We start from the raw sequence: 55,520 nt of genomic DNA, 5'->3' as shown, positions 1-55,520 counted from the left end.
GTCAGAATGGCCGGAAGCCGCGGGTTCCGCGCGAGCACCGACCGCGCCCACTCCAGCCCGCCCGCCGACGGCCGCCAGTCGAGCGCGAGCAGCAGCCACTCGCGCCCGCCCGCACGGAAGACGTGGTGGCTGTTGTAGCCGTCCGGGCTCGCGCCGCGGAAGGTCCGCGAACCCCGTTGCCGCTGCGGACCGAACGCGTCCAGATACGGCGTGCGGCCACGCTGGTCGTCGGTCGAGGACTCGATGTCGTGGTTGCCCGCCAGCGTGCTGTACGGGAACCGGTGCCGGTCCAGGTGCTGGAACGACCGGCTGATCTGGTCGAACTCGCCCGGCTGCCCGTTCTCGGTGAGGTCCCCGAGATGCGCCAGGAAGACGATGTTCTCGTCGCCGCCGGTGACGTACCGCAGCGTGGCGTCCAACGGCGCGGGATCGCCGCGGTCGGCGTCGAAGAGGTACTGGGTGTCGGGCAGGACCGCGAGGGTGAAGCGGCCGTCTTCGGCGTCCGGGCCGTGGTGGCCGAAGGTCGCCGAAGCCGCGGGGGCACCGAGTGCCGGCAACGCGGACACCGCCGCACCGGCGCCGAGCAGGCCCGCACCGCGCAGGAAGGTCCGTCTGGAGGAGTCGTTCACGGCCGCAACCTACGGTCGCGGAGGCAACGCGTCCCGAACCGCGGGTGAACACTTGCCCCGCTCGGTAGCTTCGTCACATGGGGAACGTCAAACGCTGGCCCGTGCTCGCCGGGGTCGGTGTGGTGGTGACCGCGGCGGCCTGGTGGATCGTGGACGAGATGCCGACGGTGGACGACGCCGTCGCGCGGGAGGCGCTGCCGCCGATCGACCGGCATGTGCGCGCGAACGGCTGGTCGGGGAGGCTGGCCGGCTCGGGCCTCGCGGATGTCCGCTGGGTGTGCACGCAGAAGGTGATCGAGACCCGGCCGGACGGCGAGCGGGTCAAGATCGGCCTCGTCGCGAGCTGCGACGAGGTCGCGAAAGAAGGCAACGGGCTCGTCACCGGCAGCGGGTTCCGGCGGCAGCCGATGGTCTACCTCGTCGAACGCACTCCCGACGGGTACCGCGTGCTCGACCGGCAACTGGCGATGGACGGCGCGGGTCACTCGCCTTCGATCAAGGCGATGTTCTCGTGGGTCGGCGCCCGCCGGGTGCTCGACGGCGCGAGCCCGGACGACCCGAAGTCCGTGGCCGCCGCCGCTTTCGGCCTGCCGGAAGGGACCCCGGTGCGGACCGGCCGGTGATCAGTCGCCGTTGCGGTCGATCTTCTTCGGCACCACGAACCACATGACGACGAACAGCACCGCCGACACCACGCCGAGGATCGTCATCGCGATCGGACCGTAGACGACCTTGGCGATGAGCGCGACGGTCGTGGTGATGGCCGCCGCGAGGCAGCCGAGCCCGACGAGGACGGAACGGTTGCCGACGGTGAGGATCCGCTCACGGTTGCCGGTGCGGAACAACAGCCGATGCCATGCGGCGGGCGCCGTGAGCAGCACCGTCGAACAGACCGTGAGCAGGACCGCCGTCAGGTGGACGGCCTTCTCGAACCCGCTCGCCGCGTGGAACTCGTCGGTGAACACCACCGTGAGCAGGAAACCGAAGAGGATCTGGACGCCCGCCTGCGCGACCCGCAGCTCCTGCAGGAGCTCACTGACGTTGCGGGTCAGGCGTTCGTTCTTCGTCTCGCCGGTGTGCTCGACCATTCAGCGGCTCCAGGACCATCGGTTGACGCCTGACCTTTTCGTGCCAGCCGAGCGATGTCACGGACACGACCACCACGGCGAGACCCAGCCACTGAGTACCCGACAAATCGGCGTTCAAGCACAATACGCCGATCACGGCGGCCGTGACGGGGAACGCCAGCTCGGCCAAGGTCGCCCTGGCCGCGGGCGTCGACCGCAGGCCGACGTAGTAGAGGCTCAGCGCCAGCAGGCCGGGGACCAGCGCGAGCAGCACGAGCCCGAGCGCGTTGTCCCAGCCGACCGCGAACTCGCCGCCCTGATAGGCCACGATGCCCGCCGCGACCGGGAGCCCGACGGTGAACCGCAGGGTGGTGACCTCCTTCGGCGCCAGTTCGGTGGAGAGCAGCCGTCCGAGCACCGTGCCCGCCGCCCACAACGCGGCCGCGCCGATCGCCAGCAGCGCCGCCTTCGCCGCGGCGAGCTGGATGTTCAGCGGATCCTTGAACGCCAGCAGCCACGCGCCCAGCAGCGCCGGGATCGCGAAGAGGGCGTATCCCGGGCGGACCCGCTCACGGAGTACGAAATACGCCGCCAGAACGGCGAACACCGGCTGGAGCTTCTGCAGCACCAACGGTGTCACCGGGTCGCCCAGTTTGAAGGCCGCGGTGAACATCGCCGTCGCCAGCGCGGAAGAGCCGCCGCCGATCGCGAGCACGGCCAGCCATTCCCGCGGACCGCATCGGCGCAACGCCCGGAAGGCGCCGGGGATGAACGGGCTCAGCACGAGCACCACGAGCAGGTGCTCCCAGAAGACGACCGTGGCCGCCGGGAGCGCCTCGGCGAGAGGAAGCCTCAGAAGCCCGTCGGTGCCCCAAAGAGCGGCGGCGACCGCGACCAGCCAAGTGCGATCCGGAGGGTTAGTACTCACGTGTCCTGCCCATAGTTTGAGAATGATCGCCCGACGGAGTGACCGCTCTGGCGTGTCCGATTCGGGCGGACTAGGCAGGGGGCATGCGCCCCGTCCCCACACTCGCCCTCGTCCTGTCCGCGGCCGCGTTGGCCCTGACCGCCGGCGCCGGGCCGGCCACCGCCGTCCCCGGTTCCCGCGTCCACGTGATCACCGCCAAGAGCGGCCTCACGATCTACAAACCCGATCTGGTGCCGCCCGGCGCCCGCGCGCACGTCTTCGGGTTGACGTCCAAGGCCCACGGCACCTCGACCGCGGTCCTCGTGACCGGCCTGCTGCCCAACCGCGAATACGGCGCCCACGCGCACACGAAGCCGTGCGGCGCCACCGGAGACCTCGCCGGCCCGCACTACCAGAACGTCGAAGACCCGGTGAAGCCATCGGTGGATCCGGCCTACGCCAACCCCCGCAACGAGATCTGGCTCGACCTCACCACCGACGCCACCGGCCGCGGCGCCGCCGTGTCCAAAGTGGACTGGACGTTCACCGATCGGCGCGCGAACTCCATCGTGATCCACGAAACGCATACGCACACCGACCCGGGACACGCGGGGACCGCGGGCGCCAGGCTGGCCTGTGTGACCGTCGGCTTCTAGCGGCGTTTCCTAGGCGCTGTCCTGCAAGTCATGTTCGCGGTCTTCGCGCCCAGGCGGTCCCTGACGGCACGGGCGGACGCGGCCGAGTACGACCCGGTACGAGGCCGATCCGCCCGCACCGCCAGGAACCACCTGGATCACGAAGCCCATCGAACACACTCACAGGACAGCGCCTAGAACCCCCAGGTGCGTTCGGGCCGGATCCTGATCCGGGCGCCGTACTCCTTGTCGAACTTCGCGATGTCGTAGTCGATCGCCGGGTAGTGCTTCTCGTACTTTTCGAGGTAACCCGGCTGTTCCGAGGGGAGGCCGTCCGGCAGGATCTCGGCCCTGCCACCGATCACCAGGATCGAGCCGCCGTGCTCGTCGCTGTTGAAGTGGAGGCTGACCTCGGGGTTGGCCTCGATGTGCCGGGTCTTCGCCGTGTCCGGCTGACTGAAGACGATGATGTCGTCGCCGTCGAGTACGAACCACACCGGGCGGGGCGAAGGGCGTCCCTTCGGGCTGATCGTGGTCAGCCAGGCGACGTTCTCCTTCGCCCGCTCGGCGAGCCGCGGGTCGGGTCGGTAGCTCATGCCCGACCCAACCACGACCCACCGACATTTCTTCCTCGTCCGCTCAGCGGGACGCGACGAGTTTCGCGTAGCGCGTCCCGGCGCCGAGCAACACCAGACCGGCGAGGAGGAAGGCGGCGACCCTGGCGAGACCGTCGAGCGCGGAGAGGTCGAACAGCACCAGCTTCAGCACCGCCGCCCCGACCAGCACGAACCCGATCACCCGCAGGCTGACCGCGGAGATGCCGCGGATGAGCAGCACCAGCGCGGCGACCGTCCAGGACACCGTGATCACCACGTGGCCGACCAGGAAACCCGAGCGGCCGGGGACGGCCAGCAGCGCGCCGCACAGCACCATCGCGCCCGCCCCGTAGAGCCCGCAGACCCCGGCGAAGAGCCACGGCACCACGTTCTCCGACGCGGCCTTGAACAGCCCGAGCCGGTGCGCGACCCACGGAAGCGTGATCGAGACGGCCAGGATCGCGACGGCCACCAGCAAGGAGGCGGCGAGGTCGGCGTCCGGCCGGTTCCTGACCAGGAAGAACAGCGTCGGCGGGACGTCGAAGGCCAGCGCGATCATGCCGCCGATGACGGCGAAGCCCAGCCCGCCGAAGAGCGCCACGTGCTTCTTCGTCCACAGCGCGACCAGTGCCAGCAGAACGCCTTCGCCGATGAGGATCGCCGAACGGGCACTGCCGTCGAACAGCGTCATCGTCGTCTGCAGGGCCGCGAGGAGCCCGGCGGCACCCGCGAGGTCACCCGTCCAGCCGTCGAGCCACTGCCCGGCCGCCCACACCCCGAGCAGCACCAGCGCCACCGACGCGGTGACGAGCACGGCCGGGGTCTTCGGCAGGAACAACGCGGCGAGCAACGACGGCGCCGGCGCGACGGCCAGCAGGGCGAGCGCGGCGGCGTCCCCCGGCCGCTTGGCCGTGACGATCAGAGCCAGCGCGAGTGCGACGCCTCCCGCGGCCAGCGCGGCGGCGGTGTTCGCCGTGCTGCCACCGAAACCGGTGAACGCCGTACTGAAGACCGACGCGACCAGCGGCGGGATCCCGGCCGCGACCGCCACCGACGGCCACGACTGGCGCAACTGCACCGGCGTCGAAGCGACCTGGACCACCAGCAGGAACGCGACCAGCTGCGGGGTGAAACCCTGCGTGATGATCGGCGCGCAGACCACACAGCCGAGCACGACGGCCGTGGCGAGCAGCGAAGACTTCCACCGCACGGCCAGCAGCAACCCGCCGACCGCGATCAGGAGCCCGATCGCGAGACCGGCGTAGGCCGGGAGGTACTCGTACATCGTCGTCGCGGCGATGGCGTCGAGGTACAGCGCGCCGATGCCGGTGGCGGCGAGCGCGAACGCACCCGTGCGGCCCGCCGGCGTGCGGTGCAGGCGAAGCCCGATCCCGACCAGCGCCGCGCCGAGCACGGCGCCCCCGAGCACCCGCGGCAACGGGCCGAACCAGCCACGCTGGATCGCGAGCACGAGGAACAGCACCACACCCAGCAGCGTGACCGCGCCACCGATCCAGGCCAGCAGCCTGCTGCCGGCGCCTTCCTTGCTCAGCTTCTCGCCGAGCGTGACCTTCGGGGCCGGCTGATACGGGCGGTAGGGCTGCTGCGGCGCGTGCTGCTGCCGGTACTGCTGTTGCTGCCACTGCGCGTACTGCGCCTGCTGGTACTGGGCCTGCTGGTATTGCTGCTGGTAGTGGGCGTACTGCGGGTGCTGGTAGTGGGGGTACGGCTGCTGCGGCACCTGGGGCTGCGGCGCCTGCTGAGCCTGCGGCTGGGGCTGCTCGGCTGGCGGCTGCTGGGCCTGCTCGGGTTGCGGCTGGGCCTGCTCGGCCTGGGGTGCCTGCTGCTCTGCCTGCTGCGCGGCCTGCTCTTGAGACGCCTGCTCAGGCACCTCTTCGCGCGTCGGCTCCGCTCCTGATCGGACGGTCCGCAGCTCCGTACCGACCCGCGCGAGGCGGGCCCCAAGGTCGTCGATCTCCCCGGCGAGCCTGAGGAGCACATCCCCATCGGTGGTCATGGCGATCAGCATGCGGCCTGAGACCCGCCGATGGATCCGTAGCACTACTCAATCGTGATGACGATGTGGTCGCGACCTGCAAGATCATCGCGATCGAGCCCACACCCGGAGGGCCCGCAGAAGGTCGACGTACCGGAAGCCCGGCCAGTTGGCGTCGCAGAAGTACAGCTGGGAATCCTTCGCCTGCCAAAGCAGGAATCCGGACAGCCGGACTTCGCCACTCGTCCGGATGATCAGGTCCGGATCGGGACTGCCCACCGTGTACAGATGCGCGGAAAGGGCGTCCACGGAAACGGTTTCCGCGATCTCCACAAGGGACTTGCCGTCCGCGGCGCCCTCGAGCACGAGATCGCGTACGGCGTCGACGATCTCCTCGCGGCTTCCGTACCCGATGGCGAGAGTCAGCTCAGGCCCCGTCGCGCCGCGAGTGTCCTCTTCGGCCCGCTTCAGCACCTCGGCCGTGGACGACGGCAGCATGTCGAGACGCCCCACAGGCACGACACGCCAGTTCGCACCCGGCGCGGTGAGCCGGTCACGCACGACGTCCTCGATCACCTGCATCAAGAAGGCCATCTCCGGCGACGCACGCTTCGTCAGATTGTCGACCGAAGCGAGATACACCGTCACGTGCCCGATGCCGAGGCCTTCGCACCACGTCATCAACCGCGCGATGTGCCGGGCGCCGTGCCGATGCCCCTCGCGGACGTCCTCGAAACCCATCTGGCGAGCCCAGCGACGGTTGCCGTCGATGATCACGCCGACGTGCCGCGGTAGCGGGCCTCGGCGAAGACGGGCGCGGAGCCGTCGAGCGTAGAGGTCGTCGAGTCTGGTCCGGACGGTCATGGAGGCGAAGCTACCGAAATCGGGTTGTGCGCGAAGGCAATCACAGGCGGTTGTTCATCCCATCTCAGGAGATGTCTAGGCCGCCCTTGACGCTTGCGTCTACCCCTGCCTAGACATACGCTGTGAGAAGACGAGAGGTCATCAAGAAGATCGCTGTCGCCGCCAGGCGGCAACGCGCGGCATGGATCCTGGAACGGGAAGGTGCCAACCACACGATCTACACCTTGAACGGCGTGGTGGTGCCCATCCCGCGCCATACCGAACTGGGCGAGGTCTTCGCCGTCGACATTTTCAAGGAATGCGAAGGCGTCCTAGGGAAAGGATGGTGGAGGAAGTGAAGACCTACCACGCCGAAGTCACTCGCGATGGAAGGTTCTGGCTGATCCGGGTCCGCGAGATCGATCGATCGACCCAGGCTCTCCGCTACAAGGACGTCGTGACGATGGCCAACGAGCTCATCGAAATCATGGACGGTGCCGAGGACGAGTACGACCTACACCTCGAGGTGCACCTGCCGAGTTCTGTGAAGGACCACCAAGCCCGCGCCGAAGTCCTGCGCGAAGAGGCCCAGCGCAAGCAGGCCGAAGCCGCCGCCGAACACCGTGCGGCGGTTCAAGAACTGCTCGCGCTCGGCGTTTCACAACGCGAAGCGGGCGAAGTGCTCGGCATGTCGTTCCAGCGAGTCAGCCAATTGGCGAAGTCGTCCTGACGAACTCGCCTGCGAGACAAAATCGGATGATCAGGCCGAACTCATGAGGGTCACGCTCGCCCACTAAGGTGTTACCCCGATCACGGAGGGTCAGGGGGGCATCATGAGTGATGATCAGGAATCCACAAAGAAGAGCGGCTGGGGTCAACTCGGCCATCAATGGATCACGGCCATCGCCGCACTGGTCACCGCGCTGGCGGGCGCGGGGTTCTTCATCGGCCGCGAGAGCGCGCCGGAACCCAAGGCGGCCTCGGCGGTGACCGTCCCGGCGGGGACCGTCACGGTCACCCAGTCCGCGCCTGGAGAAATCCAGGCGACCGTGAGCAAGTCGGTCCCGCCCTCGCCAGCCGGGAACGGTGCCGGAGTCTACTTTTCGTCCGAAGAATTCGAGTGGGGAGAGTTCAACCTCGACTTCAATCCCCCGCGGTACCTCGCGGGCAAGTACATCTATCCGCTCGGCCGGGCTCTGACGGTCCAAGGCGAGGCAGCCAAGCTCGCCGAATGGCAAACCGACTCGGTACCTGGCAAGGACGAGTGCACGTCCGCCGTCGCGGAGCGTGGCCAAAAATACACGGGGGATCTGGTCGCTTCCAGCCATGTTTGCGGGAAGACGGCGGAAGGACGGGTCTTCCGGTTCGACGTGATCGCCGCCGGTGCCACGATTCGCGGCAAGGTCATCGTCTGGAACAAGTAGGCGGCCCACCTGCGAGTGACAGACACCACAGGCGACAATGGAGGACGTGACAGCCACCCTGAGCAGGCCCGCACTGAAGATCGGCCCCTACGAGGTCGATCCGCCGGTCGTGCTCGCTCCCATGGCGGGCATCACCAACGTCGCGTTCCGGCAGCTGTGCCAGGAGTACGGCGCGGGTATCTACGTCTGCGAGATGATCACCGCCCGCGCGGTGGTCGAACGCCACCCCGGCACCATGCACATGATGACCTTCGGCGAGAACGAAAAGCCCAGGTCCATGCAGCTTTACGGGGTCGACCCCAAGACCATGGCCGAGGCCGTCCGCATCATCACCGGCGAGGGGCTCGCCGACCACATCGACAGCAACTTCGGCTGCCCGGTGGCGAAGGTGACGCGCAAGGGCGGCGGCGCGGCGTTGCCGTTCAAGCGCAAGCTGTTCGCGGACATCGTGCGCGAGTCGGCGAAGGCCGCGGCCGAGGCGGGCGTGCCGTTCACGGTCAAGTTCCGGGTGGGCATCGACGACGACCATCTCACGTACCTCGACGCCGGGCGGATCGCCGAGGCGGAGGGCGCGGCGGCGGTCAGCCTGCACGCGCGCACCGCCGCGCAGCGCTACTCCGGCCAGGCCGACTGGACGAAGATCGCGGCGCTCAAGGAAGCCGTCACCAGTATCCCGGTGCTCGGCAACGGCGACATCTTCTCCGCCGAGGACGCGTTGCGCATGGTCGACGAGACCGGCTGCGACGGTGTCGTGGTCGGACGCGGTTGCCTGGGCAGGCCTTGGCTGTTCGGCGAGCTGGAAGCCGCCTTCGCCGGGCGTCCGCAGCCCACACCGCCGAATCTCGGCGAGGTCGCGAAAGTCTTGCGCCGCCACACGGAACTGCTCGTCGAACACGACGGCCACGACAAGGCGATGCGGGACATCCGCAAGCATATGGCTTGGTACTTCATGGGTTTCCCGGTCGGCTCCGAACTTCGCCGCGGTTTCGCGATGTTGTCCGGGATGGACGAACTCGACGATCTCATCGCCAAGCTCGACCACGACGCCCCGTTCCCCAGTGCCGCCACCGGGCCGCGCGGGCGGCAGGGTTCGCCGGGCAAGGTCACGCTGCCGCACGGCTGGCTCGACGACCCGGACGACGACTGCGTCCCCGAAGCCGAGGACATGCACTCGGGCGGCTGACCGTCCCCGTAAAGTCGGCGTCGTGATCGAGCAGCTGACCATTCCCACCGACGCCGGTTCCTTCGACGCCATCGCGGCGGGCCCCGAAGACGGCCGTCCCGTCCTGTTGCTGCACGGGTTCCCCGAGGCCGCGGTGGAATGGGAGCACCAGGTCGCGACGCTCGGCGTGCTGGGCTATCGCGCGGTGGCACCGGATCAGCGCGGTTACTCGCCGGACGTCCGGCCGGAGCAGGCGTCCGAGTACACCATCGACAACCTCGTCGGTGACGTCATCGCGATCGCGGATCGCTTGGGGTGGAACGAATTCGATCTCGTCGGACACGATTGGGGCGGCGCCGTCGCGTGGTGGACGGCCGACGCGCATCCCGGCAGGCTCCGCAGTCTCGCGGTGATTTCGACGCCGCATCCGGCGGCGCTGGCGGAGGCCATGAAGACCGACGAGGACCAGCACCTCCGGTCGGGGTACATGACCGAATGGCGGCAGACCCGCGTCACCGAACGGCGGATGCTCGAGAACAACGCCGACGCGCTGCGCCGCCTGTTCGACTGGAAGCTGCCGCCGAGCAAGGTCGACGAGTACGTCCGGCGACTGTCCGAACCGGGCGCGCTGACCGCCGCGCTCAACTGGTACCGCGCCGGCCGTCCCGGCGGGAGGATCGGGCCGATCGAGGTTCCGACGCTCTACATCTGGAGCACCGAGGACGCCGCCTTCGGGTCGACGGCCGCGCTCGACACCGCGAACCGGGTCACCGGCCCGTACCGCTTCGAGATGATCGAGGACGCCTCCCACTGGGTGGTCGAAGAGGCGCCCGAAGCCGTCACTTCTTTGCTCGTGGAGCACCTCTCATCCCACTAACAGGGGTAACTCTGGTCGCGGTACCGGTTACAGCGAGCCTGCTGGTTCAGTGGGTCCGGTGAGCGAAACGACCGAAGTGGACACCGAACGCATCGTCTACGTCACCGAGGACGGCGAGCCGACCGGCGAAACCGCGCCCAAGCTGGCCGCGCACCACGAGCACACCAGGCTGCACCTGGCGTTCTCCTGTTACCTGTTGCGCAGCAGTGACCAGGCCCTGCTGATCACCAGCCGCGCCGCCACCAAGAAGGTGTGGCCCCGGGTCTGGACCAACAGTGTCTGCGGGCATCCCGCACCGGGTGAGCCGATCGAAGAGGCCGTCCGGCGCCGCGCCGCCTTCGAGCTCGGCTTGCCCCGGCTGAACGGGCTCCGCTGCGTCCTTCCGGCGTACCGCTACTCGACGCCGCCATTCGATGGAGTGGTCGAGAACGAGTTCTGCCCCGTCTTCGTCGCCTGGGTCGACGACGATCCGGAACCGCATCCGGACGAGGTCGGCGACTGGCGCTGGGTGAGCTGGAATGATTACGCACTGTTGCTGAATGACGATGTGACTGACGTGAGTTACTGGGCGAAAGATCAGTTTTCGCAGCTCAAAGACGCCGAGCCGTTTTCGGCCTTACGGAACGGCACTTCGGTGCGTGACAATGGTGCTCGACCGTCGTCCACTTGAGCGATATTCACTTTGGACCGTACTCATACCTCAAGAGATCCCTCCTATACGACGAAAACCAATTCGTGGCGGAGGTGAGCGTGGCAGCCGACGACGAGGCCGCGCTCCCATCGGGCGCGCCGAGCACCGATCTGCTCAGCCTCCACGAGTCGATCGCCGGGGTGCTCGCCACCCAGGGTGACTGGCGCCGCGCCTATCACCACCTCAAATCCGCCTTCGACCTCGCCCGGGCAGGCAGCCTGCGGGACACGCTGACGTCCAGCTACAACCGCCGCTACCTCGACCAGTGGCTGCACGGCCCGGCGGTCGACCACCGCGGCCCGCCGGGGATCGCGATCGCGCTGGTCGACCTCGACCTGTTCAAGGGCGTCAACGACACTTTCGGGCATCTCGTCGGCGACCGGGTGCTACGTGAAGTGGCCGATCTGCTGCAGCAGGGGCTGCCGCCCGAGGCGTTCTGCGCCCGCTACGGCGGCGAGGAGTTCGCGCTCGTCATCCCGGACGTCGACGCCGCCCGCGCCGTGCGCATCGCGGACACCGCCCGTATCCGGGTGGCCCGCCATCCGTGGCGCCGGATCCGGCCCGGTCTGTCGGTGACGATCAGCGTGGGACTCTCGCACGAGAGCCGCGCGGAACCGAATCCCGCGATGGAACCGGAACGACAGTTGCGCAGTGCCGACGCTTTGTTGTATATGGCGAAACGGGCAGGACGGAACAAAGTCGCCTATCACGATGCGGAATCTTCACGGACGATTCCGCATCCGATGAACGCCGCGGACTCAGCCGGCACCTAGGCCACTCACTCGGCCAACACTCGCACTCTGCGTAGCGGTTTCGAACCTTTTAACGCAGCTTTAACCACGACCGCTCACCCGATCGCATGGACCGCTCGGCGCTTCTCGGTACCTTGGGTGAAGAAAATTCCGGGATGGTTGTCGTCACGAACCCGAGGTGTCCGTACGATAACGAAAGAGCTTCGACCGATTCGTGAAAGGAGACCGAGTGCCCGACGAGCACCACAACCCGGGGACCGGTCGCCACAGCCAAACGGAGAGAAGTTCCGGTGAGCGCGGCCGCAGGGCTCGACGCCGCTCGATGGACACCCACGGCGGGATCAGCGTTTCCGACGTCGTCGCACGTCATACCGGTGAGCGCCCGATCTTCGACCCCGCCGCCGAGGCGCCCGCTCCGCGCCGTCTTCGACAGGACGAGCCGTCTCCCGAGCCTCCGAGACCCGGTGCGCGTGCCGCCAGGGTGGAGCCGCCCGCACCGCGTCGGCCTCGTCCGGCCGCCCCCGTCGAAAGCCCGGCTCCCGCGCCTCGTGCGGCCAACCCCGCCGCACCGCCTGTTCAGACGCCGCCCGCGGAGACCCCGCGCCCGCCTCGCGCACGCCAGCCGCGCCGCACTCCTCAGGCCGCTCCCACCCCCGAAGCGCCGACGCAGCGCCGTCCGCCGGTGGTGAACCCGGGCGCGCAGCAGCAGCCCGTCGCCCCGGCGCCTCCGCGTCGTCCCCGCCGCCCGCCGCAGCGGCCGGTGCAGCAGGCACCGGTCGCCCCGGTCCCGCAGCCGTCCCTCTCGCCCGGTGTCCCGCCGCGGTCCGAGATGGACCGGCTCACGATGACCGACGAGCTCGAAGCGATCGACGACGCGACGATCACCAAGCGCAAGATCGACCACACGCTCGCCCGGTTCTCCGCCGCGCACGACGAACTCGAGGCCGAAGAGGCCAAGAAGCGCGAGCGCCGCGAGCGGCTCGCTTCCCGTCCCGCCGCGCTGCTGGAGCAGACCCGCACGGCCTTGCAGCGCGTGGTCACGACCACCGATTCCGAGCCTGCCGAGGCCTCCGGGGAATCGTCGCCGCAGACCCGCCTGCAGGAGAAGAAGGAACGCAAGACCAAGCAGACGGCCAAGGCGGGCCGGATCGCGGCCGCCGTGGTCGCCGCGCTCGTGTTCCTCTCCATCGGTTCGGCCTGGGGCGCCCAGACCTGGTTCGACGCGAAGTTCAACAACGTCGCCTCGCTCGACGAGGACTCGGCCGACATCCAGGACGCCGCCGGTCAGACCGGCGACGAGAACTTCCTGATGGTCGGCTCCGACAGCCGTGACGGCGCGGCCGCCGAAGACGGCGTCGGCGACGCGGACGGCACCCCGGGCGCCCGTTCGGACACGGTGATGATCGCGCACGTCCCCGCCGACCGGCAGCGCGTCGTCATGGTGTCCTTCCCCCGCGACCTCGAGATCAGCCGCCCCGAATGCAAGCGCTGGGACCCGGCGACGTCGTCGTACAAGGAAGAGACCTCGCCGCCGCAGAAGATCGCGAAGCTGAACACGGCCTACGCGGTCGGCGGCCCGCAGTGCGTCACGAAGGTCATCCAGCAGATCACCGGCATGAAGATGAACCACTTCGTCGGGATCGACTTCAACGGCTTCAAATCCATGGTCGACGCCGTGCAAGGCGTCACCGTGTACAACGAGAAGCCGGTCGACGACACCACGCTCGGCATGATCGTCCCGCAGGCGGGCGAGGTCCGGATCTCCGGCGACCAGGCGCTGAACTACGTCCGGGCGCGGCACGTCAAGGGCGACCCGACGTCGGACTACGGCCGGATCAAACGGCAGCAGGCCTTCCTCGGCGCGCTGCTGAAGACGGTGATGTCGAAGGACGTCATCCTGGACACCGGCAAGCTCAGCGGTTTCATCGACGCGTTCGCCAAGGCCACCTTCGGCGAGAACCTCGGCATCAAGCAGATGATGACGCTGGCGAAGTCGATGCGCGGGATGGGATCGGACAAGGTCAAGTTCCTTACGGTGCCCACCACCGAAGAGGCGAACAAGCGCGGCAACGAGGTCCTGGTGCAGAGCCGGGCGAAGGCCGTCTTCGACGCGCTGATCAACAACACCCCGCTGGAAGAGAAGGCGCCGGCGCCTCCCGCGAGCGACACGGCGGCCGCTCCGACCGGCTCCGCCAAGTCCGGCGGCGCCAAGAAGAGCACCAGCTCAGGCTGAGGATCATTCGTTAGTCCGGGTTCACGTCGGGTTCACTCTGGGATGCGGCTTTTGGTGCCCGTTCCCCGTAGGGTTGGGCCATGCGTGAGGCTTACCATGTCGAACTCGAACAGCTCGCCGAGAACCTAGCGAGCATGTCCCTCCAGGTCGCCGACGCGATGGAGCGGGCGACCCGGGCGTTGCTCGAGGTCGATCTCGGACTCGCCGAGCAGGTGATCAGCGACGACGCGAAGGTCGACGACGCGCGCGCCGAATGCGAGGAGCAGGCGTACGCGCTGCTGGCACTGCAGGCACCCGTCGCGACCGACCTGCGGACCGTCCTCGCCGCGATCCACGCGGCGGAAAGCCTGGAACGGATGGGCGATCTGGCGCTGCACGTGGCCAAGGCCGCGCGCCGCCGCCACCCGGACCCGGTGCTGCCCGACGAGGTGAAGGCCGACTTCGCCAAGATGGGCGAGGTCGGGGTGAGCCTGGCCCGCCAGGTCGAGCAGGTCATCAAGTCCAAGGACGTCGAGGCCGCCCGCACGATCGAGTCGGACGACGACGAGGTCGACGAGATCCACAAGCACCTGTTCACCGTCATCATGGACCGGAACTGGGACCACGGCGTCGCCGCGGCCGTGGACGTCACCCTGCTGGGCCGCTTCTACGAGCGCTTCGCCGACCACGCCGTCTCGGTCGCGCGCCGGATGATCTTCGTGGTGACCGGCAAGATGCCCGGCTACGGGCCCGACGAGCTGTAGGGACTCGCCGAAGGGCCCTTCGCCGCATGTGCCGCGGTGAAGGGCCCTTCGTTGTGTCAACGGCTCAGTGCTCACGACCGCCCTGCGCGGGTGTCGCGAAAGCCACTTTCCGGGACACCCAGCGTCGCGAAAGTGGCTTTCGCGACCTGCCTCGGGCAAGCACGGGGCCGACCTCGCGCGGGTCGTGAGTGGCGATTCGGGTTAGAACCCGAATCGCCACTCACGACCACCCGCACCGGCACTCAACTGGCCAGGCCGCCCGGGAAGGGTTGCGAAAGCCACTTTCGCAACCTTCAGCGTTGCGAAAGTGGCTTTCGCAACGTCGCCTCAGCCTGCCCGCACGCCCCAGACCCCAAGCGCGAGAAAGGCCCCCTTCCCTCGGCTCAGCCGAGGGAAGGGGGCCTTCACGCGCAAAAAGACTCAGCCGAACCGGCCCGAGATGTAGTCCTCGGTCGCCTTCTCATCCGGGTTCGAGAAGATCTTCTCGGTGTCGTTCAGCTCCACCAGGCGCCCCGGCTGGCCGACGCCCGCCAGGTTGAAGAACGCCGTCTGGTCCGAGACCCGCGCCGCCTGCTGCATGTTGTGGGTCACGATGACGATCGTGTATTCCTTCTTGAGCTCGCCGATGAGGTCCTCGATGGCGAGCGTCGAGATCGGGTCGAGCGCGGAGCACGGTTCGTCCATCAGCAGCACGTCGGGTCGCACGGCGATCGCCCGCGCGATGCAGAGCCGCTGCTGCTGGCCACCGGAGAGGCCGCCGCCCGGCTTGTTGAGCCGGTCCTTGACCTCGTTCCACAGGTTCGCGCCCCGCAGCGCGCGCTCGGCGACCTCGTCGAGTTCCTTCTTGCCCTTGGCGCCGCCGAGGCGGAGGCCCGCCACGACGTTGTCGCGGATCGACATCGTCGGGAACGGGTTGGGCCGCTGGAACACCATGCCGATGGTGCGGCGGACCTGCACCGGGTCGACGCCTGCGCCGTAGATGTCCTCGCCGTCGAGCAGCACCTCGCCCTCGACGCGGGCGCCGGGGATGACTTCGTGCATGCGGTTCAGCGTGCGCAGCACCGTCGACTTGCCGCAGCCCGAAGGGCCGATGAACGCGGTGACGTTCCGCGGCGGCACCGAGAGGGTGACGCCGTCCACGGCGTGGAATTTGCCGTAGTAGATGTCCACGTCTTTGACGTCGATTCGTTTGGCCATCTCAAACAGCTCACTTCTTCTTCGGGGCGACAAGACGGGCAAAGAGCATGGCGAGGAGGTTCACGATCGCGATGATCAGCACCAGGGTGAGCGCGGCACCCCAGATCCTGTCGAACGCGACGGTACCTTCGTCGAACGGGTTGCTGACCCGTTCGTTGTTCATCAGAAGCGGCAGAGCGGCCTGCTCGCCACCGAAGATGTCCCAGTTCACGTAGGCGGAGTAGCCCACGAGGACCAGCAGCGGCGCGGTCTCGCCCATGACCCGGGCGAGCGCCATCATGATGCCGCCGATGATGCCGGACAGCGCGGTCGGCAGGACGATCTTCATGATCGTCTTCCACTTCGGCACGCCGAGCGCGTAGGAGGCTTCGCGCAGGTCGTCGGGGACGATCCGCAGCATCTCCTCCGAGGACCGCACGACTACCGGGATCATCAGCAGCACCAGGGCGAGCGACACGGCGAAACCGCTGCGCGGGAGGCCGAACGTGGTGATCCACAGCGCGTAGATGAACAGCGCCGCGACGATGGAGGGGACACCGGAGAGGATGTCCACCATGAACGTCGTGGTCTTCGCCAGCTTGCCGCGGCCGTACTCGACCAGGTAGATCGCGACCAGCATGCCGATCGGGACCGCGATGATCGCGCAGACCACACCCTGCAGCACCGAGCCGATGACGGCGTGTGCCACACCGCCGCCGACCTCGTCCGACAGCACCGAGCCGAAGTCCTCGGTCCACCAGTTGCTGTAGGGGATCCGCTTGACACCGTTGATGACCACCGTGGCGAGCAGCCACACCAGCGGCACGACGGCGATCAGGAACGACAGCCAGATCAGGCCCGTGGCGAGGCCGTTCTTGGCCTTCCGCGCGAGGCTGACCTGCTGGAAGGCGGGGGTGGTGGCGGGGGTTTTCTCGAGCGTGGTGGACATGCTCAGTCCCCCTTCTTGGCGATGATGGATCGCGCGGCGAAGTTGACGATGAACGTCAGCAGGAACAGCACGAGGCCGGCGGCGATGTACGCGCCCGCCGAGATCTCGTTGTTGAGTTCCGCGTAGTCCGCCGCGATCTTCGAGGCGAAGGTGGCGCCGCCGTCGAAGAGGCTCCAGGTGAACTCGCGGCCCACCGCGCCGGTCAGGATGATCGCGAGCGCGATCGTCTCGCCGAGCGCGCGGCCGAGGCCGAGCATGGAGGCGCCGATGTACCCCGCCTTGCCGAACGGCAGCACCGTGGTGCGGATGACCTCCCAGCGGGTGGCGCCCAGCGCCAGCGCGCCTTCGATGTGCGGGGTCGGGGTCCGCTCGAACACCTCGCGGGACAGCGACGTGATGATCGGCAGGATCATCACGGCGAGCACGATGCCCGCGGTGAAGATCGTGCCGCGCATGTCCGGCGAGACGTTGCCCGCCGCGAAGATCGGGATCCACGAGAAGGTGTCGTTGACCCATTGGGAGAAGGGCTCGATCGTCGGCGCGAAGACCATCAGGCCCCACAGGCCGTAGATGATCGAGGGGACCGCGGCGAGCAGGTCGATCACGTAGGCGAACGGCCGGGCCAGCCGCTTCGGCGCGTAGTGGGTCAGGAAGAGGGCGATACCGAGCGAGATCGGCATCGCGATGATCAGCGCCAGCAGCGACGAGTAGACCGTGACCAGCAGCAGGCCCATGATGCCGAACCGCATGTCGCCCGGATCGGTCTGCCAGACCTGGCTCGTCAGGAAGCTCGCTTCGTCGGCCTGGAGCGCCGGAATGGCCTGCACCAGCAGGAACAGTCCGATCAGGCCGATCAGGCCGACGACGAAGACGCCGGCACCGGTGGTCAGGAACTGGAAGATGCGGTCACCGGGTCGCACCGTCCTGGAATTGGGGCTCGCGAGCGGCACCGAGGACTTCTCGGGCGGTGACGCGGCAGGTTGCTCCGAAATCGGGTCCTCCGTGAAGGTCTCGCGGACGCCAGAACGCCCACCGGGGTCGCCGGTGGGCGTTCTGGGCGAAGATGAATCGCTCATCGACTACTTCTGTCCAGCCTGTCTTTACTGATCAACCTGAAGGTTGGCAAACAGGATCAGGCGATGGCCTTGACAGCGGTCAGGACCTTGTCCTGCAGGCTCTGCGGGATCGGCACGTAACCCTTGTCCCCGAGCGGCTTCTGGCCGTCCGTGGCGGCGACGGTCAGGAAGGCCTTGACGGCCTTGGCGACCTCGGCGTCGGCGTACTTCGAGCAGACGATCTCGTAGGTGGCGAGGATGACCGGGTACGCGCCCGCGACGTTGCTGCCGTAGATCGCGTCGAGGTCGAGGGCGAGGTCGTTCGAGCCCTCCTTCTTGAACTTCGCCGCGTCGAGGGACTTGGCGACGTTCGCCGCGGTCAGCTCGACACCGCCGGAGCCGCTGTCGATCAGGGCGGAGTTGAGGCCGTCCTTCGCGAAGGCGGACTCGACGTAGGTGATGGCGCCGTCGGTGGCCTTGACCGCGCTGGCCACACCGTTGGACTTCTCGGCACCGTTACCGACGCCACCGTTGAACTTCTTGCCGTCGCCCTGGGTCCAGGCGCCCTTCGAGGCGACCTTCAGGTACTTCTGGAAGTTGTCGGTGGTGCCCGACTCGTCGGTGCGGGAGATGACCTGGATCGGCTTGTCCGGCAGGTTGACGCTCTCGTTGCCCTTGACCGCCTTGATGGCCGGGTCGTTCCACTTGGTGATGCCGCCGTTGAAGATCTTGGCGGTGACCTCGGGGGTCAGGGTCAGCTTGTCGACCCCGGAAACCTTGTAGGCGACCGCGACCGGGCCGATGACGAGCGGGAGGTTCCACGCGTCGGAGGCGCAGCGGGCCTTGGCCTTGTCGGCTTCCTCACCGGACTTGAGCGGCGAGTCGGATCCGGCGAAGTCGACCTGGTTGCCGTTGAACTGCTTGACGCCGGCGCCCGAACCGCTGGGGTTGTAGTTCACCTTCTGGCCGGAGCACTTGGCGGCGTAGGCCTGCACGAAGATGTCGATCGCCGTCTTCTGGGCGGACGAGCCCTCGGCCGAAAGCGGGTTCTTGCCGCCGCAATCGACGTCGGCCGTGCCGCTGGGCGCGGCGGCGGCACCGGTGCTGCCGGGCTTGGTCGCCGCCGGGTCGGATCCACAGGCGCCGAGCACGAGGGCGGCGGTGGCCACGATGCCGATCGCGCCCGCGGGCCGCATGATCTTCACTGCATTTCCTCCACTGGGAGACTTTCGCCGGATCGGTGGAACGGGAGCGTTCCTTCCGGACCCGGACACTAAGCACCGACAGTGGACAGGCGGCCGTCAGAGGGTGAACGACAAGTGAACAAGGCGGCCGATGTGAGCAGCGCGACTACTCCGAAAGTGGTCCGTGTCCCGGCCGTGACCTGCGCGTCTGCTCTCCGTGACCGGTCAAGTGCCGCACGTGTGAACACGGTTACCGAGCGTATTGAACGTCTACCTCGTATCGAGTGAAGCCGAGCTTCGAATAAACGGCGAGTGCGGGGGCGTTGTCGCCTTCGACGTACAAGATCACTTGGCCGAGTCCGCGATCGCGGAGATACCGCAGCCCGGCGAGCGTGAGCGCCTTGCCGAGGCCGCCGCCCTGCGCGTCCGGATCGATGCCGACGACGTAGACCTCGCCTGCGGGCTCGCCGCCGAACCGGCCGGGAACGGCCCCGTGGACCTTCGTCCAGTGGAAGCCGACGACCTCACCGTTCTCCTCGGCGAGGAAGAAGCCTTCGGGGTCGAACCAGGCCTCGGTCTCGGTCGCGCGGACGTCGTCGGCGGTCAGTGCGCCTTGTTCGGGATGCCAGTCGAAGGCACGCGCGTTGACGCGGACCATCGCTTCCTCGTCCTGGCCGGGTACGAAGGTGCGCAGTGTGACGCCTTCGCGCGTCACGGGTTCCGGCCAATCGGCTGCTTCGACGTCCGCGTGCAGGATCAGCAGTTCCCGCGCGCGCTCGAAGCCTTCGGTACCGGCGAGGTGGACCGCGGCGGGGTGATCGCCGTGCGCCCAGACGCGCAGCGGCTTCCCCTCGACGTGGTCGACGAGCGCCTTGGTGAGCGCCCTGCCGTGCCCGGAGCGGCGGTGCCCGGGATGAACGAAAAGCTCGGCGACCTGGTTTCCGTGCGAATCGCCTTCGGTGTCCAGGTGCGCGTACGCGACCAACTCGCCGTCGACATGTCCCAAAAGATGCTGTCCACCGGCGAAACCGGTGTCCTCGGGGCGGCCGTCGGCCTCACGTACGGCAAGCAGGAAACGGCGGATCTCTTCCGTTTCCGGTTCACCGGTCCACAGCAGTTCGAGCATGAAACCGACACTACCGGGGAACCCGTGGGGCGCCCGGGCGTCTTGTCAGTGTCTGTCGCAGGCAGGAGAGGGGACTCAGTGCGAGGAAAGCTCGCTCGGCTCGTAGACGCTCGCGTCCGGGGCGATGGCCTGCTTGGCCACGGCAGCAGTGCCTTTGGCGGGCCGCTCGAACTTGTAACCGACGTTGCGCACGGTCCCGATCATCTGCTCGTGCTCGGGCCCGAGCTTCGCGCGCAGGCGCCGGACGTGGACGTCGACCGTGCGCGTGCCGCCGAAGAAGTCGTAGCCCCAGACCTCCTGCAGCAGCTGGGCGCGGGTGAACACCCGGCCGGCGTGCTGCGCGAGGTACTTGAGAAGTTCGAACTCCTTGTAGGTGAGTTCGAGGGTGCGCTTGCGCAGTTTCGCGGTGTACGTCGCCTCGTCGATGACCAGTTCGCCGACCCGGAGCTCGGCGTCGACCTGCGCGGAAGCGCCGTCGCGGGTGGTGACCAGCCGCAGCCGCGCGTCGACCTCGGCGGGACCCGCGGTCGGGAGGAGGATGTCGTCGGTGCGCCATTCCGCGCTGACCGCGACCAAGCCGCCTTCGCCGACGACGGCGATGACCGGCGTGGAGGTCTCGTCCTCACCGGCGCCCTTGAGCAGGCGGCAGAGGCTCTTCGCGGAGGCGAGATCGCTGCGGGCGTCGAGGACGATGACGTCGCGGTGGCCCGCGTCGAGCAGTGCGGTCACTTCCGGAGCACGGACGCGTACGGTGTGGGGCAGCAGATCCAGGGCGGGGAGCACCGTGGTGGCATCTGCTTCCGGGGTCAGTACCAGAAGGTCCAGGCTCATCGCCGCACCGCCTTCAATCGTGGTCGCCTCGAACGTGGCTACAGCCGGTGCTTAGTGAGAATAGCGGGTGAACAGCCGAGGACCTACCCCGTGCTGGATCGATCACACCTGGCCAAAGAGGTTTACGAAGGAGATTCGACGCAATGGTGAGCAGGCCCGTGGCGCATGACGACCGACCGTCCCCCGGCCGGTCCGCCAAGCGAGGAAAGCGCCGTGGCCGGGGCTGGCTCATCGCCCTCGCGGTGCTGGTGGTGCTGCTGGTCGGGGCCGATTTCGGGGCGGCGGCGTTCGCCGAGCACACGATCTCCCAGAAGACCCGCGAACAGCTGGCTCTACCCAACGATCCGGCCGTCACGGTGCACGGTTTCCCGTTCCTGACCCAGGCCCTTTCCGGTGACTACAGTCACATCACCATCAACGCCCAGGGCGTCGCCGTCCCGCCGAAGCTGCGGGACGTGGACTTCATCGCCGACATGAGTGACGTCACGGCGCCGCTGTCGGATCTGACGTCCGGCAACACGAAGTCGATCGTCATCGGCACGCTCAAGGGCGAAGTGACCGTCAAGGCTTCCGACATCGCGAAGCAGGCCCCGCTCGACAAGATCGAGAACCTCAAGATCGAGCCGGTCACCGAGGACTACGTCCGCAACGGCGAGAACGGCCAGAGCGAGACGACGCCGCCGACCACCAACGCGCAGGGCGAACCGATCGACAGTTCCAGCGCGGGCATCCGGCTGTCGGGCAACGTGCAGATCGCCGGACAGAAGGTGGAGATCTTCTGCTTCGCGATGATCGAACTCAAGGGCCAGAAGATCAGCATCGAGCCGAAGCGGTTGCAGTTCGGGAATGACAAGGAGACCACCGTCGTTCCCCAAGCGGTACAGGACGCGCTGCTGCCGAACTTCAACGCGACCATCGACACCGGCGCGATGCCGTTCTCGGTGACCCCGACGTCGGTACGCGTGAACAGCGGCTCGGTGACCATCAAGGGTGAAGGCAAGAACGTCGCCTTCAGCGGAGCGAAGCCACAGGGGTGACTTGCGGATGACCGGGGTGTGGGTGCTGCTGGGCGTACTGGTGCTCGGCGGCGTGGCGGGCGCGCTGCTCCAGGCGCGCAACGGCCGCATCCGCGCGGCGAAGACAGGCGCGCCCGCACTGCCCGGCCGCGTCTCGGACGCCCTCGCGCCCGAAGGCGTCACCCTGGTCCAGATCTCGACGACGTTCTGCGCGCCGTGCCGCCACACCCGCGTGATCCTGTCGGCGCTCGCGGACAAGACCGACGGCCTCACGCACGTCGATCTGGACGTCACCGAGACCCCCGAAGTCGCTCAAGCACTTTCGATATTGCGGACTCCGACGACGCTGGCGTTGACGCCGGACGGCCGGGAGGTTTTCCGCGTCGGCGGCGTTCCCCGAGGTCAGGAGCTTCTCGAAGCCCTGAAACCCCATCTGGCGAACGTCTGATCCCGAATTTTGGGATGCGTCCCAAGGTGTGAACACGGTTCCCAACCTGAGGGAGCTCTGCGTACCCTCGTGCCCGTGAACAGGCTGCCCCGAACCTTGCTGACCCAGCGCCGCGCAGTGGATCTGTGCCGCGTTCGCAGCAGCCTGTGTCCGGCTGAGCCCGGCGTTCGCTGAACGCGTCTTCAAAGCCGCTGCGCGTGCCCTTCCGGCACGCACCTTCCCTCTCGTTCGCAGGAGGAACCATGTCCGCAGGACCGGCCGTCGACCCCCGTGGTCCGCGTTTCGCCGCCATCCTGACGACGATCGTGCTCGCGGTCGTGCTCATCACCCAGTGGTGGCCACTGCTCGCGGCGCAGGCGGTGGTGTTCGCGATCGGGGCCTTCATCGGGCTCAAGCCGGCGCCGTACTCCCTCCTCTACCGCTACCTGGTCGCGCCGCGGCTCGGCCCGACCACCGAACGCGAGGACGCCGCCCCGCTGCGGTTCGCGCAGGCCGTCGGGTTCGTGTTCGCCGTCGTCGGCACCGTCGGCTTCGCCACCGGGTCGACCGCGCTCGGGTTCGTCGCGACGGCGTTCGCGCTGCTCGCGGCCTTCCTCAACGCGGCGTTCGACTTCTGTCTCGGTTGCGAGATGTACCTGCTCATCAAACGTTTCAGCCCCAGCCCTCGCGCGTCCTAACCCAGAAAGAGAGTCAGCTCCATGAGCCGTGAAGACGTCCTGGTCACCACCCAGTGGGCCGAGGAGAACCTGGACACCCCGGGTGTCGTGTTCATCGAGGTCGACGAGGACACGACCGCGTACGACAACGGACACATCCGCGGTGCGGTGAAGTTCGACTGGCGCAAGGACCTGCAGGACGGGGTCCGCCGCGACTTCGTCGACAAGGAGGGCTTCGAGAAGCTGCTGTCCGAGAAGGGCATCTCGAACGACGACCGCGTGATCCTCTACGGCGGCAACAACAACTGGTTCGCCGCGTACGCATACTGGTACTTCAAGCTCTACGGCCACGAGAACGTGCAGCTGCTCGACGGCGGCCGCAAGAAGTGGGAGCTCGACGGCCGCGAGCTGAACTCCGAGGACGTCAAGCGCGAGCCTGCCGAGTACAAGGCCAAGGAGCAGGACCTTTCGATCCGCGCGTTCCGCGACGAGGTCGTCCAGGCCATCGGCTCCAGCAACTTCGTCGACGTGCGTTCGCCCGACGAGTTCTCCGGCAAGCTGCTCGCCCCGGCGCACCTGCCGCAGGAGCAGTCGCAGGTCCCCGGCCACATCCCGGGCGCGCTGAACGTCCCGTGGGCGAAGGTCGCCAACGAGGACGGCACCTTCAAGACCGAGGAAGAGATCAAGGAGCTGTACTCCGACGAGGGCCTCGACGAGTCGAAGTCCACGATCGCGTACTGCCGGATCGGCGAGCGTTCGTCCATCGCGTGGTTCGCGCTGCACGAGCTCCTCGGCTACGACGCCGTGAAGAACTACGACGGTTCATGGACGGAATACGGCTCGCTCGTCGGCGTGCCGGTCGAGTTGGGAGCTAAGTGATGGCCAGCAACGACACTGACAGCTGCGGCGCACCGGTCCAGGAGGCCACGCCCGCCGATTACGACACCCGCGGCCAGGTCGTGCTGGCAGGCAAGGTGACCGGTTCGGAGGGCCCCGTCGGCGGCGCCTTCGTGCGGTTGCTGGACGGCGGCGGCGACTTCACCGGCGAGGTGGTCTCGTCGGCCGACGGCGACTTCCGCTTCTACGCGGCCCCCGGCGACTGGACTGTGCGCGCGCTGCACCGCTCCGGCAACGGCGAGGCCTCGGTGACCGCCCAGGGCCCCGGCGTCCACCAGCTGGCGATCGCTGTGTCTTAGGTCGCGCGCTGACGGAAACGCGCCGAAGGGGCGTCGTTCCGCATCCACCTCACGGTGAGTGCGGAAGGCGCCCCTTCATCGCGTTTCCGTGGGCCTTCGGCCCCAAAGAGGCGCGCGACGTGAAGTCTCCGTCGGGCGCGGAGCGCCCTTTGGGAGACCGTGTGGCCACTACCACCACCCCTTCGCGGCGCCGCGCGTCAGGCCAGGGACTATTCTCCGTGGCGTGGAGATCCTGTTTACGACCTTGCTGGTGCTCGCCGGCGTCGCGATCACCTGGTTCGCCGTGTACGTCGTCTACCGGCTTTACGCGGACCAGCGCTGACCGATGACGGCTAATGGCGACGAGGCCATCCAGGCCGCGGAGAAGCGCGCGGAAAACACGCGCGACCGGAACCTTCCGCAGTTCGACGACATGCCCATCCCGGGCGACACGGCGAACCTGCGCGAAGGAGCGAACCTCAACGACGCCTGCCTGGCGCTGCTGCCGCTCGTCGGCGTCTGGCGCGGCGAGGGCGAGGTCGACTACCCGACCATCGAAGGCCCGTACCGGTTCGGCATGCAGCTGACCATCGCGCACGACGGCCGCCCGTTCCTCATCCACGAGGCGCGTGCCTGGCTGCTCGACGAGGACGGCAAGGTCATCCGTCCGGCCGCGCGGGAATCCGGGTTCTGGCGTCCGCAGGCGGACGACACGATCGAACTGCTGCTGACCCACAACACCGGCATCGTGGAACTCTTCTACGGCAAGCCGCGTGGCAAGGCCTCGGTTCCCGCCTGGGAGCTGGGCACCGACGCGGTCGTCCGCTCGTCGAGCGCCAAGGACGTCACGGCATCGCAGCGGCTCTACGGCATCGTCAACGGCGAACTCGGCTATGTCGAGGAGCGCGCCATGATGGGCCAGGAACTCCAGCCGCACACGTCGGCGCTGCTGCGTCGCGTGGTGGGCTGACCCTCTTTCCATGCGGTGGCGTGCCTACGGCGAGCACGCCGCCCTGCTCGACTGCGATTCCCTGGCACAGACGATCGCGGCACACGCCGCGATTTCGTCCGCGCGCCCGCCGGGGATCGCCGAACTCGTCCCCGGCGCCCGCAGCCTGCTCGTGGTGGAAACGCCTGGCTCCGGCGCTCTCGCGGCCGCCCGTGACCTGCTGGCGGACGCCGATCTCGAACATCCGCCCGAAGGCGAACCCGGGGAGATCACTCTCGACGTCGCCTACGACGGCGAGGATCTCGAACTCGTCGCGCGGGACGCCGGAGTGTCCACTGAGGACGTCGTCCGGCTGCACACCGGCGCCGTCTACACCGTGGCCTTCACCGGCTTCGCGCCGGGATTCGGTTACCTGACAGGACTTCCCGAGCCGCTGCGCCAGCCACGGCTGTCGACTCCGCGCACTCGCGTGCCGCCGGGTTCGGTCGGGATCGCGGGCGAGTTCACCGGCGTCTACCCGCGCGTCTCGCCCGGTGGCTGGCGGCTGATCGGCCACACCCGGACCGTCCTGTTCGATCCGCGCGCCGACCCGCCCGCGCTGCTGTCGCCCGGCGACCGGGTGCGGTTCCGGAGTGCGGGATGAGGGCGCTCGAAGTGGTCGAGACCGGCCCGCTCGCGCTGATCCAGGACCTCGGCAGGCCCGGTTACGCGCATCTCGGTGTCCCGCCGTCCGGCGCGTTGGACGTCCCGGCGCTGAAACTGGCCAACCGGCTCGTCGGCAACGCCGAGGACGCCGCGGGCGTCGAGTGCCTGTTCGGCGGACTGCGACTGCGCGCGTCGGCGTCCTGCACCGTCGCGGTGACCGGCCCGGCCGTCGGCGTCGAGGTCGACGGACGCGACGTCGGTTCCCACGCGCCGGTGTGGCTGGCCGCGGGCCAGGTCGTGTCGATCGGCGCACCCGCCACCGGTTTGCGGTGCTACCTGGCGGTTTCCGGCGGCATCACGGTCGCCGCGGAACTCGGCAGCCGCTCGCGGGACGTCCTTTCGGAGATCGGGCCCGCGCCGCTGAAGGCGGGCGACGTCCTCCCTCTCGGCGTGCCGTCCGTGTCCGGAGGCGCCGACGTCGTCTCGCCCGCGATGGCTCCGGCGGAGATCGTCGTACTGGTCGCCCCGGGGCCGCGGGCGCATTGGTTCGAAACCCTGGCGGCCGGGCTCGCGAAGACCTGGACGGTGACGGCGGAATCCAACCGCGTCGGGCTCCGGCTCGACGGGCCGGCCTTGGCTCGCGGGGACGAATACGCGGAGCGGGAACTGCCGAGCGAAGGCCTGTTGACCGGCGCCGTCCAGGTGCCGCCGAACGGGTTGCCGGTGGTGTTCTTGGCGGATCATCCAACTACCGGTGGTTACCCGGTGGCGGCCGTGGTGAGACAGGCGTCACTCCCGGCACTCGCGCAGGCCCGACCCGGAACCCTTCTCCGCTTTCACTCGTCCACGAAGGTGTGGAACAGGTAACGGTCGACGGTGGCACAGGTGTCATCGACACAACTTCGGTCCCCACCCAGCCCGAACTCCCGCAGTCGCTGCGGATCGCGCTGGCCACCGGTCAGATGCGGCGTCCGCTCGGCGACACGCTCCGCCCGCTTCTCGATCTCTTCGCCGACGGCGAATACCAGGTCACCGGACCCGAACGACTCGCCGAGGACCGCTACCTGACCCCGAGCGCCGACTGGCCGCCCGCCGACGTGTCCCGGGTCGGCTACTACCGGACGGCGATCAAGAGCGGGCACCGGCCGGTCGCGGTCGTACTGGAGACCACCGGCGCGGCGGTGATCCTCGACGGGCACCACAAGATCGCGGCCTACCGCGAAGAAGCGATCCTGCCGCACCTGCTGATCATCAGCCCGCTGGGTTGACGGACACCCCACGGTTCCGCGATCCCCAGACCCGGATCGGCGATCTCGCGGACGAGCCGATCCTGGTCGCCTGCCCGCGCTGCTCGCGCTGTGCCTCGGTCACACCCGAACGGCTGACCTGCGCCGGCTGCGCCCTGGTGCGCTTTCCCCCCGACCCCGACTATCGCGCCTGGAACCGGCCGATCGACCCGTTCTTCCGCGAACCGCTGTGGCTGCGAGCCGACTGCTGTGGCGGGCACACCCTCTGGGCGTTCCACGTCAGCCACCTGGACCTGATCGAACGGTTCGTCGCGGCGACGCTGAGGGAACGCGGACTCGGGGATCGTCCCGGCCTGACCTTGGTCGCGCGACTGCCCGCGTGGATGACGGCGGCGAAGCACCGGGACGAAGTCCTCCGGACCATCGCCAAGCTGCGGACGACGCTCAGCTGATCGCGTACTCGCTCTCGTACGCGGCGGCCAGTTCGGCGTGGATCGCGCTGGAGTCGGTGAGCGCGACGCCGTCGAGCGTGTGCACCCTGGTCAGCTTGCGGACCGACGAGGCGAGGAACAGCCCCTCGCCCTCGATGAGGTCCGAGACCTTGAGCGGCTCGACCTTGACCGACCAGCCCGCCCGCTCGGCACCCCGGAACAGCGCCGCCTGCGTCGTGCCGGGCAGGATGCCGATGGTCGCCGGCGGTGTGTAGATCGTCCTCTCCTTCGCGAGGACGACCGTCGAAGTCGGTCCTTCGAAGACCGAACCGTCGGCGGCGGTGAAAATCACATCGCTCGCGCCGCGGCGGCCCGCCTCCCGCAGCGCGGCCATGTTGACGCCGTACGAAATCGACTTCGCGCCCAGCAGCAGCCACGGCGCGCGCTCGGCGAGATCGGGCTCGATACCGCGCTCGAGGGTGATCGCCGCGACGCCTTCGACACGGGCCCGCTGGACCTTCTCGTCGATCTCGACACCGAGCGCGAACCCGAACGGCTTCGCTTCCGGATCGCCGTCGATTCCCCTGGTGTACACCAGTTTCAGCGCGATTTCGGCCGGGCCGGACCAGTTGTCGATGACGGTCTGCGCGGCGCGTTCCCAGTCCGCGAGGTCCGGCTCCGGCAGGTCGAGCATGGCCGCGGACCGGGCCAGCCGCTCGAGGTGCGGGCGGAGCTCACGAGGGCGACCGTCGACGACGAGGATCGTCTCGAACACGCCGTCACCGCGAAGCAGCCCGAGGTCGTCTACCCGCAGGTGAGCGGCTTCGGGGTCGGCCAGGGTCCCGTCGAGAAAGGCAAGCACGCGCATGGGGACACGGTACTCACTAGCATGGGTTTCATGCCCTACCGCTCCCCCCTGCTCGACCTTCCCGGACCGATCGCGGCTCCCGACGGGCATCCCGAAGAGGGTGTCCCGTGGCATTGGGGAGACCCTTTCGCCGAGCAGCGGACGGCCGCGCGCGGCGCGGTCGTGATCGACCGTTCGCATCGCGAGATCCTGGCCGTGACCGGGGAAGAACGGTTGTCCTGGCTGCATTTGGTGATCTCGCAGCACGTCACCGGGCTCGCCGAAGGCACCGGCACCGAGGCGCTCGTCCTGGACAGCCTCGGCCGCGTCGACACCCACATGGTCGTCGCGCACGCGGACGGCACGGTGTGGCTGGACAGCGACCGGGGCGCGGTGGCCACCAGCGCGCTGCCGTCCGGCGGCAAGCAGACCCTGCGTGACTACCTCGAAGCGATGAAGTTCTGGTCCAAAGTGGACATCCGCGATGTCTCCGACGAACTGGCGTTGCTGACCGTCCTCGGACCCGAGGCGGACCGTGTGCTGGCCGCCGTGGATGTTTCCTTGGGCTCGGACCCGTACTCGGTCGTGCCGATCCCCGGCGGTTTCGCGCGACGGATGCCGTGGCCCGGACGGCACAGCGTCGACCTCGCCGTGCCCCGCGCCGAACTCGCCGACTGGTGGCGCCGCCTGACCGACGCGGGCGCGCGCCCCGCGGGCAGCTGGGCGTTCGACGCGCTGCGGGTCGAATCGCTGCGGCCGCGGCTGGGCCTCGACACCGACGACCGCACGATCCCGCACGAGGTGAACTGGGTCGACTCCGCCGCGCACGTGGCGAAGGGCTGCTACCGCGGACAGGAGACCGTCGCGAAGGTCCACAACGTCGGGCGGCCGCCGCGGTACATGGCGCTGCTGCACCTGGACGGTTCCCCGGAGATCACGCCGGAAACCGGCGACCCGGTGCTGCTGGGCGAGCGGACGGTCGGCCGCGTCGGCAGCGTGGTGCAGCACCACGAACTGGGCCCGATCGCGCTGGCGCTGGTCAAACGCTCGACTCAGCCGGGCGCGGAACTGCTGGTCGGCGCCGAGGACCGCGTCGTACAGGCGGCCATCGACCCGGACTCCGTGCCGGGCGAAGCTCCGGCTCCCGGACGGGAAGCGGCTCAGCGACTGCGGGGTTGAGCGGTCTTCTGCGGGCTTGCCGCTCGCGCGGGCTTGCGTTGCTTGCGCGGGCTTGCGTTGCTTGCGCGGGCTTGCGTTGCTTGCGCGGGCTTGCCGGTTGCGTCCCCGTTCCCGGCGTGGTCCGTGAAGGCCTCCTTGAGGGACTCTGGGTCCCTCAAGGAGGCCTTCACGGACCTGCGGCACGTCACTTTCGCCTCACCGGTCACAGCGGCCTCACTCGTCACATCGACCGCGCGTGATGGCCCCCTGCCCTCGGCTGAGCGCTGGAAACTCGCCCTTCGCTCGCGCCCAAGTACATGAAGGCCCCCTTCCTTGCGCTAGGCGCAATAAAGGGGGCCTTCATGTACTACCCACCGCACCCCGTCCACCACAGCCATCCACAAGTTGTCCACAACCCCATCCACCTGTGGACAACCTCGCCGACCAGCACTTTCCCGCCCCCACCCCCGGTAGACTGGACCAGGGGCCGCCCCCGGGACGGGTGGGGGGCGCGCTCTGGAAGAAACCGAAAGAGCAGCGCGGCGGCAGAGGGTGTCGTGAGGGACAGAGATCCTTGTGGTATCGCTCCCTGCGGAACATTTCCGCAGGAGCGCGATAAGCTACGCGGGTGATCGAAGTCCGGCCCGGTGGTCGCCGTCGTATCGACCGCGTGCTCGGCCCTGGGTATCTCAGCGACCTCGGCGAGCTGACCCTTTCCGTGCTGCGCGAGCGCCGTGACGAGGCGGCGCAGGAGGAGACCGACCTGTCGTACCTGCGGCGTCTGCTGCACGCGCGGATCGACATCGTGCGGGCCGAGCAGAAGCGCCGGATTTCGGGCGGTGACGAGAGCAGCGTCGTCGAGCGGCTGGCCGCGATCCTGGCGGACAACGCGATCGGCCCGGCCACGGGTTCGGGCAGGCATCAGCGGCTGGAGCCGTCTCGTGCCGGCGAGCATCGGCGGTTCGCCGAGGCGCTCATCGGTGACACGGATCTTTCCGATGTCAGCACGTTGTCGGACGAGAAGCTGGTCAACGCGCTCAACCGGTACGCCGACGAAGAGGTCTCGGTCTCTTCGTACCGCCGCGAGGTGCAGGGCGTGATGGACACGATCAACGCCGAGATCGCGACCCGTTACCGCAAGGGCACGGCATCGGTCGACGACCTGCTCGACACCGAACGCGGCGGGTCCGAGTGACGAATCCTGTCCTGGTCGAGGTCGTCCGGTCCGGTTTCGTGGAGAGCACGCACCGCGGCGCGGTCGTGATCACCGCCCCGGACGGGTCAGTGCGGTTCGCCGCGGGCGACATCGAGCGGCCGGTGTACCCGCGCTCGTCCAACAAACCCCTGCAAGCCGTCGGGATGCTCCGCGCCGGTCTCACGATCGGCGACGAAGAACTCGCGCTGGGCTGCGGATCGCACAACGGCGAGCCCGGCCACGTCGAGGGCGCCTTGTCGATGCTTTCCCTCGCGGGGCTGACCGAGGACGCGCTGGCCTGCCCGCCCGCCTTCCCGCTGCACGAGCCGAGCATGCTGGCCGTGGCCTCGGCAGGGAAACGCCGCGCCGCCATGAACTGCTCCGGCAAGCACGCCGCGATGCTCATGACCTGCGCGCAGCTCGGCTGGCCGACCAAGGATTACGCGGCCGCGACCCATCCGCTGCAAAAGGTCGTCCAGGCCACGGTGGCCGACCTCACCAGCGAGACGATCGAAACGGTCGGCGTCGACGGCTGCGGTGCCCCGCTGTTCGCGTTCTCCCTCACTGGCCTCGCCCGGTCCTTCGGCAGGCTGGTCACCGCGATGGGCGGGCCGGACCGCCGCGTCGCCGACGCCGTCCGCGCGCATCCGTGGCACGTCGCGGGCACCGGCCGCGAGGACACCGTGCTGATGCGGAACGTCGAGGGCCTGCTTTCCAAGGGCGGCGCCGAGGGAGTGCACGCGTTCGCCCTCCCGGACGGCACTGCGCTGGCGCTGAAGATCGACGACGGTGCCGCCCGCGCCCGGATCCCGTTGCTGCTCGCGACCCTGCGTCACCTCGGAATCGACCCGGGTGACGAGGCCGGGGGCCTCGCGCGCAACGCGGTCCTGGGTGGCGGGAAACCGGTCGGCGAGCTGAGGGTCGTCACCGGCCTCTTCGGCTAGTTCGCGCGTTCTCGCGCGGCCAGGTCACCCCAGAAGTCCCGCAGGTCGGCGAACAGTTCCGCCAGCTCGTCGACGTTGCCGGTGCGAAGCGCGTCGAGGATGTCGTGAACTTCTTCGGCGGTCGTGTCGGCCTGCAGGATCGCGTCGCCGAAGAGCTGCACGAGACCGCCGTAGTCGAGTTCGACCGCGGAACCGGGGTGGAAGCTGTCGAGCCAGCGTCGCGTTTCGAGCAGCACCCGTCCGGGCCCTGAGTCACCGAAGGTCGCTTCGAGCAGGTCTCCGACCTCGCGAGCACGGTGCCGCGCGTCGGCCATGGACACCCGCCACGACACTTCGCGCTCGGGGTCGTCGCGGCCCTTGCCCAGTTTGACCCGGCGCATGCCGGGATCGAACAGCACGAACCACGGAAGCGGGACGGTCCACGTCGTCGAGAGCGTGTGCGAAGCCGAAGCGGACAAGTCGCCGATGGCGGACTTCGCCCGCGAGCGGATCGTGTCGAGCGACGCTCCACCCGCGTCGAGCACCGCGTTCTTCAGCGCCGGATGCGCGTCGCCGAGGAAGGTCACCAACGCCGCGGCCGAGCGGGCGCGGATCTCCATCGGGCAGATCAGCGGGCCTGGACCCACGTCGCCGTGCTCACCCTCGGGCACGTCTTCGGAGTCCATGACGAGGACATCGGTGATGAGACTGGGCGCGGGCCTGCCGTCCGCGAGTTCGGCGGGCAACAACCGTCCGACGTGCTGTGACTTGAGCCACAGTGCCTGCTCGCGCTCGCCCGCGGCCGAACGATCGAGCCGGGCCGCTTCGACGGCCTCGAGCAGGCGTTCGTCCAGTGGATCCCCCAACGCGAGCAGGGGCTCATAGACGCGGAGGTAAGCCGCGAACGGACGGGGCACACGAGCATCGTGGCACGCCGACCTGCGACTATCGCCACCGACCGGCCGGTAACCGGCGTCCGGTGAACACTGTCGCCACCGGCACACCGTGCCACGTCGCATCCAACCCCCCGGACACGGTACGGTGTCAGCAGGAAATAATTGTCGAGACGATGCGGGGCCGCCGATTCCCCCGGCCGCCCCGCCCCTGTGCGAGGGGGTCGAGCCATGGGGCGCGGCCGGGCTAAGGCCAAGCAGACGAAGGTGGCGCGCGAGCTCAAGTACAGCTCGCACGAAACCGACTTCGATGCTTTGCAGCGCGAGCTGTCCAGTAGTTCCTCGGAAGACAGGCACGAGGACGACAAGCGGTTTGACGACGACCCGTACGACGGGTACGACGACTACCGCCGCTGAGCAACGCGTGACACGCGAGGGTGGATCCGGGTTTTCCCGGGTAACCACCCTCGCGTGTCGCGTGCTGCCCAAAAACGAGGAGGTGCCATGTCCGACGTAGAACGAGTAGGTGTCATCGGAGCCGGGCTCATGGGCTCCGGCATCGCCGAGGTGCACGCACGGGCCGGTCTGGACGTGATCGTCACCGAGGTGAACCAGCCGGCGCTGGACTCCGGGCGAGCGCGGATCGAGAAGTCGCTGCAACGCGGCGTCAAGAACGGGAAGCTCTCGCAGGAAGACGCCGACGCGGCGCTCGGACGACTCCGCTTCACCACCGAGATCGGCGAGTTCGCCGACCGCGACCTCGTCATCGAGGCCATCCTGGAACAGGAGCAGGCCAAGGTCGAGGTGTTCCGGTCGCTGGACAAGATCGTCGAGCGCGAGGACGCGGTGTTCGCGTCCAACACCTCGTCGATCCCGATCATGAAGCTCGGGATGGCCACCGGCCGCCCGCAGCAGGTGGTCGGCATCCACTTCTTCAACCCGGTCCCGGTGCTGCCGCTCGTCGAGCTGGTGCCCTCGCTGCTGACCAGCGACGACACCGCCCGCCGCGCGGAGGAGCACGCGACCACGGCGTTGAGCAAGACGGTGATCCGGTCGCAGGACCGCGCCGGATTCATCGTGAACTCGCTGCTCGTGCCGTATCTGCTGTCGGCGATCCGGATGATCGAGTCGGGCTTCGCGTCGGCGGAGGACATCGACCGCGGTATGGAGCTGGGCACCGCGCACCCGATGGGCCCGCTGCGGCTTTCGGATCTGATCGGCCTGGACACCATCAAGGCCATCGCGGACTCGATGTACGCCGAGTTCAAGGAGCCGCTGTACTCGTCGCCGCCGCTGCTGCTGCGCATGGTCGACGCCGGCCTGCTCGGCAAGAAGACCGGCCGCGGCTTCTACAGCTACTCCTGACCTCCTTCGCCCTCCCCGCAATTAGTCACCTACTTGCGTTCTCGTACGCCCGAGCGCCGCAAGTAGGTGACTGATTGCGGGGCCCTAGACTCGGGGTCGTGGGACAGGGACAGCTGCGCGTGGGTCTGGTCGGTGCCGGTCCGTGGGCGAAGACGGTGCACGCGCCAGGCCTCGCCGATCACCCCGGCGTGACGTTGCGCGCGGCCTGGGCCAGGCGTCCCGAAGCCGCGAAGGAGCTGGCCGAAGCACACGGCGCGCAGGCTGTCGACAGTTTCGAGGAGCTGCTCGACCAGGTGGACGCGGTCGCGTTCGCGGTGCCGCCCGCCGTGCAGGCGGAACTTGCGGTCAAAGCGGCCGAGGCAGGCAAACACCTGATCCTGGAGAAGCCGATCGCCGCGGATCTCGACGGCGCGCGGCGGCTCGCGGACGCGGTGGAGGCCGCCGGTGTGGCCGCCCTCGTGGTCTTGATCCTGCGTTTCTCACCGATGACCCGCGAGTGGCTCGACGGCATCAAGGAAGCAGGCGGCTGGCGGGGCGGTGGCGCGCGATGGCTTTCGGGTGCGCTGCTCGGCGGCCAGTACCAGTCGTCCGCGTGGCGGCACGACTCCGGCGCGCTCGCCGACATCGGTCCGCACGCCCTCGATCTGCTGGACGCGGCGCTCGGTGAGATCACCGACGTGCTCGCCGCGCATCGGACCGATGACGATCTGTGGCAATTGCTGTTAGCCCACGAGGGTGGCGCGACCAGTACGGCGACCCTGTCGCTGCGGCTGCCGATCCAGCCGACGGTCGTCGAAGTGGCCGTTTACGGCGAGCACGGTTACCGCACTTTGGGCCGCAAGCCGGGTGCGGCCGTCGAGTCGTACACCGCGCTCCTGGACGATTTCGCCGCCATGGCCGCGAGCGGGACGACGTCGCACCCGTGTGACGTGCGCCGTGGTCTGCATCTGCAGAAACTGCTCGAACACGCGCGGCGGCTCGCCGGACACGGCAAGTAGTACACAGGTCACTCACAAGGCTTTTCCTTGTGCGATAACGCCTTCTTCCGGTTATTTCCAGATCATCCACAGGTTGTCCACAGGCCTCCTTTGTGGACGGTCCAGCGCGAGAAAAGATCACCTCTTAGTGCGGTTACTCCGCCATGCCGAGTTGATCTTGTGATGCGAAGGTGATCTTGGGCGCTCCGGAAAGGAAGGCCATGGGAGAGCTGCTCCGTGCTTTCGGCGCGATGATCCCGTTGACGATCACCGCGATCCCGTACGCGTTACTCGGCTGGCCGCTGCTCGCGGCGCACCGACGACGACGAAGACAAACAGACCGCTTCTGCGCGTCGGCGACGGCCGCCGTCGACATGACACTCGCGCTGGGCTGTTTCCTGGTGTTGTGCCTGGTCACGATGCCGGTGACCGGCGCACAGGGCAGCAGGCTCAGCCTCGAACCCGGCACCGACCTGCGTCTCGTCCTGAGCGACAGTGCCAACCTCTGGCAGGCGCTGGGCAACGTCCTCATGCTGAGCCCGCTCGGCGCGCTGCTTCCGGTGCGCTCCCGCCGCTTGCGTTCACTGTTCCGGATCGCGCTGGGCGCGCTGGCCGTCTCGGTGCTGGTGGAGGGCACGCAGTATCTGATCCAGGCCGGCCGGGTGACCTCCATCGACGACATCCTGCTGAACACGCTGGGTGCGGTGGCCGGTGCCGCGGTGAGCAGACGTCTGTGGCACCGCCTGGACGTCCGGCCGCCGGTGAAGATCCCGGTGCAGGTGCGGCGGGTCTGCGACGCCCCCGTCCGGTTGCGAGTCCCGAGATCGGTGTGGGACGAGCGGTATTCGAGCATCGCGCATCCGCAGCGGAGATAAAGGGTTTGACCGTCGTGCGAGAGTGATCGCGAAAGCCCTACGCACTGAGAAAGAGGGATGCCTCATGCCTGACGCCTTCGGTGGCGTCGGCACGAGCTAGCCGGCGCACACGCCAGCTCCACCACGCACGCGGGCCCTCCCGTGCGTCCCTTTCTTCTGCCCGAAAGGCTTTCCACCAGTGCTTTCCGAGACGATTCGTGCTTTGCAGTCCTACATTCGCCTCACCGCGGCGAAGTTCCGGGAGACCGAGCGGATCGGGCCGTTCCTGGCGACCTTCACGACCGGGAACGACCACATGTTCCTCAACTACGCGATCCCTGACGACGGCGCCGTCCCCACCGAGGACGACGTCGCCGCGCTCACCGAGGCGTTCCGTAAGCGCGGGCTCGTGCCGCGTCTGGAGTTCCTCACCGAAGCGGTTCCGGCCGCGGAGGCCGTGCTCGTCGAGTGCGGTTACACACTGGAGCGGCGGGTCCCGCTGATGATCTGCACTCCGGGGCAGGTCGCCGAACAGCCGGTTCCCACCGGGATCACGCTCGTCACCCCGAAGACACCGGCCGAACTCCGGCAGATGGTCCGGGCACAGAACGTGGCGTTCGGCGAGCCCGACCCCGGCGAGCACGTCGAGCCGTCGCCGGATCAGCTGAGCGGCGAGACCCTCTCGGTGATGGCCGTGACCGAGACCGGCGAGGTCGTCGGCGGCGGGGTCGCGACCCCGATCCTCGAGGGCGCGACCGAGATCGCCGGGATCGGAGTGATCGAGGAATACCGGAGCCACGGGATCGCCGCGGCGATGACGGAGTACCTGACGCGTGAAGCCCACGCGCGCGGCGGCCGGTCGGTGTTCCTGACGCCGGGTGCCGGGCAGGCGGAACGCGTCTACGGCCGGGTCGGTTTCAAGACCGCGGCCGAGTGCGTGCATCTGTCAGTCGGCTGAGCCTGTCATTCTTCGGAAAAGCGGCCGCGGCGTGACTTCTTGACCTCGCCGCGGCGTTTCTTCGACGCCAGGCGGCGTTCCTTCGAACCTCGTGAAGGTTTGGTGGGACGCCGCTTGGCGGCCGGGGGCGCCGACGCGTCCAGCAGCAGCATCACCAGCCGGGCACGCGCGGCTTCCCGGTTCATCAGCTGGGAGCGGTGTTCGGACGCGGTGATCGTGACGACCCCGTCGACCAGGCGCGACGAAAGCCGGTCCAGCATCCGGGCCCGGAGATGGTCCGGGATCGAAGCCGAACCGGCCACGTCGAAGGACAGTTCGACCCGCGAGTCCGTGGTGTTCACGCCCTGCCCACCCGGACCCGACGACCGGGAGAACCGTTCGCTCAATTCGGTACCCGGGATCACGAACCGGGTGCCGACCACCACGTCATCAGCCACAAGCCCAGTGTGTCATCCGGGCCCAAGCCTGTTTTTGACTGTGCGGAGTCAGAAGCGCGGGTGGTCGCCCGACAGCACGGCGCGGGGGCCGTCCGGGTCTTCCGCGGGCTGCACGTCGCCGAGGATCCACGCCGGCACGTGCCGCGCGGTCAGCATCGCCAGCGCCCGGTCGACGTCGTCGGCGCCGACGATCGCGACCATGCCGACGCCCATGTTGAACGTCTTCTCCAGTTCGGCGCGCTCGACCTTGCCGCGGTGGCCGATCAGCGCGAACACCGGCGCCGGGGTCCAGGTGCCGCGTTCGAGCCGCGCGACCAGGCCGCGCGGCATGACGCGGGCGAGGTTCTGCTCCAGGCCGCCGCCGGTGATGTGCGCGAACGTGCGGACATCGGCCTCGGCCGCCAGCGCGAGGCAGTCCTTCGCGTAGATCCTGGTCGGCTCCAGCATCTCCTCGCCGAGCGAGCGGCCGAACTCCTCGACGTGCCCGTCGAGCGGCATGCGCGCGATTTCCAGCAGCACGTGCCGGGCGAGCGAGTAGCCGTTGGAGTGCAGGCCGGACGAGCCGAGCGCGAGGACGACGTCGCCGGGGCGGACCCGCTCCGGGCCGAGCACGTTCGCCGCCTCGACGACGCCGATTCCGGTGCCCGAGAGGTCGTAGTCGTGCTCGCCCATCAGGCCGGGGTGCTCCGCGGTCTCGCCGCCGAGCAGCGCGCAGCCCGCCTGGACACAGCCTTCGGCGATGCCGCCGACCAGTGCCGCGATCTTCTCCGGCACGACCTTGCCGACGGCGATGTAGTCCTGCATGAACAGCGGCTCGGCGCCGGTGACGACCAGATCGTCGACGACCATCGCGACCAGGTCGATGCCGACCGTGTCGTGCTTGTCGAGCGCCTGCGCGACGGCGATCTTGGTGCCGACCCCGTCGGTCGACGAGGCGAGCACCGGCTCTTTCCACTTGTCCAGCTTCAGGGAGAACAGCCCGGCGAAACCGCCGACCCCGCCCATCACCTCGGGCCGCGTGGCCCTCTCGGCGTGCGGTTTGAGCAACTCGACGGCTTTGTCACCGGCGTCGATGCTGACGCCGGCGGCGGCGTACGTGGCGCTCGTGGACTCGCTCACGGAAGCGGACTCCAACTCTGGAAGAAAGGAAATCGGGCTAGGGACGCCGGATGGCGTCCTCAGCACCGTACCCGGCGGGGCTGACGGGCTTCGCCGCGCCATTGACCGAGTCCAGGCTCTCCAGCAGGTGCTTCCCGATCAGCGCGTCTTCGGGGAGCGCGATCGGGTACTCGCCGGAGAAGCACGCGGTGCACAACCGCGACTTCGGCTGCTCCGAAGCCGCGACCAGCCCGTCCAGGGAGATGTACCCCAAGGTGTCCGCGCCGATGGAGCGGCGGATGCCGTCGAGATCGACGCCGTTGGCCACCAGTTCGGCGCGCGAGGCGAAGTCGATCCCGTAGAAACACGGCCAGCGGACGGGCGGCGACGCGATGCGGACGTGCACCTCGAGCGCGCCCGCCTCCCGCAGCATGCGGACCAGCGCGCGCTGGGTGTTGCCGCGGACGATGGAGTCGTCGACCACGACGAGCCGCTTGCCGCGGATGACGTCGCGCAGCGGGTTCAGCTTCAGGCGGATGCCGAGCTGGCGGATGGTCTGCGACGGCTGGATGAAGGTGCGGCCGACGTAGGCGTTCTTCACCAGGCCGGTGCCGTAGGGGATGCCGGAGCCCTGCGCGTAGCCGATGGCGGCCGGGGTGCCGGATTCGGGCACCGGCATGACCAGGTCGGCGTCGGCCGGATGCTCGGCGGCGAGTTTGCGGCCGATCTCGACGCGGGTGGCGTGCACGCTGCGGCCGGCGATGGAGGTGTCGGGGCGCGCGAGGTAGACGTACTCGAAGACGCAGCCCTTGGGGTCCGGGTTCGCGAACCGCGAGGAACGCAGGCCCTCCGCGTTGATCGCGATGAGCTCACCGGGCTCGACCTCCCGCACGAACGACGCGCCGCAGATGTCCAGCGCGGCCGTCTCGCTCGCGACCACCCAGCCGCGTTCGAGCCTGCCGAGCACCAGCGGGTGCACGCCGTGCGGGTCTCGCGCGGCGTACAGGGTGGACTCGTCGGCGAAGACCAGGCAGAAGGCGCCCTTGAGGGTGGGCAGCAGTTCCAGCGCGGCGGCTTCGATGCCCTTGTCCGCGGCGTTGGCCGCGAGCAGCCCGCACACCAGGTCGGAGTCGCTGGACGAACCGGTCAGGCCGGCGTGCGGTTTGAGACCGGCTTCGACCGTGCGATCCCGCAGTTCGGCGGTGTTGACCAGGTTCCCGTTGTGCGCGAAGGACAGGCCGCTGCCGGTGGCGGTGGTGCGGAAGATCGGCTGCGCGTTCTCCCAGATGGTCGCGCCGGTGGTCGAATAGCGGCAGTGGCCGACGGCGATATGTCCTTGCAGCGACTGCAGGACCTGCTCGTCGAACACCTGGCTGACCAGGCCGAGATCCTTGAAGACGACGATCTGCGAACCGTCGGAGACCGAGATGCCGGCCGCCTCCTGGCCGCGGTGCTGAAGTGCGTAGAGCCCGTAGTAGGTCAGCTTCGCGACCTCTTCTCCGGGCGCCCAGACACCGAAGACGCCGCATTCCTCGCGGGGTTCCGGATCGGGCTGGTCGGTCACGGGCTGTCCGGCGACGGACGGGTCGGAAACCACCGAGGTGCTCCCAGGGAGAAGAGGGCAGGCCACCACCAGTCTAAACGGTGAGCCGGAGATCAACGCGCCGCGCGACGTGGCACTGGACACGCTTCGAGTGATGACCGTGAGTGACGAGCGGGTGTCAAGGCCCGGCACTCACGACCCCCGACCAGCCGACCGCTCCCCCTCGACAGAGGCGATCGACTGTGCTTGGTGGCGCCGAAGCGAACTCGGCAACCGGACCGAGGTGGGGGTCCGGGGGCGTGTCCCCCGGGCAGGCCCGGGGTTGCACCCCGGAAATCAGCCCGCGGCGAGCCATTTGGAGGTGCCGCCACGGCCGGGGACCCAGCAGCCCTTGGCCGCGGTCTCCGGAAGGCACAGCGAGCCGGGAGTCCGCTCGTCCGGGAGCGCGAGCAGTGCCGTCAGCACCGTCGCCGCGTCGCCGGCGAACCGCCACAGCCAGACCGCGGGCTCGAGGATGTCCTCCTCGGTACCGGGCATGCGGGTCGCGACGACGTCGTCCTCGGCGTTGAGCCGGACCACGTCGACCACGTTGTCGTGGACTCGCACGCCGACCACGGCCATGACCTCGCCGTTCGCGTCGCACGGGTGCACGAACTGGTACCCGCGGTGGATCAGTTCCTGCAGGCCGCTTTCGATGTCGGTGATTTCCGCGGTGATGGTGTCACCCGAGAACGTCATCGAATTCGCCGTCCTTGGCGCCCGCGAGGAACGCGGCCATCTCGGCCTGGGTGTAGATCAGGGCCGGACCGGTCGGGAAGCGCGAATTGCGCATCGCGATCTCGCCGGACGCGAGCGGTGCCACCTCGACGCAGTTGCCGATGGCGTTGCTGTAGCTGGCTTTGCGCCACTGGGCACCGGTAAGACGATCGGCCGGGATGCCGTTGTCGAACTGTTCAGCCATTGTCCCCACCTTCCCCGACAGAAGACTTCGGGCGATGCATCTGCATGTGCATTTGCCTGTGATCCCAAAGTTAGCACGTGTGACTGCAGCGGTAAATGCACGTGCAGAAGTTTTTGCAGAACTCGCGTGCGGTGATGACTTAAGTCCTCGACCATCCCACCAAAGCGTGACGAGCGCAGCCCCCGATGGGTGAACAACTACCGCTTGTGGTCGAACTTTCGGCTGAAGGCAAGGAAACCCCTGCCGTCACCGGGACAGCGGGAGAACACCACAACGGTGAGTGGCTCAGATTTCGGCGCGGCGCTTCAGCAACATCTGGCGGCTGCGGTCCGGCGTCTCCGCGTCGACCGCGAGCATGTCCAGCGACCGGCTGTACCGCTCGATCTCGTCGCGCTTGTCGATGTAGTGCGCGCCGGTCAGGTACTCGGTGTAGGCGATGTTCGGCAATTCCTCTTCGGCGAACCTGAGCAGCGAGAACGCGCTGTCGGCGGAGTAGCCGCTCCGGTCGTACGGGAGGACCTGCACCGAGATGTTCGGCTGCTGGATCATCTCCAGCAGGTGGTCGATCTGCGCCTTCAGCACCTCGCGGTCGCCGATCGGGCGGTAGAGCACCGACTCGTCGAGCACCAGCCACAACCGCGGCGCGTCCGGCCGGGACAGCATCTTCTGCCGCCGCATCCGCAGCGCGACCCGGCGGTCGATCTGCTCGTTGACCATGTCCTTGCGGCCGTGGCTCATGATCGCCCGCGCGTAGTCCTCGGTCTGCAGCAGACCCGTGACGTACAGCGGCTCCCACACCTGGATACGGGCCGCGGCCTCTTCGAGTCCGACGAGGTCGTTGAACCAGCTCGGCATCAGGTCGCCGTAGCGGCGCCACCAACCCGGCTCGTTCGACTCCTTGACCATGTCGAGGAACTGCTGCCGCTCACCGGGATCGGTCATCCCGTACATGGTCAGCAGATCGGCGACGTCGCGTTCCTTGAAGCCGACGCGGCCGAGCTCGAGACGGCTGATCTTCGACTCGGAACCCCGGATGCTGTAGCCGGCCTCCTGGCGCGTGATGCCCGCGTCCTCACGCATCCGCCGGAGCTGAGAGCCGAGGATCATCCGCCGCGCGGTGGGACCCAGGGACTGCTCACCGCCAGGCGGGGTGACCGCGTTCATCGACCGGGGACCTTTCGTAAGACGACACTCACAGGGGGAACAAGCCGATTACTGAAAGTACACGTTTGGACCTCGACACGACAGGGACGGCTCGGTTTACCGGTCGCGTACGTGGTTCTACTCTACGTAGAGCCCGAGACTTCCGACACAGTTTTGTGAGGTTCAAGATGCCCGACGCCCCGACCCGGACGGAACGAGTGCCCGTGGGTGTCGACCCGACCCGGGCCAGCATCGCCCGGGTGTACGACGCCTTCCTGCTCGGCAAGGACAACTACGAGATCGACCGGGAGGTGCTGCGCAAAGTCCAGCAGGCGGCCCCCGAGGCGCAGGACCTGGCGACCGAGAACCGCGGCTTCCTGATCCGCGCGTGCCGGTTCCTCGCCAGCCAGACGGGCATCACCCAGTTCCTCGACCTCGGATCCGGCCTCCCGACCGCCGAGAACACGCACCAGGTCGTGCAGCGGATCAACCCGGAGATCAAGGTCGTCTACGTCGACAACGACCCGGTCGTCCTCGCCCACGGGCGCGCGCTGCTCGAAGAGAACGAGAACACGCACTTCGTGTCGGACGACATCTTCGAGCCGGAGCGGATCGTCGACAACCCGGACATCCGGCGGCACATCGACTTCACGCAGCCGATCGCGTTGCTGCAGCTCGGGACCCTGCACCACTACAACGGGCCGCACGACGAACCGGCCAAGATCATGAGGAAGTACATCGACGCGCTGCCGTCGGGTTCGTACGTGGCGATCTCGCACTTCTCCGACCCGCAGGACGACCTGTCCGAGATCGCCCGCAAGATGGAGGACTTCTTCATCCACAGCCCGATGGGCTCTGGCACCTTCCGCACGAAGGCCGAGATCGAGGAGCTGTTCCACGACCTCGAGATGGTCGAGCCGGGCGTCCAGCTGTGCGCCGACTGGTGGCCGGACGGCCCGCGGATCAAGGAGCTGAACACGGCTCAGCGGACGATCTCGGGCGGCATCGGCCGGAAGGCTTAAGACCGCCCCCGGCTGCTATGAAAGGTCCTTTCCTTGCAAAATTTGCGAGGAAAGGACCTTTCATTGCATACCGGAGCGGGGTTCAGAGGCGCACCAGCGGCAGCCAGCGAGCCAGATCGGCCCTGCTCCCGGAGGCGGTGACCCGCCCCGATTCGACGGCGTCGGCCCAGCCGAGCAGCCCGGTCGCCAGTTCCAGCCACGTGCGCGGATCCGTCTCGACGACGTTCGGCGGCGTCCCGCGCGTATGGCGCAATCCTTCGACACACTGCACAGCCGCGAACGGCGGCACCCGCACTTCGACACTCTTCCCCGGGGCGTCCCCGGCCAGCGTCCGCAGGCTCAGCCGCACCGCCGCGGCCAGCTCCGGACGGGCCGGTTCCGGACCGGATCCGCTCAACCAAGGGGAAATCGCCGCGATCGCGGCACGTAACTCAGCGGGGTCGACCGAACGCGAAGAGGCCATGGGAGAACAGTAGAGTGAGCGCGAACAAACCTTCAGGCACCCGGAACGTGGGGATGGCGATGGCGCAGCGGGACGAGGCGGATCGGTTGGCGTCGAGCCCGGCGGGCAAGCGGAAACAGGCCAAGCCGAAGATCACCGAAGAGATGCGCGCCAACGCGAAGGCCAACCCGAACAGCTGGCTTTATGTCATCGACGAGGCCTTCGATCCCGACGGCCCGGTGCCGTCCTGGGCGGTCGTCGGCGCTTACCCGGTGAACGGCGCGGGCGAGATCGTCGAGGACTTCCACCCCAACGACCGCTACCGCCCCTCGCCGAAGGCGCTCGGCTTCCCGGAGCCGCGGAACGAACTCGAGCAGTTGCTCCAGCTGGTGCGCACGAACCACCGCCCGGCCGCCGATCTGCCCCGGGTCATCCTCGACTCGACGCTGTTCGTCTACGCGCTTTCCCCGGTGCAGCGCACGGTGATCGGCTTCCACAACACCGACGGCAAGGTGCTCGTGCCTGCTTACACGGCGAAGGCGCTGGTCCCGCGCGAATGGCCGCACGCCCGCGCGGTGCTTGGCCGGGACATGGTCCCGCTGCTCGCCGGGCACCCCGTGACGATCAATCCGCACGACCGGCTCACCGCGATCATCCCCTCGGAGCACCTCGACAAAGCCCTTTTGGACGAGCGTCGTTGAGGCCCGATTAACCCACTCGGCCCAATTTTTTCGGGTTGCAGGCCACTCTTTCGGGTGATGTTCGAGTCGCTGATTCTCTTTCCGAGGGGGATCGTGGCGACGTGATGAGTCGCAGAGTGTGTTCGAAAGGCTGGGGGGCCGTCCTCGCGGCGGGGGTTCTGTTGCTCGCGCAGACCCCCGCCGTCGCACGTGAAAGCGGGCCCCGCTACGACGGGGCGGAGGAGCACTACGCCGGTTCGCAGATCGCGCTGCACGAAGGCGTCAATGTGTCGGTGGGGCCGCTGTACGGCGGCGAAGCGCAAACGCTCGGCCACGACGTCAGCGGACATCAAGGCGACGTCGACTGGCCCGGTGCCGCCAGGACCGGCGCGAAGTTCGTCTACGTGAAGGCGACCGAAGGCACCGGCTTCGTCAACCCGCGGTTTCCCCAGCAGTACAACGGTTCCTACGGCGTCGGCCTGATCCGCGGCGCGTATCACTTCGCCCGCCCCGACATTTCGGACGGCGCCGCGCAGGCGCACTACTTCGTCGACCACGGCGGCGGCTGGTCCGGCGACGGCAAGACGCTGCCTGGCGCGCTCGACGTCGAGTACAACCCTTACGGCGAAACGTGTTACGGCAAGACACCGGGGCAGATGGTCGCGTGGATGGCGTCGTTCGCGGAGACCTATCTGTGGCGGACCGGGCGGCATCCGGCGATCTACACGTCGACGAGCTGGTGGAAGCGCTGCACCGGCAACAGCACCGTGTTCTGGCAGAACCCGTTGTGGCTCGCGCGCTACAACACGGAGATCGGCGAGCTGCCCGCGAGCTGGAAACACCAGACCATCTGGCAGTTCTCGAACAAGGGCAGCCTGCCCGGCGACCAGAACTGGTTCAACGGCACGGTCGACCGGGTGCGTGCGCTGGCCGTCGGCTGAGCGCTCACCCGACCAGGCGTTACAAGATCACATAACCCGACCTTGTTGGAAATGAAAATCACCCACGCGTAGTACAAATTTCACGGAAGTTAGTGACAAACCCGGCACTCATCGTCAACAATCGTGCCCGGACGGCTACCACCTGCAAGGTCGCCGTCCTCAGCGAGGGTTATCCGTGAAGGGATTGTCGTAATGCGCACTTCCCGAAGAATCACCATCGCCGTCGGCTCCGCGCTGCTCCTGCTCGGCAGCACGGTCCAGGCGTCGGCCGCCCCGTCCCCCGAGATCATGTCGATCGAACAGGATCTTCAGCAGAACGACCACACGATCGGATCGCAGATCCGGCGCGTGGAAGGCGACACCTCCACCCCGGAATCGAAGGCCAAGGCCGCGCAGCCGCAGCCCGAGGCCGGGGTGCTCGCGACCGTCGCGGGCATGGACGTGGCCAGCTATCAGAAGAACGTCGACTGGGCCTACTGGTGGGGTCAGGGCAAGCGCTTCGTGTGGACGAAGGCCACCGAAGGCACGAGCTACAAGAACCCGTACTTCGCCCAGCAGTACAACGGTTCCTACAACCAGGGCTTCATCCGCGGCGCGTACCACTTCGCCCTGCCGAACGTCTCGAGCGGTGCGGCGCAGGCGGACTTCTTCATCAACAACGGCGGTGGCTGGTCCAAGGACGGCAAGACCCTGCCGGGCGCGCTGGACATGGAGTACAACCCGTACGGCGCCACCTGCTACGGCTTGAGCCAGGCTTCCATGGGGGCATGGATCCGCGCGTTCCACGACCGGTACAAGGCACGCACCGGCCGCTGGCCCGTCATCTACACCTCGACGAGCTGGTGGAGCACCTGCGTCGGCACGTCGCAGAACTTCGGTGGCACCGTCCCGCTGTGGATCGCGCGGTACGCCTCCACCGTGGGCACGCTGCCGTACGGCTGGAGCTTCTACACCGTGTGGCAGTACACCTCCAGCCCGCTCGACCAGAACACCTTCAACGGCGCCTACGACCGTCTGCAGGCACTGGCCAACGGCTGAGCTGCGCATTCCGTTGAAGAGCGGCTCCCGGCCTCGGCCGGGAGCCGTTTTTCAACGCCGCTTTCAAGCGAGGTACCTTCCGAGCAGAAATCCCTGGCATGGGCGGATCCGGAACCAGCGCTGACCGCCGGTCGTCTGATCTCCAGCCTCAGGCCCCAGTACGGAAGGCGAGACCGATGACCTACCCACCCCAGCCAGGCCAGCCCTACGGCCAGGACCCCCAGGGACAGCAACCGCAGCCGGGTGGCTGGGACCAGACCCAGCAGTACGGTCAGCCTCAGCAGTACGGGCAGCAGCAGGGCTGGGACCAGACCCAGCAGTACCAGCAGCAGCCCCAGCAGGGCTGGGACCCGAACCAGCAGTACCAGCAGCAGGGCTGGGACCCGAACAACCAGGGTTACCCGCAGGGCCAAGGCGGCCCGCCGCCGCAGAAGAGCAAGACCGGACTGATCATCGGGATCGTGATCGGCGTGGTCGTGCTGGTCGCCTTCGGTGTCACCGGTTTCGTCGCGCCGGGCTTCCTGCTCAGCAAGGACGATGGGAACACCGCCGCGCCGCCCGCGTCGTCGTCCGAGAACGCGCCGACCTCCGCGCCGAAGAGCAGCCCGAAGTCGAGCACGACCAGGACCCCGAGGAGCTCGGAGAACGGTGGCGGTGCCGGCGATCCTCAGGGCGTCCAGGTCATCACGGACTTCCTCGCCAAGATCTCCAGCGGCGACAAGACCGGCGCGGTCGCCCTCGCCTGTGAAAACCGGCGGGCGAACATGGGCAGCATGATCGACCTCTTCCTGCCGCCGGGCTCCACGGCCGAGGTCAAGAAGACCCAGGGCACCAGCAGCATCGTCATGGCCGAGATCACCGGAACGGTCGAGGGCGCCGACGCCAAGGGCACCGTGATCGCGCAAAGCCAATCGGGCAGCGCCTACTGCGTCTCTTCCCTGCTGGTATCCAAGGTCCGATGAAGCGGTTGCTCCGCTCCCCGCTGCTCTGGACGTTCGTCGTCTCGCTCGTCCTGCTGCTCGCGGTCGGCGGCTGGTTGCTGACAGATCCGGCGACCAGCCGCAGCGAGGCACTGAAGACCGGCGGCATCGCCGGAGGCGCCATCGTCGCGCTGTACGCGTTGTGGCTCAACGACAGGCGTCGTCGGGTCGAAGAGCGGCGGCAGGAAGTCGAGCGACAGCGGCAAGAACTCGAACTGCGGCGGGCCGACCAGGACCGCGACCGGATCTCGGACGAACGGTTCGCGAAGGCCGTCGAACTGCTCGGGCACGACGCCGACCAGGTGCGGGTCGGGGCCCTGCACGCACTGGCCGGGCTGGCCCGCGGCCGGGCGATCTACACGCAGACGGTGCTGGACATCCTGTGCTCGTACCTGCGGCGGCCGTTCGAACATCCGCGGTACAAGGACACGGCGAAACGGGACGGGAACACCGCGCCGGAGGAGGGCTCCGCGGAGGAGGACCAAGAACTCCAGGTGCGGCAGACCGCGCAACGGCTGATCGGGGAACTGCTCCCGGCCGCGGATTCCGAGGGCACGCCCGGATACGACCTCGACCTGACGGGCGCGGTGCTGGAGTACTTCGATCTTTCGGAGCGGAAGATCGGCAAGCTGTTGCTCCGCTACGGCGGTCTGTACAGCAGCACCAACCTCTCCGGTTGCGTGTTCCTCGGCCCGGTGTACCTGACCGGCGCGGGAACGGCCGCGAAGAAGCTGATCGGCTTCTTCCGGTGCAATGACGCCAAATTCGAACAGCGCGCGTGGTTCAGCGGGGTCCGCTTCTCCGAGGACGCCGAGTTCCGCGGCACCGTGTTCGCGGGCGAGACGTCCTTCAAGGACAGCGTCTTCGCGAAAGACGCCGTCTTCGCCGGCTCCCGGTTCAAGGGGACGCTGGATCTGCACCGCGCCCGGTTCCAAGGCTTCGCGGATCTCGGTTTCCGCGAGCCGCCCGGCACGGTTTCGCTGTACAACACGACGGTGGAACCCGCGAGGGACCACGAACTCCCGGACGGCTGGACCGTCGAAACCCTGCCGGACGGCCGTGCCCGGCTCACGGTGAAGGACTGATGAAGCGCCTGCTCAAGTCGCCGCTGCTGTGGACGTTGCTGTCCTCGGTCGTGGTGCTCGTCGGGGTCACCGCCTGGCTGCTCATGGATCGCGCGACCAGCCGCGGTGACGCGCTCAAGACCGGCGCCCTCGCCGGCGGGGCGATCGCCGCGCTCTACGGGCTCTGGCTCAACGACCGGCGAAGGCGGACCGAAGAGGACAGGCACGAGATCGAGCGCAGCCGGATCTCCGACGAGCGCTTCGCCAAGTCGATCGAACTGCTGGGCAACGAGGCCGATCAGGTCCGGGTCGGTGCGATGCATTCGCTCGCGGGACTGGCCAGGACGCGTCCGGAGTACCGGCAGACGGTGCTCGACGTGCTGTGCGCCTATTTGCGGCGGCCGTTCGAACATCCGAGTTTCGACCGAGGCCGCGAGTGGGAACCGGCGGACAAGGCGGCCGCGGAACGCGAACGGCTGGTCCGGCGCGCGGCCGAACGGCTGATCCGCGACATCCTCCCCCACGCCGGGACCACCGGGCCGACGCTTTCGCTCAACCTCAGCGATGCGCGGCTCGACAAGCTGGGACTGCTCGGCAGGCGGGTCGGCTGGTTCGGCGCGGACCGCTGCGAGGTGCTGACCTACCTCGACCTCACCGACACCCAGCTGTCCGGGAAGTTCCAGCTCGAGAACGCGACGATCCACGGCGGGTTCGTACTCACGCGGGCGAGCTTCGAACGCAAGGTGTCGCTGGACGATCTCGTCGTCGAGTCGTCTGTCGACTTCAGCGTGGCGACCTTCGCGGAGCCGCCTTCGCTGGAGGGCGCCAAGTTCGGGGCGGGTTCAAAGATGTCGTGAGTGGCGATTCGGGTTCTAACCCGAATCGCCACTCACGACCACCTGTACCGAACGGCCACTTCAGCTTCAGTCGAACAGCGCCGGCAACGTCTTCTCCCAGGTCTCCCGAAGCTCGTCCAGCGTGAACTCCGTGATGTCCTGGAGTTCGAGCGAGCCCGATTCCGGGTCCACCACGCCGGTCTTGCGCCACGGCAGGCCACGCGCGGTGAGCATCTCGGTGAACCGCAGTTCCTCTGTGCGCGGCACGGCGACCAGCACCCGGCCCGCGGATTCGGAGAACAGCTGCACGAACGGGTCCTGCTCCGAGTCGAGGAAGACCCGGGCACCGCACTGTCCGATGAGGACGGTCTCGACGATGGTCTGGATCAGGCCGCCGTCGGAGATGTCGTGCGCGGCCGAGATCATGCCATCGCGGGAACCGGCGATGAGGATGTCGGCGAGCAGCTTCTCGCGGGCCAGGTCCACGCGAGGCGGGCGGCCGCCGAGGTGGCCGTGCAGTTCGCGCGCCCAGGCGGAACCGTCCAGCTCGTCGTGCGTTTCGCCGAGCAGCAGCAGGGTTTCCCCGGCCTCGGCGCCGATCCCGGTCGGGATGCGGCGGGTGACGTCGTCGATCACGCCGAGCACGCCGACCACCGGGGTCGGCAGGATGGCGACGTCACCGGTCTGGTTGAAGAAGCTGACGTTGCCGCCGGTGACCGGGATGCCGAGTTCGACGCAGCCGTCGGCGAGACCGTGCACGGCCTGCTCGAACTGCCACATCACACCCGGGTCGGTCGGCGCGCCGAAGTTCAGGCAGTCCGACACCGCGACCGGCTTCGCGCCACTGGTGGCGACGTTGCGGTACGCCTCGGCCAGCGCGAGCTTCGCGCCCTCGTACGGGTCGAGGTAGACGAACTTGCTGTTGCAGTCGGTCGAGACGGCGACCCCGCGGCCGGTCGACTCGTCGATCCGGATGACGCCGGAGTCCGACGGCTGCGCGGACACGGTGTTGCCGCGCACGTAGCGGTCGTACTGGGAGGTCACCCATTCCTTCGACGCCTGGTTCGGCGACGAGATCAGCTTGAGGATGTCGGCGCGCAGTTCGTCCGCAGTGGACGGACGCGGCAGCTTCGCCGAGGTGTCGGCCTGCAAAGCGTCCTGTGTGGACGGACGCTGGATCGGGCGGTCGTACACCGGGCCCTGGTGCGCCACGGTGTGCGCCGGGACGTCGACGACGACCTCGTCGTTCCAGGTGATGACCAGGTGCTCGCCGTCGGTGACCTCGCCGATGTCGGTGGCGATGACGTCCCACTTCTCGCAGACCTTCATGAACGCCTCGACGTTCTCCGGCGAGACGACCGCGCACATGCGCTCCTGCGACTCGCTGGACAGCACCTCCGCCGGGGTCATCCCGGTGGCGCGCAACGGAACCCGGTCGAGGTAGATGTGCATGCCGCCGTCACCGGCGGCCGCCAGCTCCGACGTCGCGCAGGAAAGCCCGGCGCCACCGAGGTCCTGGATGCCGACGACGAGCTTCTGGGCGAACAGTTCGAGGCAGCACTCGATGAGCACCTTCTCGGTGAACGGGTCGCCGACCTGGACGCTCGGCAGCTTCTTGCGGCCGCCCGAGCTTTCGTCACCCGAGAAGGTGTCGCTGGCGAGCACGGACACGCCGCCGATGCCGTCGAGGCCGGTGCGCGCGCCGAACAGGATGATCTTGTTGCCCTTGCCCGAGGCGAACGCCAGGTGCAGGTCCTCGACGCGCATCGCGCCGACACACAGGGCGTTGACCAGCGGATTTCCCGCGTAGCTCTGGTCGAACACCAGCTCGCCGCCGATGTTCGGCAGGCCGAGGCAGTTGCCGTAGCCGCCGACGCCGGCGACCACGCCGGGCAGCACACGGCGGGTGTCGGGGGCGTCCGCCGGGCCGAAGCGCAGCGCGTCCGCCACCGCGAGCGGGCGCGCGCCCATCGCCATGATGTCGCGCACGATGCCGCCGACGCCGGTCGCGGCACCCTGGTACGGCTCGACGTAGGACGGGTGGTTGTGGCTCTCGACCTTGAAGGTGACCGCCCAGCCCTCGCCGATGTCGACGACGCCCGCGTTCTCGCCGATGCCGGCGAGCATCTTCTCCTTCATTTCGGGAGTGGCGGTCTCACCGAAGTAGCGAAGGTGCTTCTTCGAGGACTTGTACGAGCAGTGCTCGCTCCACATCACCGAATACATCGCCAGTTCGGCGTCGGTCGGACGGCGGCCGAGGATCTCCCTGATCCGGGCGTACTCGTCGTCGGCGAGGCCGAGCTCGACGTACGGCTGGGTCAGTTCGGGGGTCGCCTCGGCGCGTTGAGTGGTGTCAACGGTGCTGGTCACGGTGTCAACCTCAGGGTTCGCCACGGCCTTAAGAGTAGGCGAGCGCATAGGGCGGCTCGCGGTCGCCTGCACATAAATCGGTCGCGCCCGCGACGGCGATCCGCTTAACGTCGACAATCGTGCTTTCCGCCACATATCCCCTTCCGCGACTACGCCTGCCCGCCAAGCCGACCGCTTGGCGGTACCTCGTCAGGATGATGCTCGCGCGCCCGGGGCTGCTCGCCGTCTCGGCGATCAGCGGTGCGCTGTGGTCGCTGCCGATCGCCCTGTTGCCGGTCGCGATCGGGCGGGGCATCGACGCGATCGGCCGCGGCGACGGCGATTCCGTCTGGTTGTGGGGCCTCGCGGCCGCCGGGCTCGGGATCGCGCAGACGCTCGCGGGCACGGTGCAGCACTTCGCCTCCTACGGCTGCTGGATCCACGGCGCCGGGGTGACGCAGCGGCTCGCCACCGAACACGCGGCGAAGCTGGGCGCGAACCTGCGCGACACGACCACCACGGGTGACGTGGTCGCGATCACCACCAGCGACATCAACCCGATCGGTGATTCCTTCGAGGTGCTCGGGCGGGCCTTCGGCTCGCTGATCGCGTTCATCGTGTGCGCCACGGCGCTGTTGTCGACGTCCCCGCTGCTCGGCGTGGTCGCGCTGGTCGGCGTCCCGCTGGCGGTGGTCGGCATCGGTCCACTGCTGAAGCCGCTGGAGAAGCGCCAGACGAAGCAGCGCGAGGAGAAGACCGACGTCAACGCGCTGGCCGCGGACATCGTCTCCGGCCTGCGGATCCTTCGCGGCGTCGGCGGCGAGAAGCAGTTCCTCGACCGCTTCCGCCGCTCCAGCCAGCGGGTGCGGGCGGCCGGTGTCCAGGTCGGACGCAGCGAAGCGTGGCTCGCGGGCGCCGAGGTCGCGCTGCCGGGACTGGTCACGGTGGTCATCACCTGGCTGGGCGCGCAGCTGGCGATCAACGGCACCATCGGCGTCGGCGAACTGATCACGTTCTACGGCGTCTCGGTGTTCCTGGTGATCCCGGTGACGACGGCGACCGAGTTCGCGGGCGTGCTGAGCGCCGCGCTGGTTTCGGCGCGGAAGGTGTGCAAACTGCTTTCCACCGAACGCACGCTCGCCGAGCCGGAGCACCCGGTCCCGCTGCCGGAAGGCCCGCTGGACCTGTACGACGAGACGACCGGGATCAAGGCCGAGGCCGGGAAGCTGACCGTCATCGACGTCGGAGCCGATGCCGAAGCGGTGGCTTCACGGATGGCGCGGTTCACCGATCCGAGTGAACCTGCCCTCGTCGGCGGGGTTCCGGTGGATCGGGTCGCCCTCGGTGAGCTGCGGCGGCGGGTCGTGTTCGCGCACAACCAGGACATCTGGTTCTCCGGAGTGCTGCGCGAACAGGTCGCCCCCACCGAGCCCGGCGAGGTCGAGATCACCGAAGCGCTGTACGCGGCGGACGCCGACGACATCGTGGACGCGCTGCCCAACGGCGTCGACGAAGTGATCGGCGAACGCGGACGTGAGGTTTCCGGTGGCCAGCGGCAGCGGCTGAACCTGGCCCGCGCGCTGGCGACCGACGCCGACGTCCTGCTGCTCGACGAGCCGACCTCGGCCGTCGACGCGCACACCGAAGCCCGCATAACCGAACGCGTCGCGAAGCTGCGGCGCGGCAAGACCACCGTCGTGTTCAGTCAGAGTCCACTGTGGACACATGTGGCCGATGTGGTCGTGAGTACGAAAGTACCGGCATGAAGAAGCTGCCGTTGGCAGACAAGAAAGACGTCAGACGGTGGATCAAGGAGACCGCGCGGGACAACAAACGCGAGTTCTCCGTGATGCTCGGCCTGTTCTGCGTCGCGACCGCGATCGGGCTGGCCGGGCCGCGGCTGCTGGGCGTGCTGGTGGACGAGGTCGTCGGAGGCACGACGACCACCACGATCACCTGGCTCGCGGTCGCGTTCGTGGTGGTGCTGGGCGCACAGGCCTGGTTCAAGGGGCTGGCCAGGCTCCGCGCGCGGGTGTTCGGCGAGCGGATCCTCGCGCGCAACCGCGAGGAGTTCGTCGGCAACGCGCTGAACCTGCCGCTCGGGACGGTCGAGGCGGCGGGCACCGGCGACCTGCTCAGCCGGGCGACCACCGACGTCAGCCGCATCGACCACGCGGTGCGGTTCGGCGCGCCGGAAATCCTGATCGCCGCCGTCACGGTGGTGTTCACCGTGACGGCGATGGTGCTCACGTCGCCGTTCCTGGCGCTGGGCCTGCTGGTCGCGCTGCCGCTGCTGGTGCCGGTCAACATCTGGTACCAGCGGCGGATCCCCGACGTGATGCGGCGGATGCTGGACAAGTGGTCCGAGCTCCAGTCCACCACGCACGAGACCGCGGAGGGCGCGCGGACGGCCGAGGCGCTGAACCTGACCGGCCGCCGCATCAGCGCCGGGCACGACGGGCTCGGCGCGTCGATGCTGGGCGAGCGCAAGATCCGGGCGCTGCAGATGCGGTGGATCCCGTCGCTGGAGATCAGCTACGTGCTGCCGGTGCCGGTGATGCTCGGGCTGGGCCTGCTCGCCTACTCGAACGGCTGGGAAGGACTCGGCACGATCACCGCGATGCTGCTGTACTCGCAGGTCATGACCGGTCCGCTGAACGAGGCGCTGTTCTGGCTCGCGGACATGCAGGTCGCCGGGGCTTCGCTGCGGCGGCTGCTTGGTGTGCGGCCCGCTCCGTCTTCGGAGACGGCTTCGGAGGCTCCGCGCGGCCAGGACATCGAGGTGCGCGACGTGCGCTTCGGCTACAACGCGGACCGCGAAGTACTGCACGGGATCGACCTGCGGGTGCCCGCCGGTGAACGGCTGGCGATCGTCGGGCCGTCCGGTGCGGGCAAGTCGACCCTGGGACGGCTGCTGGCCGGGATGTCGGCGCCGACCTCGGGGTCCGTGCGGATCGGCGGCGCCGAGGTGTCGACGCTGCCGGACGACGTCCTGCGCGGCGAGGTCCTGCTGCTGACCCAGGAGCAGCACGTGTTCGCGGGGACGCTGCGGGACAATCTCACGCTGCCCGCCGGGGACTGGTCCGACGACCGGCTGCTGGCCGCGCTGGCCTCGGTCGGGGCTTCGGACTGGGTGGCGAGCCTGCCGGACGGGCTCGACACGAAGGTCGGGGCCGGGGCGGTCGCCGTCCCGGCGGCGCTGGCGCAGCAGCTGGCGCTGGCGCGGGTGGTGCTGGCCGACCCGCACACGCTGGTGCTGGACGAGGCGACGTCGCTGCTGGACACGGGTTCGGCGCGGGAGCTGGAACGGTCGCTGAGCGCGGTGCTCGAAGGGCGCACGGTGATCGCGATCGCGCACCGGCTGCACACGGCGGCCGCGGCGGACCGGGTCGCGGTCATCGAGGGCGGCCGGGTGACCGAGCTGGGTTCGCACGCGGAGCTGCTTGCCGCCGGTGGGCCTTACTCGGCTTTGGTGGCCGCGGCCTCCTGAAGTGCAATGAAAGGCCCCTTCATTGCAAATTTTGCAATGAAGGGGCCTTTCATTGCACGCGGGTCAGGCGGAGACGAGCGCGTCCACCGCGCTGTAGAACATGCCGAGCCCGTCGTCGGAAGGCCCGGTGAGGGCGTCGATGGCGTGCTCCGGATGCGGCATGAGCCCGACGACGCGGCCGTTCTCGCTGCGGATGCCGGCGATGTCGTTGCGCGAGCCGTTCGGGTTGCCGCCGACGTAGCGGAACACCACGCGGCCCTCACCCTCCAGCTCGTCGAGCGTGGCCTGCTCGGCGACGAAGCAGCCGTCGATGTTCTTCATCGGGATGAGGATCTCGGCGTCCTTGTCGTACCGGGTGGTCCACGCGGTGTCGTTGTTCTCGACGCGCAGCCACTGGTCACGGCAGATGAAGTGCAGGCCCGCGTTGCGGATCATCGCGCCCGGCAGCAGCCCGGCCTCGCACAGGATCTGGAAGCCGTTGCAGATGCCCAGCACCGGCATGCCCTTGTGGGCGGCCTCGATCACCGAAGACATCACCGGTGCGAAGCGGGCGATGACGCCGGCACGCAGGTAGTCGCCGTACGAGAAACCACCGGGGACGACGACGGCGTCGACGCCCTTCAGGTCCTCGTCCGCGTGCCACAGGGGCACGGCCTCGGCGTCGGCGTAGCGGACGGCGCGGGCGGCGTCACCGTCGTCGAGCGTGCCGGGGAAGGTGATGACCCCGATGCGGGCGCTCACGCGTCCACCCGCTTGATGGTCCACTGCTCGATGACCGGGTTCGCGAGGAATCCTTCGGCGATCTTTTCGAGCGTCGCGTCGTCGACGGAGTCGTCGACCTCGATCTCGAAGTGCTTGCCCTGACGGATCTCGGTGATCCCGG

Annotated in this window: 62 protein-coding genes (2 of these 62 cut by a window edge); 38 read left to right on the top strand and 24 right to left on the bottom strand. The window is 68.4% G+C overall.

Going from position 1 to position 55,520, the window contains the following annotated elements:
- A protein-coding gene (locus DL991_RS15035) for a LamG-like jellyroll fold domain-containing protein (RefSeq protein ID WP_125784917.1) crosses the window boundary here: on the bottom strand, positions 1-629 show its beginning. Its footprint begins 1,186 nt before the window's first position; the window shows 629 of its 1,815 coding nt (coding positions 1-629); its start codon is at positions 627-629; its stop codon lies beyond the left edge, outside the window.
- 77 nt (positions 630-706) lie between these two features.
- On the opposite strand from DL991_RS15035, the gene DL991_RS15030 reads away from it, so the two are divergent.
- Complete coding sequence (locus DL991_RS15030; RefSeq protein ID WP_125784916.1) at positions 707-1,252, top strand: hypothetical protein; 546 nt, start codon at positions 707-709, stop codon at positions 1,250-1,252.
- Here the strand turns inward: DL991_RS15030 and DL991_RS15025 are convergent, their stop codons facing one another.
- Positions 1,253-1,717 carry a DUF6328 family protein gene (locus tag DL991_RS15025; protein WP_125784915.1) on the bottom strand — a complete coding sequence of 155 codons (465 nt, stop codon included), beginning with the start codon at positions 1,715-1,717 and terminating at the stop codon, positions 1,253-1,255.
- Positions 1,662-2,624: a DMT family transporter gene (locus DL991_RS15020; protein ID WP_125784914.1), complete on the bottom strand. Its 963-nt coding sequence runs from the start codon at positions 2,622-2,624 to the stop codon at positions 1,662-1,664. Before DL991_RS15020 ends, DL991_RS15025 begins: the two co-directional genes overlap by 56 nt.
- Before the next feature lie 83 nt (positions 2,625-2,707).
- Here DL991_RS15020 and DL991_RS15015 point away from each other — a divergent pair, with 83 nt between their 5' ends.
- Complete coding sequence (locus tag DL991_RS15015) at positions 2,708-3,259, top strand: superoxide dismutase family protein (RefSeq protein WP_125784913.1); 552 nt, start codon at positions 2,708-2,710, stop codon at positions 3,257-3,259.
- A gap of 173 nt (positions 3,260-3,432) precedes the next feature.
- Here the strand turns inward: DL991_RS15015 and DL991_RS15010 are convergent, their stop codons facing one another.
- The 3 genes from DL991_RS15010 to uppS form a co-directional block, all read right to left on the bottom strand.
- A complete protein-coding gene (locus DL991_RS15010; protein WP_125784912.1) occupies positions 3,433-3,834 on the bottom strand; it encodes a TIGR03667 family PPOX class F420-dependent oxidoreductase in 402 nt (133 codons plus the stop codon).
- 43 nt (positions 3,835-3,877) lie between these two features.
- Positions 3,878-5,863 carry a DUF2339 domain-containing protein gene (locus DL991_RS15005; RefSeq protein WP_125785015.1) on the bottom strand — a complete coding sequence of 662 codons (1,986 nt, stop codon included), beginning with the start codon at positions 5,861-5,863 and terminating at the stop codon, positions 3,878-3,880.
- Between the two features lie 72 nt (positions 5,864-5,935).
- On the bottom strand, positions 5,936-6,694 hold the full coding sequence (gene uppS / locus DL991_RS15000; protein ID WP_125784911.1) for a polyprenyl diphosphate synthase: 759 nt from the start codon (positions 6,692-6,694) through the stop codon (positions 5,936-5,938).
- A gap of 122 nt (positions 6,695-6,816) precedes the next feature.
- Between uppS and DL991_RS14995 the strand changes: the two genes are divergently transcribed.
- From DL991_RS14995 to phoU, 9 genes are all read left to right on the top strand, one after another.
- On the top strand, positions 6,817-7,032 hold the full coding sequence (locus DL991_RS14995; RefSeq protein WP_125784910.1) for a hypothetical protein: 216 nt from the start codon (positions 6,817-6,819) through the stop codon (positions 7,030-7,032).
- Positions 7,029-7,403: a HicB family toxin-antitoxin system gene (locus DL991_RS14990; RefSeq protein ID WP_125784909.1), complete on the top strand. Its 375-nt coding sequence runs from the start codon at positions 7,029-7,031 to the stop codon at positions 7,401-7,403. Before DL991_RS14995 ends, DL991_RS14990 begins: the two co-directional genes overlap by 4 nt.
- 103 nt (positions 7,404-7,506) lie before the next feature.
- The gene (locus DL991_RS14985; protein ID WP_125784908.1) at positions 7,507-8,097 is read left to right on the top strand and encodes a hypothetical protein; all 591 of its coding nucleotides are present in this window, start codon (positions 7,507-7,509) and stop codon (positions 8,095-8,097) included.
- Between the two features lie 37 nt (positions 8,098-8,134).
- Positions 8,135-9,280, top strand: a complete 1,146-nt coding sequence (dusB, locus tag DL991_RS14980; protein ID WP_125784907.1) for a tRNA dihydrouridine synthase DusB — start codon at positions 8,135-8,137, stop codon at positions 9,278-9,280.
- A gap of 22 nt (positions 9,281-9,302) precedes the next feature.
- Entirely contained in the window at positions 9,303-10,136 is an 834-nt protein-coding gene (locus tag DL991_RS14975; protein ID WP_125784906.1) for an alpha/beta fold hydrolase, read from the top strand.
- A gap of 58 nt (positions 10,137-10,194) precedes the next feature.
- On the top strand, positions 10,195-10,806 hold the full coding sequence (gene idi, locus DL991_RS14970) for an isopentenyl-diphosphate Delta-isomerase (protein WP_125784905.1): 612 nt from the start codon (positions 10,195-10,197) through the stop codon (positions 10,804-10,806).
- A 65-nt stretch (positions 10,807-10,871) separates the two neighbouring features.
- Positions 10,872-11,600: a GGDEF domain-containing protein gene (locus DL991_RS14965; RefSeq protein WP_125784904.1), complete on the top strand. Its 729-nt coding sequence runs from the start codon at positions 10,872-10,874 to the stop codon at positions 11,598-11,600.
- Between the two features lie 208 nt (positions 11,601-11,808).
- Positions 11,809-13,812 carry an LCP family protein gene (locus DL991_RS14960; RefSeq protein WP_370306317.1) on the top strand — a complete coding sequence of 668 codons (2,004 nt, stop codon included), beginning with the start codon at positions 11,809-11,811 and terminating at the stop codon, positions 13,810-13,812.
- An 80-nt stretch (positions 13,813-13,892) separates the two neighbouring features.
- Positions 13,893-14,555 (top strand): phosphate signaling complex protein PhoU, encoded by a 663-nt coding sequence (phoU, locus tag DL991_RS14955; protein WP_125679662.1) that lies wholly within the window; start codon positions 13,893-13,895, stop codon positions 14,553-14,555.
- 420 nt (positions 14,556-14,975) lie between these two features.
- Here phoU and pstB read toward each other — a convergent pair whose 3' ends face one another.
- From pstB to DL991_RS14925, 6 genes are all read right to left on the bottom strand, one after another.
- Positions 14,976-15,752, bottom strand: a complete 777-nt coding sequence (pstB, locus tag DL991_RS14950; RefSeq protein WP_125679661.1) for a phosphate ABC transporter ATP-binding protein PstB — start codon at positions 15,750-15,752, stop codon at positions 14,976-14,978.
- Between the two features lie 10 nt (positions 15,753-15,762).
- Positions 15,763-16,680, bottom strand: a complete 918-nt coding sequence (gene pstA / locus DL991_RS14945; RefSeq protein ID WP_125784903.1) for a phosphate ABC transporter permease PstA — start codon at positions 16,678-16,680, stop codon at positions 15,763-15,765.
- Positions 16,681-16,682: 2 nt separating this feature from the next.
- Positions 16,683-17,600, bottom strand: coding sequence for a phosphate ABC transporter permease subunit PstC (gene pstC / locus DL991_RS14940; protein ID WP_125785013.1), 918 nt, complete (start codon positions 17,598-17,600; stop codon positions 16,683-16,685).
- A gap of 212 nt (positions 17,601-17,812) precedes the next feature.
- Positions 17,813-18,940: a phosphate ABC transporter substrate-binding protein PstS gene (gene pstS / locus DL991_RS14935; protein WP_125784902.1), complete on the bottom strand. Its 1,128-nt coding sequence runs from the start codon at positions 18,938-18,940 to the stop codon at positions 17,813-17,815.
- Positions 18,941-19,169: 229 nt separating this feature from the next.
- Positions 19,170-20,045 (bottom strand): mycothiol synthase, encoded by an 876-nt coding sequence (gene mshD, locus DL991_RS14930; RefSeq protein ID WP_125784901.1) that lies wholly within the window; start codon positions 20,043-20,045, stop codon positions 19,170-19,172.
- Positions 20,046-20,120: 75 nt separating this feature from the next.
- A complete protein-coding gene (locus tag DL991_RS14925; RefSeq protein WP_125784900.1) occupies positions 20,121-20,876 on the bottom strand; it encodes a response regulator transcription factor in 756 nt (251 codons plus the stop codon).
- A 143-nt stretch (positions 20,877-21,019) separates the two neighbouring features.
- Here DL991_RS14925 and DL991_RS14920 point away from each other — a divergent pair, with 143 nt between their 5' ends.
- From DL991_RS14920 to DL991_RS14875, 10 genes are all read left to right on the top strand, one after another.
- Complete coding sequence (locus DL991_RS14920) at positions 21,020-21,913, top strand: DUF2993 domain-containing protein (protein WP_125784899.1); 894 nt, start codon at positions 21,020-21,022, stop codon at positions 21,911-21,913.
- Between the two features lie 7 nt (positions 21,914-21,920).
- Positions 21,921-22,340, top strand: coding sequence for a thioredoxin family protein (locus tag DL991_RS14915; RefSeq protein ID WP_125784898.1), 420 nt, complete (start codon positions 21,921-21,923; stop codon positions 22,338-22,340).
- A gap of 242 nt (positions 22,341-22,582) precedes the next feature.
- Complete coding sequence (locus DL991_RS14910) at positions 22,583-23,017, top strand: DUF4395 domain-containing protein (protein ID WP_125784897.1); 435 nt, start codon at positions 22,583-22,585, stop codon at positions 23,015-23,017.
- Positions 23,018-23,038: 21 nt separating this feature from the next.
- Positions 23,039-23,875, top strand: coding sequence for a sulfurtransferase (locus DL991_RS14905; protein ID WP_125784896.1), 837 nt, complete (start codon positions 23,039-23,041; stop codon positions 23,873-23,875).
- Complete coding sequence (locus DL991_RS14900; protein WP_125784895.1) at positions 23,875-24,192, top strand: DUF1416 domain-containing protein; 318 nt, start codon at positions 23,875-23,877, stop codon at positions 24,190-24,192. Before DL991_RS14905 ends, DL991_RS14900 begins: the two co-directional genes overlap by 1 nt.
- Positions 24,193-24,517: 325 nt before the next feature.
- Positions 24,518-25,141, top strand: coding sequence for an FABP family protein (locus DL991_RS14895; protein ID WP_125784894.1), 624 nt, complete (start codon positions 24,518-24,520; stop codon positions 25,139-25,141).
- A gap of 10 nt (positions 25,142-25,151) precedes the next feature.
- Positions 25,152-25,763, top strand: coding sequence for a 5-oxoprolinase subunit PxpB (pxpB, locus tag DL991_RS14890; RefSeq protein ID WP_125784893.1), 612 nt, complete (start codon positions 25,152-25,154; stop codon positions 25,761-25,763).
- The gene (locus DL991_RS14885) at positions 25,760-26,632 is read left to right on the top strand and encodes a biotin-dependent carboxyltransferase family protein (RefSeq protein WP_125784892.1); all 873 of its coding nucleotides are present in this window, start codon (positions 25,760-25,762) and stop codon (positions 26,630-26,632) included. The genes pxpB and DL991_RS14885 overlap by 4 nt, the downstream gene beginning before the upstream one ends.
- A complete protein-coding gene (locus DL991_RS14880) occupies positions 26,620-27,033 on the top strand; it encodes a hypothetical protein (protein WP_125784891.1) in 414 nt (137 codons plus the stop codon). Before DL991_RS14885 ends, DL991_RS14880 begins: the two co-directional genes overlap by 13 nt.
- On the top strand, positions 27,030-27,464 hold the full coding sequence (locus DL991_RS14875) for a TFIIB-type zinc ribbon-containing protein (protein ID WP_125784890.1): 435 nt from the start codon (positions 27,030-27,032) through the stop codon (positions 27,462-27,464). Before DL991_RS14880 ends, DL991_RS14875 begins: the two co-directional genes overlap by 4 nt.
- Here the strand turns inward: DL991_RS14875 and DL991_RS14870 are convergent.
- Positions 27,457-28,311, bottom strand: coding sequence for an aminodeoxychorismate lyase (locus DL991_RS14870; RefSeq protein ID WP_125784889.1), 855 nt, complete (start codon positions 28,309-28,311; stop codon positions 27,457-27,459). The genes DL991_RS14875 and DL991_RS14870 overlap by 8 nt on opposite strands.
- 30 nt (positions 28,312-28,341) lie before the next feature.
- Between DL991_RS14870 and DL991_RS14865 the strand changes: the two genes are divergently transcribed.
- The 3 genes from DL991_RS14865 (at position 28,342) to DL991_RS14855 (ending at position 31,587) form a co-directional block, all read left to right on the top strand.
- Positions 28,342-29,469, top strand: a complete 1,128-nt coding sequence (locus tag DL991_RS14865) for a folate-binding protein YgfZ (RefSeq protein WP_125784888.1) — start codon at positions 28,342-28,344, stop codon at positions 29,467-29,469.
- Between the two features lie 607 nt (positions 29,470-30,076).
- Positions 30,077-30,643: an aerial mycelium formation protein gene (locus DL991_RS14860; RefSeq protein ID WP_125784887.1), complete on the top strand. Its 567-nt coding sequence runs from the start codon at positions 30,077-30,079 to the stop codon at positions 30,641-30,643.
- On the top strand, positions 30,640-31,587 hold the full coding sequence (locus DL991_RS14855; protein WP_125784886.1) for an asparaginase: 948 nt from the start codon (positions 30,640-30,642) through the stop codon (positions 31,585-31,587). Before DL991_RS14860 ends, DL991_RS14855 begins: the two co-directional genes overlap by 4 nt.
- Here DL991_RS14855 and DL991_RS14850 read toward each other — a convergent pair.
- Positions 31,584-32,483, bottom strand: coding sequence for a hypothetical protein (locus DL991_RS14850; RefSeq protein WP_125784885.1), 900 nt, complete (start codon positions 32,481-32,483; stop codon positions 31,584-31,586). The genes DL991_RS14855 and DL991_RS14850 overlap by 4 nt on opposite strands.
- A gap of 207 nt (positions 32,484-32,690) precedes the next feature.
- On the opposite strand from DL991_RS14850, the gene DL991_RS14845 reads away from it, so the two are divergent.
- The 5 genes from DL991_RS14845 (at position 32,691) to DL991_RS14825 (ending at position 36,613) form a co-directional block, all read left to right on the top strand.
- Positions 32,691-32,876 carry a DUF3073 domain-containing protein gene (locus DL991_RS14845; RefSeq protein WP_125784884.1) on the top strand — a complete coding sequence of 62 codons (186 nt, stop codon included), beginning with the start codon at positions 32,691-32,693 and terminating at the stop codon, positions 32,874-32,876.
- An 87-nt stretch (positions 32,877-32,963) separates the two neighbouring features.
- Complete coding sequence (locus tag DL991_RS14840) at positions 32,964-33,824, top strand: 3-hydroxybutyryl-CoA dehydrogenase (RefSeq protein ID WP_125784883.1); 861 nt, start codon at positions 32,964-32,966, stop codon at positions 33,822-33,824.
- A gap of 98 nt (positions 33,825-33,922) precedes the next feature.
- Positions 33,923-34,822, top strand: coding sequence for a Gfo/Idh/MocA family protein (locus tag DL991_RS14835; protein WP_125784882.1), 900 nt, complete (start codon positions 33,923-33,925; stop codon positions 34,820-34,822).
- A 200-nt stretch (positions 34,823-35,022) separates the two neighbouring features.
- Positions 35,023-35,676 (top strand): VanZ family protein, encoded by a 654-nt coding sequence (locus DL991_RS14830; RefSeq protein WP_125784881.1) that lies wholly within the window; start codon positions 35,023-35,025, stop codon positions 35,674-35,676.
- 178 nt (positions 35,677-35,854) lie between these two features.
- Entirely contained in the window at positions 35,855-36,613 is a 759-nt protein-coding gene (locus tag DL991_RS14825) for a GNAT family N-acetyltransferase (RefSeq protein ID WP_125784880.1), read from the top strand.
- 5 nt (positions 36,614-36,618) lie between these two features.
- Here DL991_RS14825 and arfB read toward each other — a convergent pair whose 3' ends face one another.
- From arfB to DL991_RS14795, 6 genes are all read right to left on the bottom strand, one after another.
- Positions 36,619-37,050: an alternative ribosome rescue aminoacyl-tRNA hydrolase ArfB gene (gene arfB / locus DL991_RS14820; RefSeq protein ID WP_233598854.1), complete on the bottom strand. Its 432-nt coding sequence runs from the start codon at positions 37,048-37,050 to the stop codon at positions 36,619-36,621.
- A gap of 48 nt (positions 37,051-37,098) precedes the next feature.
- The gene (purM, locus tag DL991_RS14815) at positions 37,099-38,169 is read right to left on the bottom strand and encodes a phosphoribosylformylglycinamidine cyclo-ligase (RefSeq protein WP_125784879.1); all 1,071 of its coding nucleotides are present in this window, start codon (positions 38,167-38,169) and stop codon (positions 37,099-37,101) included.
- A 37-nt stretch (positions 38,170-38,206) separates the two neighbouring features.
- The gene (purF, locus tag DL991_RS14810) at positions 38,207-39,745 is read right to left on the bottom strand and encodes an amidophosphoribosyltransferase (protein ID WP_125784878.1); all 1,539 of its coding nucleotides are present in this window, start codon (positions 39,743-39,745) and stop codon (positions 38,207-38,209) included.
- Between the two features lie 282 nt (positions 39,746-40,027).
- A complete protein-coding gene (locus tag DL991_RS14805; RefSeq protein WP_125784877.1) occupies positions 40,028-40,429 on the bottom strand; it encodes a hypothetical protein in 402 nt (133 codons plus the stop codon).
- A complete protein-coding gene (locus tag DL991_RS14800; RefSeq protein ID WP_005152616.1) occupies positions 40,413-40,652 on the bottom strand; it encodes a DUF397 domain-containing protein in 240 nt (79 codons plus the stop codon). The genes DL991_RS14805 and DL991_RS14800 overlap by 17 nt, the downstream gene beginning before the upstream one ends.
- Positions 40,653-40,937: 285 nt before the next feature.
- Positions 40,938-41,816 (bottom strand): helix-turn-helix transcriptional regulator, encoded by an 879-nt coding sequence (locus tag DL991_RS14795; RefSeq protein WP_125784876.1) that lies wholly within the window; start codon positions 41,814-41,816, stop codon positions 40,938-40,940.
- Positions 41,817-42,019: 203 nt separating this feature from the next.
- Here DL991_RS14795 and DL991_RS14790 point away from each other — a divergent pair, with 203 nt between their 5' ends.
- On the top strand, positions 42,020-42,817 hold the full coding sequence (locus tag DL991_RS14790; RefSeq protein WP_199746204.1) for an SAM-dependent methyltransferase: 798 nt from the start codon (positions 42,020-42,022) through the stop codon (positions 42,815-42,817).
- 82 nt (positions 42,818-42,899) lie between these two features.
- Here the strand turns inward: DL991_RS14790 and DL991_RS14785 are convergent, their stop codons facing one another.
- Complete coding sequence (locus DL991_RS14785) at positions 42,900-43,280, bottom strand: sterol carrier family protein (protein ID WP_034312575.1); 381 nt, start codon at positions 43,278-43,280, stop codon at positions 42,900-42,902.
- 53 nt (positions 43,281-43,333) lie between these two features.
- Between DL991_RS14785 and DL991_RS14780 the strand changes: the two genes are divergently transcribed.
- The 6 genes from DL991_RS14780 (at position 43,334) to DL991_RS14755 (ending at position 48,819) form a co-directional block, all read left to right on the top strand.
- Complete coding sequence (locus DL991_RS14780) at positions 43,334-43,960, top strand: type VII secretion system-associated protein (protein WP_125785011.1); 627 nt, start codon at positions 43,334-43,336, stop codon at positions 43,958-43,960.
- A 104-nt stretch (positions 43,961-44,064) separates the two neighbouring features.
- Positions 44,065-44,880 carry a lysozyme gene (locus tag DL991_RS14775; protein WP_199746181.1) on the top strand — a complete coding sequence of 272 codons (816 nt, stop codon included), beginning with the start codon at positions 44,065-44,067 and terminating at the stop codon, positions 44,878-44,880.
- 192 nt (positions 44,881-45,072) lie between these two features.
- On the top strand, positions 45,073-45,918 hold the full coding sequence (locus DL991_RS14770) for a lysozyme (protein WP_125784874.1): 846 nt from the start codon (positions 45,073-45,075) through the stop codon (positions 45,916-45,918).
- 176 nt (positions 45,919-46,094) lie between these two features.
- The gene (locus tag DL991_RS14765; RefSeq protein WP_125784873.1) at positions 46,095-46,880 is read left to right on the top strand and encodes a Twin-arginine translocation protein TatA; all 786 of its coding nucleotides are present in this window, start codon (positions 46,095-46,097) and stop codon (positions 46,878-46,880) included.
- A complete protein-coding gene (locus tag DL991_RS14760; RefSeq protein ID WP_125784872.1) occupies positions 46,877-47,983 on the top strand; it encodes a pentapeptide repeat-containing protein in 1,107 nt (368 codons plus the stop codon). The genes DL991_RS14765 and DL991_RS14760 overlap by 4 nt, the downstream gene beginning before the upstream one ends.
- A complete protein-coding gene (locus tag DL991_RS14755; protein WP_125784871.1) occupies positions 47,983-48,819 on the top strand; it encodes a hypothetical protein in 837 nt (278 codons plus the stop codon). The genes DL991_RS14760 and DL991_RS14755 overlap by 1 nt, the downstream gene beginning before the upstream one ends.
- A gap of 66 nt (positions 48,820-48,885) precedes the next feature.
- Here DL991_RS14755 and purL read toward each other — a convergent pair whose 3' ends face one another.
- A complete protein-coding gene (purL, locus tag DL991_RS14750) occupies positions 48,886-51,216 on the bottom strand; it encodes a phosphoribosylformylglycinamidine synthase subunit PurL (protein ID WP_370306301.1) in 2,331 nt (776 codons plus the stop codon).
- Between the two features lie 71 nt (positions 51,217-51,287).
- Here purL and DL991_RS14745 point away from each other — a divergent pair, with 71 nt between their 5' ends.
- Together DL991_RS14745 and DL991_RS14740 are read left to right on the top strand one after the other, a co-directional pair.
- The gene (locus DL991_RS14745; RefSeq protein WP_125784869.1) at positions 51,288-52,913 is read left to right on the top strand and encodes an ABC transporter ATP-binding protein; all 1,626 of its coding nucleotides are present in this window, start codon (positions 51,288-51,290) and stop codon (positions 52,911-52,913) included.
- The gene (locus DL991_RS14740; protein ID WP_125784868.1) at positions 52,910-54,637 is read left to right on the top strand and encodes an ABC transporter ATP-binding protein; all 1,728 of its coding nucleotides are present in this window, start codon (positions 52,910-52,912) and stop codon (positions 54,635-54,637) included. Before DL991_RS14745 ends, DL991_RS14740 begins: the two co-directional genes overlap by 4 nt.
- A 63-nt stretch (positions 54,638-54,700) precedes the next feature.
- Here DL991_RS14740 and purQ read toward each other — a convergent pair whose 3' ends face one another.
- Together purQ and purS are read right to left on the bottom strand one after the other, a co-directional pair.
- Positions 54,701-55,378 (bottom strand): phosphoribosylformylglycinamidine synthase subunit PurQ, encoded by a 678-nt coding sequence (gene purQ / locus DL991_RS14735; protein WP_007032539.1) that lies wholly within the window; start codon positions 55,376-55,378, stop codon positions 54,701-54,703.
- A protein-coding gene (gene purS, locus DL991_RS14730; RefSeq protein ID WP_125784867.1) for a phosphoribosylformylglycinamidine synthase subunit PurS crosses the window boundary here: on the bottom strand, positions 55,375-55,520 show its 3' portion. 94 nt of this gene lie beyond the right edge of the window; 146 of the gene's 240 nt are visible here — the last part of the coding sequence; the start codon falls outside the window, past its right edge — the gene reads right to left on this strand; it ends in the stop codon at positions 55,375-55,377. The genes purQ and purS overlap by 4 nt, the downstream gene beginning before the upstream one ends.

Source organism: Amycolatopsis sp. WAC 01375 (genome assembly GCF_003947325.1).
Classification (GTDB): domain Bacteria; phylum Actinomycetota; class Actinomycetes; order Mycobacteriales; family Pseudonocardiaceae; genus Amycolatopsis.
The sequence above is the reverse complement of the archived record's forward strand: the minus strand, read 5'-3'. Positions and strand labels throughout refer to the sequence as shown.

What these genes read in the sequence shown, in the direction of transcription:
- uppS (WP_125784911.1), bottom strand. Translation starts at nt 6,694, where the DNA reads ATGACCGTCCGGACCAGACTCGACGACCTCTACGCTCGACGGCTCCGC.
- DL991_RS14760 (WP_125784872.1), top strand. Translation starts at nt 46,877, where the DNA reads ATGAAGCGGTTGCTCCGCTCCCCGCTGCTCTGGACGTTCGTCGTCTCG.
- DL991_RS14840 (WP_125784883.1), top strand. Translation starts at nt 32,964, where the DNA reads ATGTCCGACGTAGAACGAGTAGGTGTCATCGGAGCCGGGCTCATGGGC.
- DL991_RS14785 (WP_034312575.1), bottom strand. Translation starts at nt 43,280, where the DNA reads ATGGCCTCTTCGCGTTCGGTCGACCCCGCTGAGTTACGTGCCGCGATC.
- DL991_RS14765 (WP_125784873.1), top strand. Translation starts at nt 46,095, where the DNA reads ATGACCTACCCACCCCAGCCAGGCCAGCCCTACGGCCAGGACCCCCAG.
- DL991_RS14805 (WP_125784877.1), bottom strand. Translation starts at nt 40,429, where the DNA reads ATGACGTTCTCGGGTGACACCATCACCGCGGAAATCACCGACATCGAA.
- dusB (WP_125784907.1), top strand. Translation starts at nt 8,135, where the DNA reads ATGGAGGACGTGACAGCCACCCTGAGCAGGCCCGCACTGAAGATCGGC.
- DL991_RS14985 (WP_125784908.1), top strand. Translation starts at nt 7,507, where the DNA reads ATGAGTGATGATCAGGAATCCACAAAGAAGAGCGGCTGGGGTCAACTC.
- DL991_RS14865 (WP_125784888.1), top strand. Translation starts at nt 28,342, where the DNA reads ATGCCCTACCGCTCCCCCCTGCTCGACCTTCCCGGACCGATCGCGGCT.
- DL991_RS14780 (WP_125785011.1), top strand. Translation starts at nt 43,334, where the DNA reads ATGGCGATGGCGCAGCGGGACGAGGCGGATCGGTTGGCGTCGAGCCCG.
- DL991_RS14740 (WP_125784868.1), top strand. Translation starts at nt 52,910, where the DNA reads ATGAAGAAGCTGCCGTTGGCAGACAAGAAAGACGTCAGACGGTGGATC.
- phoU (WP_125679662.1), top strand. Translation starts at nt 13,893, where the DNA reads ATGCGTGAGGCTTACCATGTCGAACTCGAACAGCTCGCCGAGAACCTA.
- DL991_RS15015 (WP_125784913.1), top strand. Translation starts at nt 2,708, where the DNA reads ATGCGCCCCGTCCCCACACTCGCCCTCGTCCTGTCCGCGGCCGCGTTG.
- DL991_RS14800 (WP_005152616.1), bottom strand. Translation starts at nt 40,652, where the DNA reads ATGGCTGAACAGTTCGACAACGGCATCCCGGCCGATCGTCTTACCGGT.
- DL991_RS15030 (WP_125784916.1), top strand. Translation starts at nt 707, where the DNA reads ATGGGGAACGTCAAACGCTGGCCCGTGCTCGCCGGGGTCGGTGTGGTG.
- DL991_RS14885 (WP_125784892.1), top strand. Translation starts at nt 25,760, where the DNA reads ATGAGGGCGCTCGAAGTGGTCGAGACCGGCCCGCTCGCGCTGATCCAG.
- pxpB (WP_125784893.1), top strand. Translation starts at nt 25,152, where the DNA reads ATGCGGTGGCGTGCCTACGGCGAGCACGCCGCCCTGCTCGACTGCGAT.
- DL991_RS15025 (WP_125784915.1), bottom strand. Translation starts at nt 1,717, where the DNA reads ATGGTCGAGCACACCGGCGAGACGAAGAACGAACGCCTGACCCGCAAC.
- DL991_RS14870 (WP_125784889.1), bottom strand. Translation starts at nt 28,311, where the DNA reads ATGCGCGTGCTTGCCTTTCTCGACGGGACCCTGGCCGACCCCGAAGCC.
- DL991_RS14775 (WP_199746181.1), top strand. Translation starts at nt 44,065, where the DNA reads ATGAGTCGCAGAGTGTGTTCGAAAGGCTGGGGGGCCGTCCTCGCGGCG.
- DL991_RS14925 (WP_125784900.1), bottom strand. Translation starts at nt 20,876, where the DNA reads ATGAGCCTGGACCTTCTGGTACTGACCCCGGAAGCAGATGCCACCACG.
- mshD (WP_125784901.1), bottom strand. Translation starts at nt 20,045, where the DNA reads ATGCTCGAACTGCTGTGGACCGGTGAACCGGAAACGGAAGAGATCCGC.
- pstB (WP_125679661.1), bottom strand. Translation starts at nt 15,752, where the DNA reads ATGGCCAAACGAATCGACGTCAAAGACGTGGACATCTACTACGGCAAA.
- DL991_RS14915 (WP_125784898.1), top strand. Translation starts at nt 21,921, where the DNA reads ATGACCGGGGTGTGGGTGCTGCTGGGCGTACTGGTGCTCGGCGGCGTG.
- DL991_RS14900 (WP_125784895.1), top strand. Translation starts at nt 23,875, where the DNA reads ATGGCCAGCAACGACACTGACAGCTGCGGCGCACCGGTCCAGGAGGCC.
- DL991_RS14770 (WP_125784874.1), top strand. Translation starts at nt 45,073, where the DNA reads ATGCGCACTTCCCGAAGAATCACCATCGCCGTCGGCTCCGCGCTGCTC.
- DL991_RS14920 (WP_125784899.1), top strand. Translation starts at nt 21,020, where the DNA reads ATGGTGAGCAGGCCCGTGGCGCATGACGACCGACCGTCCCCCGGCCGG.
- DL991_RS15010 (WP_125784912.1), bottom strand. Translation starts at nt 3,834, where the DNA reads ATGAGCTACCGACCCGACCCGCGGCTCGCCGAGCGGGCGAAGGAGAAC.
- DL991_RS14910 (WP_125784897.1), top strand. Translation starts at nt 22,583, where the DNA reads ATGTCCGCAGGACCGGCCGTCGACCCCCGTGGTCCGCGTTTCGCCGCC.
- DL991_RS15005 (WP_125785015.1), bottom strand. Translation starts at nt 5,863, where the DNA reads ATGCTGATCGCCATGACCACCGATGGGGATGTGCTCCTCAGGCTCGCC.
- DL991_RS14845 (WP_125784884.1), top strand. Translation starts at nt 32,691, where the DNA reads ATGGGGCGCGGCCGGGCTAAGGCCAAGCAGACGAAGGTGGCGCGCGAG.
- DL991_RS14895 (WP_125784894.1), top strand. Translation starts at nt 24,518, where the DNA reads ATGACGGCTAATGGCGACGAGGCCATCCAGGCCGCGGAGAAGCGCGCG.
- DL991_RS14795 (WP_125784876.1), bottom strand. Translation starts at nt 41,816, where the DNA reads ATGAACGCGGTCACCCCGCCTGGCGGTGAGCAGTCCCTGGGTCCCACC.
- DL991_RS14755 (WP_125784871.1), top strand. Translation starts at nt 47,983, where the DNA reads ATGAAGCGCCTGCTCAAGTCGCCGCTGCTGTGGACGTTGCTGTCCTCG.
- pstA (WP_125784903.1), bottom strand. Translation starts at nt 16,680, where the DNA reads ATGTCCACCACGCTCGAGAAAACCCCCGCCACCACCCCCGCCTTCCAG.
- DL991_RS14905 (WP_125784896.1), top strand. Translation starts at nt 23,039, where the DNA reads ATGAGCCGTGAAGACGTCCTGGTCACCACCCAGTGGGCCGAGGAGAAC.
- purL (WP_370306301.1), bottom strand. Translation starts at nt 51,216, where the DNA reads ATGCGCTCGCCTACTCTTAAGGCCGTGGCGAACCCTGAGGTTGACACC.
- DL991_RS14830 (WP_125784881.1), top strand. Translation starts at nt 35,023, where the DNA reads ATGGGAGAGCTGCTCCGTGCTTTCGGCGCGATGATCCCGTTGACGATC.